Source organism: Prevotella phocaeensis (assembly GCF_900065875.1).
GTDB lineage: Bacteria > Bacteroidota > Bacteroidia > Bacteroidales > Bacteroidaceae > Prevotella > Prevotella phocaeensis.
The window spans coordinates 57,672-115,342 of the sequence record NZ_LT160623.1; the positions used below are offsets into that span (position 1 = coordinate 57,672).

The 57,671-nt window shown below is 43.8% G+C and carries 42 protein-coding genes and 1 tRNA gene (1 of these 43 only partly in view); 28 read left to right on the forward strand and 15 right to left on the reverse strand.

All coding sequences use genetic code 11. The features are described from left to right. The 4 genes from BN3912_RS04495 to BN3912_RS04510 all read left to right on the forward strand — a co-directional run. Window positions 1-273: the final stretch of an SDR family oxidoreductase gene (locus BN3912_RS04495; protein ID WP_023984704.1), read on the forward strand. The gene continues 564 nt to the left of window position 1, outside the view; only the last 273 of its 837 coding nucleotides appear in the window; its start codon lies beyond the left edge, outside the window; its stop codon occupies window positions 271-273. Between the two features lie 26 nt (window positions 274-299). Beyond that, complete coding sequence (locus BN3912_RS04500; RefSeq protein ID WP_023984703.1) at window positions 300-629, forward strand: DMT family transporter; 330 nt, start codon at window positions 300-302, stop codon at window positions 627-629. A 48-nt stretch (window positions 630-677) separates the two neighbouring features. After that, a complete protein-coding gene (locus BN3912_RS04505; protein WP_023984702.1) occupies window positions 678-2,456 on the forward strand; it encodes a GmrSD restriction endonuclease domain-containing protein in 1,779 nt (592 codons plus the stop codon). 259 nt (window positions 2,457-2,715) lie between these two features. Then, window positions 2,716-3,765: an alpha/beta hydrolase gene (locus BN3912_RS04510; RefSeq protein ID WP_394332698.1), complete on the forward strand. Its 1,050-nt coding sequence runs from the start codon at window positions 2,716-2,718 to the stop codon at window positions 3,763-3,765. A gap of 533 nt (window positions 3,766-4,298) precedes the next feature. On the opposite strand, the gene BN3912_RS04515 is transcribed toward BN3912_RS04510, so the two are convergent. Beyond that, complete coding sequence (locus BN3912_RS04515) at window positions 4,299-4,709, reverse strand: hypothetical protein (RefSeq protein ID WP_023984700.1); 411 nt, start codon at window positions 4,707-4,709, stop codon at window positions 4,299-4,301. Window positions 4,710-4,925: 216 nt separating this feature from the next. Between BN3912_RS04515 and metF the strand changes: the two genes are divergently transcribed. From metF to BN3912_RS04535, 4 genes are all read left to right on the forward strand, one after another. After that, the gene (metF, locus tag BN3912_RS04520; RefSeq protein ID WP_023984699.1) at window positions 4,926-5,882 is read left to right on the forward strand and encodes a methylenetetrahydrofolate reductase [NAD(P)H]; all 957 of its coding nucleotides are present in this window, start codon (window positions 4,926-4,928) and stop codon (window positions 5,880-5,882) included. Next, window positions 5,882-7,009 carry a DNA polymerase III subunit gene (locus BN3912_RS04525; protein ID WP_023984698.1) on the forward strand — a complete coding sequence of 376 codons (1,128 nt, stop codon included), beginning with the start codon at window positions 5,882-5,884 and terminating at the stop codon, window positions 7,007-7,009. The genes metF and BN3912_RS04525 overlap by 1 nt, the downstream gene beginning before the upstream one ends. Window positions 7,010-7,072: 63 nt before the next feature. Further along, the gene (locus BN3912_RS04530) at window positions 7,073-8,302 is read left to right on the forward strand and encodes a PSP1 domain-containing protein (protein WP_081710379.1); all 1,230 of its coding nucleotides are present in this window, start codon (window positions 7,073-7,075) and stop codon (window positions 8,300-8,302) included. Then, entirely contained in the window at window positions 8,299-8,763 is a 465-nt protein-coding gene (locus BN3912_RS04535; RefSeq protein ID WP_023984696.1) for a gliding motility lipoprotein GldH, read from the forward strand. Before BN3912_RS04530 ends, BN3912_RS04535 begins: the two co-directional genes overlap by 4 nt. Here BN3912_RS04535 and rodA read toward each other — a convergent pair. The 6 genes from rodA to BN3912_RS04565 form a co-directional block, all read right to left on the reverse strand. After that, the gene (gene rodA, locus BN3912_RS04540; RefSeq protein ID WP_023984695.1) at window positions 8,749-10,218 is read right to left on the reverse strand and encodes a rod shape-determining protein RodA; all 1,470 of its coding nucleotides are present in this window, start codon (window positions 10,216-10,218) and stop codon (window positions 8,749-8,751) included. The two genes, BN3912_RS04535 and rodA, sit on opposite strands and share 15 nt — an antisense overlap. Further along, entirely contained in the window at window positions 10,199-12,049 is a 1,851-nt protein-coding gene (mrdA, locus tag BN3912_RS04545) for a penicillin-binding protein 2 (protein WP_023984694.1), read from the reverse strand. Before mrdA ends, rodA begins: the two co-directional genes overlap by 20 nt. A gap of 15 nt (window positions 12,050-12,064) precedes the next feature. Continuing rightward, window positions 12,065-12,559 carry a rod shape-determining protein MreD gene (mreD, locus tag BN3912_RS04550; RefSeq protein ID WP_023984693.1) on the reverse strand — a complete coding sequence of 165 codons (495 nt, stop codon included), beginning with the start codon at window positions 12,557-12,559 and terminating at the stop codon, window positions 12,065-12,067. A 12-nt stretch (window positions 12,560-12,571) separates the two neighbouring features. Beyond that, window positions 12,572-13,441 (reverse strand): rod shape-determining protein MreC, encoded by an 870-nt coding sequence (gene mreC / locus BN3912_RS04555; protein WP_023984692.1) that lies wholly within the window; start codon window positions 13,439-13,441, stop codon window positions 12,572-12,574. 7 nt (window positions 13,442-13,448) lie between these two features. Then, the gene (locus BN3912_RS04560; RefSeq protein ID WP_004369625.1) at window positions 13,449-14,471 is read right to left on the reverse strand and encodes a rod shape-determining protein; all 1,023 of its coding nucleotides are present in this window, start codon (window positions 14,469-14,471) and stop codon (window positions 13,449-13,451) included. Between the two features lie 145 nt (window positions 14,472-14,616). Beyond that, window positions 14,617-15,210: a hypothetical protein gene (locus BN3912_RS04565; RefSeq protein WP_023984691.1), complete on the reverse strand. Its 594-nt coding sequence runs from the start codon at window positions 15,208-15,210 to the stop codon at window positions 14,617-14,619. A gap of 313 nt (window positions 15,211-15,523) precedes the next feature. Between BN3912_RS04565 and BN3912_RS04570 the strand changes: the two genes are divergently transcribed. Further along, window positions 15,524-18,748, forward strand: a complete 3,225-nt coding sequence (locus BN3912_RS04570; RefSeq protein ID WP_023984690.1) for a C10 family peptidase — start codon at window positions 15,524-15,526, stop codon at window positions 18,746-18,748. A 430-nt stretch (window positions 18,749-19,178) separates the two neighbouring features. Here the strand turns inward: BN3912_RS04570 and BN3912_RS04575 are convergent, their stop codons facing one another. From BN3912_RS04575 to BN3912_RS04590, 4 genes are all read right to left on the reverse strand, one after another. After that, window positions 19,179-21,200 (reverse strand): RagB/SusD family nutrient uptake outer membrane protein, encoded by a 2,022-nt coding sequence (locus BN3912_RS04575; RefSeq protein WP_023984689.1) that lies wholly within the window; start codon window positions 21,198-21,200, stop codon window positions 19,179-19,181. 22 nt (window positions 21,201-21,222) lie between these two features. Next, entirely contained in the window at window positions 21,223-24,411 is a 3,189-nt protein-coding gene (locus tag BN3912_RS04580) for a SusC/RagA family TonB-linked outer membrane protein (protein WP_023984688.1), read from the reverse strand. A 105-nt stretch (window positions 24,412-24,516) separates the two neighbouring features. Next, window positions 24,517-28,206 (reverse strand): ZmpA/ZmpB/ZmpC family metallo-endopeptidase-related protein, encoded by a 3,690-nt coding sequence (locus BN3912_RS04585; protein WP_036859804.1) that lies wholly within the window; start codon window positions 28,204-28,206, stop codon window positions 24,517-24,519. Window positions 28,207-28,914: 708 nt separating this feature from the next. After that, a tRNA-Met gene (locus tag BN3912_RS04590) sits at window positions 28,915-28,988 on the reverse strand. Window positions 28,989-29,804: 816 nt separating this feature from the next. Here BN3912_RS04590 and BN3912_RS04595 point away from each other — a divergent pair. The 10 genes from BN3912_RS04595 to BN3912_RS04640 all read left to right on the forward strand — a co-directional run bounded on the left by BN3912_RS04595 (window position 29,805) and on the right by BN3912_RS04640 (window position 41,299). Beyond that, a complete protein-coding gene (locus BN3912_RS04595; RefSeq protein ID WP_023984686.1) occupies window positions 29,805-31,706 on the forward strand; it encodes an LptF/LptG family permease in 1,902 nt (633 codons plus the stop codon). A 28-nt stretch (window positions 31,707-31,734) separates the two neighbouring features. Further along, on the forward strand, window positions 31,735-32,946 hold the full coding sequence (locus BN3912_RS04600) for a bifunctional 3,4-dihydroxy-2-butanone-4-phosphate synthase/GTP cyclohydrolase II (RefSeq protein ID WP_016665302.1): 1,212 nt from the start codon (window positions 31,735-31,737) through the stop codon (window positions 32,944-32,946). Between the two features lie 195 nt (window positions 32,947-33,141). Further along, window positions 33,142-34,233 carry a hypothetical protein gene (locus BN3912_RS04605; RefSeq protein ID WP_023984685.1) on the forward strand — a complete coding sequence of 364 codons (1,092 nt, stop codon included), beginning with the start codon at window positions 33,142-33,144 and terminating at the stop codon, window positions 34,231-34,233. A gap of 174 nt (window positions 34,234-34,407) precedes the next feature. After that, a complete protein-coding gene (locus BN3912_RS04610) occupies window positions 34,408-35,601 on the forward strand; it encodes a pyridoxal phosphate-dependent aminotransferase (RefSeq protein WP_023984684.1) in 1,194 nt (397 codons plus the stop codon). 225 nt (window positions 35,602-35,826) lie between these two features. Then, complete coding sequence (locus tag BN3912_RS04615) at window positions 35,827-36,666, forward strand: MotA/TolQ/ExbB proton channel family protein (RefSeq protein WP_004369615.1); 840 nt, start codon at window positions 35,827-35,829, stop codon at window positions 36,664-36,666. 31 nt (window positions 36,667-36,697) lie between these two features. Beyond that, complete coding sequence (locus tag BN3912_RS04620) at window positions 36,698-37,327, forward strand: ExbD/TolR family protein (RefSeq protein WP_023984682.1); 630 nt, start codon at window positions 36,698-36,700, stop codon at window positions 37,325-37,327. Continuing rightward, entirely contained in the window at window positions 37,327-37,971 is a 645-nt protein-coding gene (locus BN3912_RS04625) for an ExbD/TolR family protein (RefSeq protein WP_004369613.1), read from the forward strand. The genes BN3912_RS04620 and BN3912_RS04625 overlap by 1 nt, the downstream gene beginning before the upstream one ends. A gap of 35 nt (window positions 37,972-38,006) precedes the next feature. Then, the gene (locus BN3912_RS04630; RefSeq protein WP_023984681.1) at window positions 38,007-38,843 is read left to right on the forward strand and encodes an energy transducer TonB; all 837 of its coding nucleotides are present in this window, start codon (window positions 38,007-38,009) and stop codon (window positions 38,841-38,843) included. A 7-nt stretch (window positions 38,844-38,850) separates the two neighbouring features. Further along, window positions 38,851-39,810, forward strand: coding sequence for a PstS family phosphate ABC transporter substrate-binding protein (locus BN3912_RS04635; RefSeq protein ID WP_023984680.1), 960 nt, complete (start codon window positions 38,851-38,853; stop codon window positions 39,808-39,810). A gap of 73 nt (window positions 39,811-39,883) precedes the next feature. Further along, window positions 39,884-41,299 (forward strand): tetratricopeptide repeat protein, encoded by a 1,416-nt coding sequence (locus BN3912_RS04640; protein WP_023984679.1) that lies wholly within the window; start codon window positions 39,884-39,886, stop codon window positions 41,297-41,299. A 432-nt stretch (window positions 41,300-41,731) separates the two neighbouring features. Here BN3912_RS04640 and BN3912_RS11925 read toward each other — a convergent pair whose 3' ends face one another. Next, entirely contained in the window at window positions 41,732-41,899 is a 168-nt protein-coding gene (locus BN3912_RS11925; RefSeq protein WP_004369609.1) for a DUF362 domain-containing protein, read from the reverse strand. A gap of 360 nt (window positions 41,900-42,259) precedes the next feature. Between BN3912_RS11925 and BN3912_RS04645 the strand changes: the two genes are divergently transcribed. The 5 genes from BN3912_RS04645 to porT all read left to right on the forward strand — a co-directional run bounded on the left by BN3912_RS04645 (window position 42,260) and on the right by porT (window position 51,612). Beyond that, window positions 42,260-45,040 (forward strand): TonB-dependent receptor plug domain-containing protein, encoded by a 2,781-nt coding sequence (locus tag BN3912_RS04645; RefSeq protein ID WP_023984678.1) that lies wholly within the window; start codon window positions 42,260-42,262, stop codon window positions 45,038-45,040. Between the two features lie 49 nt (window positions 45,041-45,089). Further along, complete coding sequence (locus BN3912_RS04650; protein ID WP_023984677.1) at window positions 45,090-46,439, forward strand: DUF4876 domain-containing protein; 1,350 nt, start codon at window positions 45,090-45,092, stop codon at window positions 46,437-46,439. Between the two features lie 5 nt (window positions 46,440-46,444). Beyond that, window positions 46,445-47,980, forward strand: coding sequence for a DUF6850 family outer membrane beta-barrel protein (locus BN3912_RS04655; protein WP_023984676.1), 1,536 nt, complete (start codon window positions 46,445-46,447; stop codon window positions 47,978-47,980). Window position 47,981: 1 nt separating this feature from the next. After that, complete coding sequence (locus tag BN3912_RS04660) at window positions 47,982-50,792, forward strand: M16 family metallopeptidase (RefSeq protein ID WP_023984675.1); 2,811 nt, start codon at window positions 47,982-47,984, stop codon at window positions 50,790-50,792. A gap of 73 nt (window positions 50,793-50,865) precedes the next feature. Continuing rightward, the gene (gene porT, locus BN3912_RS04665; protein ID WP_023984674.1) at window positions 50,866-51,612 is read left to right on the forward strand and encodes a type IX secretion/gliding motility protein PorT/SprT; all 747 of its coding nucleotides are present in this window, start codon (window positions 50,866-50,868) and stop codon (window positions 51,610-51,612) included. 52 nt (window positions 51,613-51,664) lie between these two features. Here porT and BN3912_RS04670 read toward each other — a convergent pair whose 3' ends face one another. Beyond that, a complete protein-coding gene (locus tag BN3912_RS04670) occupies window positions 51,665-52,513 on the reverse strand; it encodes a bifunctional metallophosphatase/5'-nucleotidase (RefSeq protein ID WP_023984673.1) in 849 nt (282 codons plus the stop codon). A 29-nt stretch (window positions 52,514-52,542) separates the two neighbouring features. Further along, a complete protein-coding gene (locus BN3912_RS04675; protein ID WP_036859801.1) occupies window positions 52,543-53,322 on the reverse strand; it encodes a 5'-nucleotidase C-terminal domain-containing protein in 780 nt (259 codons plus the stop codon). 649 nt (window positions 53,323-53,971) lie between these two features. Between BN3912_RS04675 and rplS the strand changes: the two genes are divergently transcribed. After that, the gene (rplS, locus tag BN3912_RS04685; protein WP_016665306.1) at window positions 53,972-54,334 is read left to right on the forward strand and encodes a 50S ribosomal protein L19; all 363 of its coding nucleotides are present in this window, start codon (window positions 53,972-53,974) and stop codon (window positions 54,332-54,334) included. Between the two features lie 94 nt (window positions 54,335-54,428). On the opposite strand, the gene BN3912_RS04690 is transcribed toward rplS, so the two are convergent. Beyond that, window positions 54,429-54,758 carry a hypothetical protein gene (locus BN3912_RS04690; protein ID WP_004369599.1) on the reverse strand — a complete coding sequence of 110 codons (330 nt, stop codon included), beginning with the start codon at window positions 54,756-54,758 and terminating at the stop codon, window positions 54,429-54,431. 262 nt (window positions 54,759-55,020) lie between these two features. Here BN3912_RS04690 and BN3912_RS12420 point away from each other — a divergent pair, with 262 nt between their 5' ends. The 3 genes from BN3912_RS12420 (at window position 55,021) to BN3912_RS04705 (ending at window position 57,291) form a co-directional block, all read left to right on the forward strand. Then, window positions 55,021-55,707: a carboxypeptidase regulatory-like domain-containing protein gene (locus BN3912_RS12420; protein ID WP_023984671.1), complete on the forward strand. Its 687-nt coding sequence runs from the start codon at window positions 55,021-55,023 to the stop codon at window positions 55,705-55,707. A gap of 164 nt (window positions 55,708-55,871) precedes the next feature. Then, a complete protein-coding gene (locus BN3912_RS04700; protein WP_023984670.1) occupies window positions 55,872-57,053 on the forward strand; it encodes a phosphoribosylaminoimidazolecarboxamide formyltransferase in 1,182 nt (393 codons plus the stop codon). Between the two features lie 37 nt (window positions 57,054-57,090). Next, window positions 57,091-57,291, forward strand: a complete 201-nt coding sequence (locus BN3912_RS04705; RefSeq protein WP_023984669.1) for a hypothetical protein — start codon at window positions 57,091-57,093, stop codon at window positions 57,289-57,291. Window positions 57,292-57,671: the final 380 nt, after the last annotated feature.

A 57,671-nucleotide genomic window follows, 5' to 3' on the forward strand; every position in this document is an offset into this window, starting at 1 on the left:
CGCGGGGCCACCGTCAACTCCATCTCGCCTGGCATCATCATCACGTCGCTGGCCAACGACGAGTTGCATGGTCCGCGCGCCAAGGGCTATCTGGACATGATAGCAGCCAGTCCGGCAGGGCGAGCCGGCACTCCTGACGAGGTAGGCGACTTGGCGGAGTTTCTCATGTCGAGCCGTGGGCAATTCATCAGCGGAACCGACATCCTCATCGACGGCGGCACCACGGCCAGCTATTGGTATGGCGACTTGCAATATCTCAAAGCCACGCATTAAGTAATAAAACGATAAAAGATAAAACAATGCACTATTTATTTCTGGCACTTGCCATCATTCTCGAAGTAGTCGGTTCAACATTCATGAAACTCTCCGACGGCTTCTCTCGACTGTTGCCCACCGCAGTAACCATCATCGCGTATATCACCTGCTTCTACTTTTTGTCTCTTGCCCTTAAAGGCATTCACTTGGGTGTGGCATACGCTATCTGGGCTGCACTGGGCCTCGTGCTAACCAACATTGTGGCGATTATCCTCTTCAAGCAGCCATTCGACTGGGCGGCAGGTCTCGGCATCACGCTCATCATTACCGGCGTCGTCATTCTCAATGCATTCTCTAAGGCTTCGGCACATTGATACGAGCCTTTTTCTTCCGAAAGAATATAATGATAAATACAAGAAATAATGGCTAAAGAATTGTTTACTCCTATCAATAGGAGAATTGGTGACTTATTGACTGATGTGCAAATGGGACGCATCGGATTGCCAGATTTGCAACGTCCGTTCGTGTGGAAAGATAATAAGGTTCGCGAATTGCTTGATTCAATGCTAAAAGGCTTTCCTATCGGATTCGTCATGTTATGGGAATCGCCGGCGGAATTTGAGAATAAAAGGCACATAGGCAGTAATGATAAGGCATTCTCTGCACCGAGAGACTTGATAATAGACGGGCAGCAACGCCTGACGGCATTGTTGGCTGCCATCAAAGGCGTAAAGATTAAAGATGTAAACTATAAGGAACGTAACATAAGGATTTCTTATCACCCTCTGAAACGCGAGTTCGCCGTATGGTCACAAGCTTACGAACGTTCTCCTGAATGGATAAGTATCATTAGTGATGTATTTACAGCCAAAGATAATAACACGATAACCAAAGTTCGAAGAGCCTATATAAAGCAACTCAATGAACGACGTATAAGAGATGGGCTGACGGAACTAACAGATGATGAGGAAATACAGATAGAAGACAGTATTAACAACTTGCTCAATCTCGCGGATTATACGCTGCCTACCTTGGAAATCAAAGCGACGGCGAGCGAAGAAGATGTTGCCGACATCTTTGTGAGAGTGAATTCGGGCGGACAAAAATTAACGGAAAAGAATTTTATCGAGACGCTTCTTTCCGTGTATGACAATGAGCTGTACAAGCAAATCAATGACTTCTGCAGAGACTCGCGCATCGCAAAGGAAAAGACCTCATACAATCATATCATAGAAGTAGATCCTGTCCATATCATTCGTGCCACAGTCGGCTTGGCGTTCAGGCGTGCCCGTCTAAGATACGCCTACATGCTTCTACGCGGCAAAGACCTGAAAACGGGCAAATCTTCTGAAGAAACGCAAATAAAGAATCTTAATGAATTCCGAGATTCGCTCCCGCTTGTTATGAATCTCAATCTGTGGCATGCTTTTATGAACATCGTGGCCGATGCAGGATATTTAAAGAGTACGCTAATTTCATCGGACAATGCAATTATTTTCTCCTATATGCTTTATCTTATAGGTAAGCTGGAGTATAAGGTGGAAAGTGTACGCCTTAACAAGCTCATGAGCAAATGGGTGTTTATGGCAACAATCCGCGGCTATTATACGGATTCTCCGGAATCGACCGTAGAACGTCAGTTTGCTGATCTTCGTTCGGTAATGACGGCAAACGATTTCGTTAGTTTTCTTGAGAACGAAATCAGTAATAATTTCACTGACGACTATTTCAAATACAACCTTATTAATGATTTGGAAACCTCTTCCGTAACCTCTCCTATCTGGTATGGATATGTGGCGTCGCTAAACGTGTTGAATTATCCAATGCTGTTCAGCACCACTCCCACCTCCAAGTATTTCATTACCGGAGCAAACGGGCCCAAAGCATCGATAGACATTCATCACATCTTTCCCAAACACTATCTGGCCACCATCGGTATAGAAGACGACCGCGACAGGAATCAGATAGCTAATTACACGTATCTGGATTATTCTACCAATATCGATATTTCCGACAATCCTCCGGCAATCTATGTCGGTTCTTATCGTACCCGCTTGGGAGAGGAAAGCTATAAAACGGCTTGTGAACAGAACGCCCTGCCCGAAAACTTTGAAACATTGGCTTACAAGGATTTCCTTGCCAAGCGCAGAAAGCTAATGGCACAGATGATACGTAAGGCTTATGATAAGTTGTCTGAATGAGCCCGCTGCATCGTGGAGAAGGGCAAGCTGGACGCCCTACCGCAAGATGTTTGTGAGGGGAAGAGAAAGTCATAAGAACGAATAAAGAAAACACATAAATGATAAACAACAAGTTTGGTTACCTATACCCAAAAAGAGATGCAAGAGATAAACAGCGAACTCGACCGCATTGTTTTGCAAGGCAATCGCTATTCGGCCGAGACGCAAAAGAATATAAACAGATAAAATAAAGAACAGAACAATGAAAGCAAAGCAAGCAATGATTTCAGCCTCGCTCCTCCTTTCGTTAGGAACGATGGCACAAAAGCCGCTCTCAATAGAGCGGCAAGGAAACTTCTCCGTGGGCGGAACTACCCTGCAACACGGGGGAAAGTACGATAACTCCAAGTTCGTTGGCTGGGCAACGCAAGTAGAGACGGGACAGAGTAGCCGTGTAGACCATGCGTTTGTAGACTATCAGATACCCGTAGGACACAGGCAGTTGCCGTTAGTGTTTGTCCACGGCTACGGCGGTTCAGGCGTTTGCTGGGAGATGACTCCCGACGGACGAGAGGGCTTTGCCACACTGATGCTCCGTCACGGCTATAGCACTTACGTGATGGACTTGCCGGGCCGTGGCAGAGCAGGCCGCACTTCGGCTACTACAGAAGTAAAACCCGTAGCCGATGAGATGTTTTGGTTCGACATCTGGCGCATCGGAATATGGCCCAATTACAATAAAGGTGTGCAGTTCAAGACCGACTCAGCTTATCTTAGTCAGTTCTTCCGCGAGATGACACCCGACCTAAGCGACCACACGCAAGACGTTCCCGCCATATCGGCTTTGGCCGATAAGATTGGCGACAACATACTCGTTACCCACTCGGCAGGCGGCGTTACGGGTTGGTTTGCCGCCATGCAGAACAAACATATAAAGGCTGTGGCGGCCTATGAGCCCGGCGCATACGTTTTTCCCGAGGGCGAAGTACCCGCCAAGATAGACGGTCTGACGGGCGGTTGCGAGGGTATTTCCGTGCCTATGGAGCAATTCATGCAGCTTACCAAGATACCCATCGTGATGTATTTCGGCGATTACATTCCCGAAACGCCCAGCAAAAACCTCGGTGACGAGAACTGGCGCGTGCGCCTGCAAATGGGGCGTAAGTTCATTGAGTGCATTAATCGTCACGGCGGAAACGCAACACTCGTGGAACTTCCCAAGATAGGCATTCGCGGCAATACCCACTTCTTGATGCAAGATCTCAACAACAACGTTTTAGCCAATCTCTTCGCCGAGTGGTTGCATAAGAACCGGTTGGACGTGAAATAACGCTTCCCCAAAATAAAAAAATTACTATCATTATACTCGCAGAGTAGAGGTCTTTTTGTCGTATAGACAAGAGAAGAAGATTTCAGACAGTCTTATTATTCGAGAAAAATACTCTGGATTGGATACTTCAACAAATAAATATGGTTCTCTAAAAATCTTTTTTAGAGAACCTATAATAAAGTTGTCAATACACTTAAGATATTCACAACAAATTAAGCAAACAGTTTAAATTCATCGAACTTATACTGACTTCTATCCTAATTTTACAGCAGGGTACGACATTAGACTATAAAATACGTCGAATAGGATGTTTATCTAATGCCATTGGACATACGATATAACACGAATAGATTATTCGTATATTCCTGCATTTCGCAGTTATCGGGGAATCATGCTCTCCCATCTACCGATATCATCCTCTAAATCTGAATTTGAATAAGGGAAGACATATAAGAAATTTCTATACTGCCTCCTCGTGCGAAACAATATATTTTCTTTGCACCTACCACCCATTCGCATTATCCGTCCATATCCTACTCGGCTTTTATTTTTTCCCTCCGTTCCATTTCATCACCATCTTCAGGATTCTGTTCCATACCTTCTTGTTCTATTTCTTCCATTACCTGCAGCTTACAGACACCATAGAAGCGATGTTTACACACCTGCTCAAACACCCCGTCGCAGTTGGCCATGATAATGTAAGTCCACGAAGTTCGTCCCCAATCATCCGTTTCTAAGAAACGCTCATACTTGTTTCGCATAACATGTTCAGAGCGGACATAATAGCAAAATACGCAAGCCTTCTCGTCAAGATTAAATTTATCGGGGTTCTTTCCATCCTCGTCTTGCAGTATCTGATAAACAAATAAGCCGAAAGCGTTATAGTAAGAGCAGTTGCGTCCCGATGTATTGTTCTCGAAAGTGCTGATGAGTAGCGGCAACACAACTAATTTCCCCTTATTGTTGCACCAGACGATATGCTGAAAAAATGAGCATCAGATCAGCTTTCCGAAAAATAAATAATCCGCCAAGCTGTATGCTCCGACCGCAATAGTCGACAAATGATAAATACCTTCCCATATTAAATAATGTGGGAATGAAAATAATATTCTGCAAAAAATTAGTAACTTTGCAAACGTATGCATCTATTTGCAAGATAAATGAAGATTATCGACATTATTAACAAAAATACAGACAAAAGGCGGTTTTCTTTCGAAGTACTCCCCCCGATCAAGGGCAATGGAACGGGTAGCTTGTTTTCTACCATCGATAAGTTGAAAGAGTATGATCCGCTTTTCATCAATATAACGACGCATCACAGCGAATTTGTTTATAAAGAACTGCCCAACGGACAGTTCGAACGGCAGCGCATACGTCGTCGGCCGGGCACGGTTGCCATCGCTTCTGCCATACAGACCAAGTACAACATACCCATGATACCGCACGTGATATGCAGCGGTGTCACCACGGAAGAGATAGAATACGAACTGCTCGACCTGCAATTTTTGAATATAGAGAACGTGCTACTCTTGCGTGGAGACAAGGCCAAAGAAGACAACCACTTCGTTCCGACGCATGGAGGGCATGCACATACCACCGACTTGATTAAGCAAGTGAACCGTTTCAACGAGGGTTTCTTCATGGACGGTACGCCGATGAAGCACCCGGGAATGCCCTTCAATTACGGGGTGGCATGCTATCCGGAGAAACACGAAGAGGCACCGAATATCGAAATGGATATGGAATACCTAAAAAAGAAGCAGGATTTAGGAGCGCAATATGCCGTAACCCAGTTGTTTTATGATAATAAGAAATATTTCGATTTCGTAGAGAAAGCACGCACAATGGGTATTACTATTCCCATTATTCCGGGCATTAAACCGTTTGCCAAGTTATCTCAACTCTCGATAGTGCCCGAAACTTTCCATTGCGACCTGCCGCAGGAGCTTGCCAACGAGGTGGTAAAATGCAAGACAGACGAAGACGCAAAGACGCTCGGCATAGAATGGAGCACCCATCAATGCAAGGAACTCTATGCCAAGGGCGTGGGAATTATTCATTTCTATACTGTATCTGCCACAGATGCAGTTAAGGAAATAGTAAGCAAGATTATGTAATGAAATTCAACGAAGTAATAGGTCAAGAAGAAGCGAAGCAGCGTTTATTGCAGATAGTGCACGAACATCGTGTGCCCCATGCCATGATGTTCTGCGGTCCTGACGGCTGCGGAAAGTTGCCCCTTGCACTGGCTTTCGCCTCATTTCTGTTGGGAGAACGCGAAGACGACAGCTCCATAGGTAATGCAGAGGCCATGCTTCGCAGATGGGAACACCCCGACTTGCACTTCTCTTACCCCGTGATACGTCCCGCAGGAACTTCTGCCGACCATAAAATGGTGAGCGACGACTTTGCTCACGAGTGGCATGCACTGCTTGCCGAAGGCCCTTACATTACGATAGACCAATGGCTTGATGCGATGAAAGCCGCCAATCAGCAGGCACAGATATACGCAGCCGAAAGCGATGAACTGACACGTAAGCTGAGCTTGAAATCGAGTCAGGGCGGATATAAGGTTAGTTTGATGTGGCTACCCGAACGAATGAACGCCGAATGTGCCAACAAACTGCTGAAACTATTAGAGGAACCGCCGCTGCAAACTGTATTCATTATGGTATGCGAAGAGCCCGAGAAGCTGTTAGATACCATCAGGAGTCGCGTGCAACGTATCGACATGAAGCGCATCGGCAACGAAGATATCGAGCGCGCACTCATAGAACGACGAGGCATAGAGCAGGAAGCTGCCCACAGAATAGCACGCGTGGCCAACGGCAGCTGGCTAAAAGCACTCGAAACACTCGATACGGGTAACGAGAACAGAATGTTCTTGGATATGTTTATCATGCTCATGCGACTGTCGTACATGCGCAATATAAAAGATTTGAAAAAATGGAGCGAGACCGTTGCAACATACGGACGCGAGAAACAAAAGCGCATGCTCGACTATTTCGGCAGGATGATTCGCGAGAATTTCGCCTATAACTTCAAGACTCCGGAGCTGAACTATATGACGCAAGAGGAGGAAAACTTCTCAAGAAACTTTGCCCGATTTATCAACGAGAGCAATGTTATAGACATTGCGGAAGAACTGCAGAAATGCAAAAGAGACATCACGCAGAACGGAAATGCCAAGATCGTATTCTTCGATTTGGCACTGAAAATGATCGTTCTGCTTATCAGAAAATAATACCGAGTAGCTGGTGCCCCGCAAATAAACGGACAGCACTGCACCGACAACATATATACAACTATGGATTATAAAGACATGAAATTTAAGATATTCCGAGGTTGCGACCGAGGATTATGCCACTGCGCATGCGGACGCCAGAATATGCAGCTGAACACATACGACTGGCTTGCCGATGTTCCGGGCAATACACTGGCGACAGACCTTGTAGAAGTTCAATTCAAAAACACCCGTAAGGGGTACTATCATAACGTAAACGGACTGGACCTGAAGAAAGGAGATGTCGTTGCTGTAGAGGCCAGTCCCGGGCACGACATCGGCGTGGTAACACTGACGGGAACGCTGGTAAAACTTCAAATCAAGAAAGCCAATCTGAAGTCTCCCGACGAAATCAAACGCATATACCGCATTGCCAAGCAAGTGGATATGGACAAATACAAGGAAGCCAAAAGCCGTGAATATGCCACAATGATACAGAGCAGGCAGATTGCAAAAGACCTCGGACTGAAGATGAAGATAGGAGACGTGGAGTATCAAGGCGATGGCAACAAGGCCATATTCTACTACATCGCGGACGAACGCGTAGACTTCAGGCAGCTGATCAAAGTGCTTGCCGAGACTTTCCATGTAAGAATAGAGATGAAGCAGATTGGTGCACGGCAGGAAGCAGGGCGCATCGGCGGCACAGGCCCGTGCGGACGAGAGTTATGTTGCGCCACTTGGATGAAGAATTTCGTAAGCGTGAGCACCAATGCTGCCCGCATTCAAGACCTTTCAATGAACCCGCAAAAGCTGGCAGGCATGTGTGCAAAGCTAAAATGCTGCCTTAACTACGAGATCGACGACTATGTGGAAGCAAGCCGCAAGCTGCCGAGTAAGGAAATACAACTACAGACTAAAGACGCCGACTACTACTTCTTCAAGGCCGACATCTTATCGGGCACGGTTACATATTCCACAGACAAGAACCTCGCAGCCAATCTCGAAACCATCTCTGTGGCACGTGCACGCGAAATCATTGAACTGAACAAAACCGGCGAAAAGCCCCTCTCGCTGCTTGCAGACGGCGAGAAGAAAGCACCGTCTAAACCTATAGACTTACTTGCCGGTGCAGATATCAGTCGTTTTGATAAAAACAAGAAGCGGAAAAACAATGTCAAATCGCAGGAACATCAGGAACATCAATCTCGTAAAAATAATAATAATCGCCGACGAAATAACGTAAATCGTACCTCTAAACAGCAGCCGCAAAGTGGCCAAACACCTGTTGGAAATACCGGAAAGCAACCATGAAAAGAGTCGATTTCACGATATTGACATTAATAATTCTCACAATTCTTTCGGCTTGCAATGAGAAAATAGTGTATGATAAATACAATCATACCCCTATTGCTGGATGGGAAAAAAACGACACATTGTCGTTCGACATATCACACATAGCGAAGGCAGGCAAATATCATTCCGGTTTAGGATTACGTATTAACGGTGCCTATCCGTTCATGCGCCTATCGTTAATTGTAGAACAAACCGTGTATCCCGATAAAAGAGTAAAGATAGATACCATCAACTGCAGGCTGATAGACGAGAATGGTATTGCCAAAGGACAAGGTGTAAATTACTATCAATACAACTTCCCTGTATCCGAACTCTATTTAAAGCAAGGCGACTCCATACACGTAAATATCCGCCACGATATGCAACGCGAAATACTACCCGGAATAAGTGATATCGGTTTTATGCTAACTGCGTACTAAATTGCGCCCTGCATCTATCCTCAAAAAGATGAAAAGCAACAGTGTAAAGCCCCAGAGAGAGGAGCCTCCGTAACTGAAGAATGGCAGTGGAATACCGATAACAGGGGTAAGTCCGAGCACCATTCCTACATTAATGAACACATGGAATAAGAAAATGCTGAGCACGCAGTATCCATATATGCGCCCGAACTTGAACGGCTGCCGCTCGGCCAAGTGTATTAATCTTAATATCAATGCAAGGAATAGCAACAATACTCCGGCCGAACCAACAAAACCTTCTTCCTCTCCTACCGTACAGAAAATAAAGTCTGTATCTTGTTCCGGTACGAACTTGAGCTTGGTCTGTGTACCATTGAGAAAGCCCTTTCCCTGCAGTCCGCCCGATCCGATGGCAATCTCACTTTGATGCACATTATATCCGGCACCGCTAAGGTCTTCGTCTAAGCCCAATAGAACATTGATACGAACACGTTGATGAGGCTCCATAACATCGTTAAGCACATAATCTGCCGAATAGAAAAATAGCAGGGAGCCTACCGCAAACATAGCAATATAGAAATAATTGATAAGTCGGGTACGCAAACCTTGGTAAAGTAAATAGACTAACAAAGCTATGCAGAGAAAGATTTGTACGTAAACAATATCGAAATGTATAACAAATTGCGAAAACAGAAAAGCAATGCATGTAATTCCGATACAATAAATAAGCATCTTAACTGTCTGTTTTTTATTTTTACAATATGTATATACCATTCCTGCCGTAAAGACCTGTACCAACAACATGACGATAAATTTTCCGACAGAAGTAGGCGTCTGCCCCAACATTACATCCTCATATTTGATACCGGCTACGAAATAAATAATCATGGCCACACCAGTAAATAGAATGCTTCCGGGCATTCCTTCACGATAAAACATTAAGAAAAACGACAGATATACAAGTGCCGATCCTGTTTCTTTTTGCGCCACGATGAACAACATAGGCAGAATGACAATACCGATGGCTGTAGCAAAATGTTTCCACTGGTGTATATCGAACCTATAAGTACTCATAAATTTGGAAATAGCCAAGGCAGTTGCAAACTTTGCAAATTCTGCCGGTTGCAGACGCAACGGACCGAGAACAAGCCAAGAACGTGAACCTTTGATCTCGTGAGGATTGAAAATAGTGGCGAAAAGCAAAAGTAAAAACAAGATATAGATAACATAAGCGAAGATATCATAGAACCTATCGTCGAGCATCAACAATACAAAACCCAAGCAAATCGACGTTCCTATCCATACTATCTGCATACCCGATCGCGTACTTAAACTGAAGATATCGGTATCTCCATACGTATAACTGGCACCACAGACACTGATCCATCCGAAGACGAGCAGTGCAAGATAGATGCCTACCGTCCACCAATCGAGCGAACGTAACACGCTATTATGTCTATCTGTTCCTCGGCCCATAAGCAATTCTTCTTCTTTGGAAGTCTCCCGCACGCCTCTCACTCTCGGGCGACAACTTACCTTTAATATATTGTTCCATCATCAACGAGCCGATCGGAACGCCATAATCGGCACCGAACCCACCATTCTCAACATATACAGCAACAGCTATTTTAGGCTTATCCATTGGTGCAAATCCCATAAAAACAGAGTGATCTTGCCCACGGTTTTGCGCCGTACCAGTCTTTCCGCATACAAGATAATCCGATCTATTGGCCGCCCTGCAAGTTCCTTTGATAACAGAAGAGCGCATGCCTGCCACAACATAATCGTATGCACGGCGGCTGGCCTTAGTATAATGACGGCGGGTAAAGAGCGTATCGAGCGGTTCTCCTTTCACTTTACGCACCACATGAGGAACATAGAAGTATCCCCTATTGGCAATAGTTGCACCCAAATTAGCGATTTGAAGCGGTGTAAGGTTTACTTCTCCCTGTCCGATAGCTATACTGATTACAGTAAGTCCGTTCCATGAACCTTTATATGCTTGGTCGTAGAAAGATGCATTAGGTATCAGACCTCGCTTTTCTCCCGGCAAATCAATACCGAGTTTATACCCGAATCCCATACTTACCATGTAGTCGCGCCATAGGTTCATGGCATCTTGCACATGGGGATATTTACGACGATTGCCCATCATATAGTACAATCCCCAACAAAAATAAGCATTGCACGATGTACTTATCGCATCCACCAAAGCCAAAGGCGAGGCATGACCATGGCATCCTACATGCAGTCCTTTATAATAAAAACCACGGTGACAAGTAAACATGGTATGAGGAGTAATAATGCCTTCGGTCATATAAGTAAGCGCCTGAGAGGTTTTAAAGGTAGAACCGGGAGGATATTGTCCCATAATACTTCGGTTCAATAAGGGCTTCCACACATTACGCGACAAAGCAATATGATTTTTCCCACGGTTGCGCCCTACCATTACACGTGGGTTGTAAGTAGGCGACGACACCATACAAAGCACTTCACCGGTAGAAGGTTCTATAGCTACGATACTGCCAATCTTGCCTTGCATGAGCCTCTCTCCAAGCGCCTGCAGCCGTAAATCGATGCTAAGTGTAAGGTCTTTTCCGGGTACGGGCTTACGATCGAACTTGCCATTCTGATAACTACCCTGAATACGCCCATGGGCATCACGAAGTAAAACCTGCACACCTTTCTCTCCACGCAGTTGTTTTTCGTAAAAACGTTCTACTCCCATCTTGCCTATATAGTCGCCGGGCTGATAATATTCATCGTCTTCAATATCGCTTGGCGACACTTCCGCCACATCACCAAGTACATGTGCCGCAAATGGATATTGATACTGACGAATACTTCGCTTCTGTACATAAAATCCGGGGAAGCGAAACATCTTTTCTCGAAACACACTGAACTCTTTATCCGACAGCTGGCTCATAAACATTTGCTGTGTAAATCGCGAATATCCGGGGTTCTTGTTACGATCCTTGATATCATTCATGCGCTGGACAAAGAATTGTTTTGTAATACCGAGAGCGGTACAAAACTCGGTGGTATCGAGCCTTCCACTCTCCTCACTCATCACAACCATTATATCATAAGCAGGCTGATTGTACACCATCAACCGACCGTGCCGGTCAGTCATAATACCACGCGATGGAAATTCGATCTTTTTCAGAAAAGCATTACTGTCGGCATTTTTCTTGTAATCATCACTCAGAAGTTGGAGCGTGAACAGGCGGACGATGTAGACGATAACAATTGCCAACGCCACACCACCTATCACAAAGCGACGATTTCCAAGATCAAAATCTTTCATTTAATACAAAGCTAACTAACCCTTACGCAAGTTTTCTATAACCAAGATTATGGCTACAGTAATCGCCGTGCTACCGCCTACGCCCTCAAGCCATTGTATCCAATTGAAAAAATTGAATGTTTCGAATGTAAGGAACACCGTACAATAGAGTAATACAACGATAATTGTGTAATATGTAAAGTTGGCCACACCCAACGTATTCATTGAAGGTTGCAGGTCGTCAGGACTATCGCGTTGCACAAAAAGCATCAATATATATGGTTGAAGCAGTCCGAGTAGAGTCAACGAAGCTGCTGCCACCCCCGGGGTATTGGAAAAGATATCTATACAAAGTCCAATAGTAAATCCCCATACAAGAATTCCCCATCGTGGATAGTTTCTGCGAAAAAGAAGCATGATATATACATACAACATCGGCGTAGCACAGTGGAAGAGATGTATCCTATTGAGAACCAGCACTTGAGTCAATAAGAGAAGGATAAAAAACAATAGCTTTCGAAACTGTTCCATAATCGTAACTTCCTAATTTTCTATCGCCTTAATCGAATCTTGAGCAGCACGCAACAGATCAATACGCTCCTGCATTTCCGTATTATCTATAACACAAACATCACGCAATCGCCCGAAATTCGTTGATAGTTCGATATTCAAACGATAAGACAAACCGTCGGCAGAATTATACACATGCATAATCTTTCCTACCAAAATACCCGGAGGAAATACAGACGAATAGCCACTGGTTACGATTTGATCGTAGAGTTTAAAGTGCGCATGACGCGGAATATCATCGACAAAAGCCCTTTCAGAACTTCCGCCTGTCCAGTGTAAGTAGCCGAAATAGCCACGATCTTTAATCGTGCAGCTAATATTCGACTGAGAATTAAGTACCGGTATAACTACAGAATAATGAGCCGACACGAGATAAACGATACCCACAACACCCGTACCGCATGCAACTCCCATGTCTTTCTTTACCCCATCGGCCGCTCCTTTATCTATTGTGATCAGATTGTCCTTATCTCTAAGTGTATTACTTATAACCTTTGCATCAATTAGACGATACCCCTGAAAGGCTTTTACATCAGTCCTATCCGTACGAAATTCGGCGGAGTCTTTCGTTATGGCGAGCAACTTCTCCGACAACATGTTGACCTGACGCTCCAAATACAAATTACGTTGGGTTAATTCCTGATTAACCGAGGAAAGCGAGAAGAGCGCCTCTATCTGCGAATCCCACTCATAAACCTTCCCTGCAACTACATTAGCCGACGAAAACCACACACTGCCTTGATAGCTATTGTATCGAAACAACAGCACAAGACTGGCTACCTCAAGTACGATAAATACGAACCAATGATTATACTTTGCAAGAAATGCTAAAAGATTTCGCATGGCATACCTAACGCATCAAGAAAGAGAAACGGTCTACATTCTTCAATGCGATGCCGGCACCTTTTGCTACACTATGCAATGGATCTTCTGCAATATGGAACGGAATGTTTATCTTGTCGGTAAGTCGCCTATCAAGTCCGCGAAGCAAAGCACCGCCACCACTCAGATATATACCGTTCTTTACGATATCAGCATAAAGTTCCGGAGGTGTATTCTCTAATGCACTCAACACCGCATTCTCTATTTTAGCTACGGTTTTATCAAGACAATGGGCAATTTCCTGATAACAAACAGGAACTTCCATAGGCAATGCAGTGATGCGGTTCGGCCCATGCACGATATAATCTTCGGGGGCCTCTTCTCCTAAATCGGTCAATGCAGAGCCCACATGTATCTTGATCCGTTCAGCCATACGTTCACTTACCTTCACATTATGCTGGCGACTCATGTATTCCTGAATATCTGCTGTAAGGTCGTCACCGGCAATACGAATGGAATTGTTGCTCACAATACCACCCAAAGAAATCACTGCAATCTCGGTACTGCCACCGCCTATGTCAACAATCATATTGCCTTCAGGCGCTTCAACGTCTATACCGATACCGATAGCTGCTGCCATAGGCTCAAATATAAGGTATACATCGCGACCTTCGGCATGCTCTGCAGAATCACGAACAGCACGTAGTTCCACCTCAGTACTACCCGATGGCACCCCGATTACCATACGAAGAGAGGAAGGAAATAGCCGGCTTCCGCTGTGAACCATCTTAATTAGTCCGCGCATCATTTGCTCGCAAGCAGTAAAGTCAGCAATAACACCATCACGTAACGGCCGAATGGTACGAATATTGTCATGAGTCTTCTCATACATCATCTTAGCTTTCTCGCCTACAGCAATCATTTTATCCGTACGACGGTCAAGTGCAACCACCGATGGCTCGTCTACTACGATTTTATCATCGCTGATAATAATTGTATTCGCCGTACCGAGATCCATTGCAATTTCCTGAATGAAAGAAAAAAATCCCATCTTTTAAATTTTATTTGTTTAATTGTTAGTTGGGAATAAAAAATGCTGATTACTCTTACAGAAACACACGCTTCTATCAAGAAATATTCACATTAACGCAAATAAATAACCATAATTCATTATTCCACAATCATTATTTCATAATTTATTTAGTAAACCAAGCATGAATGGCCGTATCGTAATGGCTGCTTATACCAAAAGCCCTGCCGGCAAAAAGTTTACGTTCTTCAAGCGTGGTTTGTGCTCCGTTCTTACTCAGAATATCAAACAGCATGCCGTATTCAGCCCTACTGGGCACAATAACTACATCTTTGAAATTCTTAGCTCCTGCACGTATCAACGATATTCCTCCGATATCTATTTTCTCTATAATATCGGCATCTGGAGCTCCACTTTCTACCGTTTGCTCGAAAGGATAAAGATCTACTATCACAAGGTCTATGGCTGGAATGTCATATTGCTCCATCTGCTTACGGTCGACTTCATTATCACGACGTGCAAGAATTCCCCCGAATATCTTCGGATGCAATGTTTTAACACGACCACCAAGGATGGAAGGATAAGAAGTAACACTTTCTACTGTCTGACATTCATAGCCCAGAGACTCAACAAACTGTTGTGTTCCCCCCGTAGAAAGAAATTTTACCCCTTCATCATGTAACTTAGCAAGCAACCTTTCCAGCCCGTCTTTGTGAAAGACCGATATCAGTGCTGTCTTTATTTTCTTTATTTCAGCCATAAATGCGCACTTTATAATTTCAGTTTGCAAAGTTACTAAAAACACTTGAATAAGGCACTTGATAAGCTAAAAAAATGCTCTATTTGAAACAATTTATAACACACCCTTAACGATTATTCCCAAACACCGCATATATTTCCATAGAATACCACCCATATTTATATTTCTTAAAGCATTTACATATTATTTTTATCGACATCAAATAGGTATTATATTCATATAATCTTTTGTATAATAGAAAAATAATTCGTACTTTTGCGATATATTTATTTTTAATAAAATCTAATTACAATTTCTAACCAATACATCTTAAATGAAAACAAAATTACTCATTGCGGTATTGGTTCTTTGTCAGTTTACTGCATTTGCAAAACCGATTACAAAGGAACAAGCCAAACAAAAAGCAAAAACTTTCCTCACCTCAACTACAGCTAATGGCATGAGAAAAGGCAAGGCAAAAGGAACATCTTCACAGTTAACTGCCGTTATGGAAGATCCCAATTTCTATGTTTTTAATGTCGGAGCCGATAATGGCTACGTGGTTGTTTCGGGAAGTGACCGTACACAAGCCATATTGGGCTACACTGATGCGGGGGCAATCGATGCCGGAAACATTCCTGATCCGATGAAAGAATGGTTCAAAGAACTATCTACAGCCGTAGCAATGATGGAAAGCGGACAAACTGCAGGTATGAAAAAGGTTTCACGAGCCAAAGCATCATCAACCAGATCGATAACGAAGAACGTTATTCCTATACTTGTGCAATGCCGGTGGAACCAAGGAGAGCCCTATAATCTCGACTGTCCTGAGTATAAAAGCAAGAACGGTAATAAAGGTAGATGCGCCACCGGATGCGTAGCAACAGCCATGGCACAGATTCTCGGCTATTGGAGAACCCCTGTAACAACTGTTCCCCGAATCCCTTCCTACAAATATCTTTATGAAGATTCTCTTTATACACTCGACGCTCTTCCACCGGTAACATTCGATTGGGAGCATATTACAGATATCTATGATGACAATTCCTCTGCAGAAAGCAAGAAGGCCATCAGCCAATTGATGCGCTATGTTGGGCAATCCGTACATATGAGTTACGGCCCTTCTTCGGGAGCAGGCATAGGACATATCGCCACAGCATTCATCAAATATTTCGGTTTCGATCCTAATCTGCATTATGAGTCGCACAGCAGCTATTCCTACCAAGAGTGGGAAGACCTAATTTATTCAGAACTTGCAGCGGGGCGTCCATTAGCGATGAATGCCAATACTTCCGAAGGAGGAGGCGGACATGAATTCGTTTTAGATGGCTACGACGGCAACGGCTACTACCATATAAATTGGGGATGGGGAGGCCTCGACGATGGCTATTTCTTGCTTACAGTCATGTCACCCGGGCAACAAGGAATCGGTGGCAGCTCGAGTGCCGACGGATACTCCATGGGACAAGGAATCGTTGTAGGTATTAAACCGGCTGAAAGCGGTGCCGTAGCAGACGAGGAGGTGCCACGTATCAGTATCTTCGACCTGCGATTGGATAATACAACATATACGCGAAAGTCTGCAAAAAGCTACTTTACACCAAAAATAACCTATGCCGCCGGCACAAGTATGCGAGAGAGCTATATCTTCGATACAACATTCACATTATACGACACCAAGGGAAATATCGTGAAAGAAAACATCGGAATGGAATCCGGTTTCAACCTTTCACCGGGCACATATTGGCCCACCCGATCCATTACGACTTTGTTCGGGCCGGGCCTCCCCGACGGTACATATTACATAAAAGGGCGTAGTCGTAAACACGGAACGGATGATTGGGTGGAAGATAAATACTTCAACACCAACTACATCATTGCCGAAATCAAGAACGAAACTGAACTTACACTTACTATTTTCCCAATATTCAATCTAAAGGTAAACTCTTTAGACCTGATAGGCAATAGCAGCGTGGGCACAGAACAGAAAGTTAAGGTGAATATCACCAACAACGCCAGCGAATACTACAACGAGATGTACCTGATAGAAGACAATAAATGGATATCGGGAAACTGTGTAAACCTGCCTGCAGGCAAGACCACAGAGGTGTTCTTTAAATACACGCCCAAAACAGCCGGCCAACATACGCTCGCACTTTCAAGGTCAAAACAAAAGGAAGATATCTTCTATACTACCACAAAAACCATTACCAAAGCTACTAAAGGTAACCTCGCCATTGTGATGACACCGCTCTCGTATGTGGAAAGTTCCACAAATCCGAGTACTATCTATGGCAACCAAATGAACATGCAGGTAAGGGTATTCAATAAAGATAGCATTCCTTACATCGGAAATATTAAGGTTGCGCCATGGGAACTTGCCGGAAGTTATTACTGGATCAGAGGAGAGTTAACCCAAGCCATTAATCTTGAGGCCGGTAGAGATACCACCCTTGTGTTCGAAATCAAGAACTTAAACATCGGAAGTACCTATAAATTCCACACTAACAGCGACAACAGCGGTTCTGCAAATTGCGGCGACTTCTGTGTAAGAGCAGGTATTCAGTATTGGACAAGCGACGGTATAAAGCATGGAGCTAAGAACCAATCGGGCTTCTCTGTAACAAAAGATATGGTAGCTGTCGATATTCCGGGCAAAAGCACACCGGTTACGATATCCATTGGCGACGAATACAACAAAAATCTCATTGTATATTATGAAGAAAATGCAAACGTCAGCAAACGCGTATTAACGATTATGAAAAAGAAGGTCAATAATATAGTCTTCGGAAACGAAGCCGAAAAAATTGTGATCGACGATACATACGATCTTTGTGTCCCCAAATCGTTTACGGCAAAACAGATATCTTATGCCCATAAAGTGGGAAATATAGACACTAACCATGGTTGGAGCACCATCGTCCTGCCATTTGCGCCACAGACAATAGAGGCCGGTGGTAAAGCTATAGACTGGTTCCGCAACGCCACAGACACAGGAAAAGAACTCGTATTGAAAGAATTCAGTTCGGCCGAAGATAATCACGTATATTTCAATTTTGCCGATAAACTGAATGCAAACCGTCCATATATGGTTGCTTATGCGGGTACTCAAAACGGCAAGATGTTCAACCACAGCGGACAGACAATTACTTTCAGCGCAACAGACGCAATGGTCGTGGCCGCAGAACGGATATCTACTTACAGCACTGATTATAAATATATGGGGACGATAACCGCCGACACACTGGATAATGCATATACGCTCGATACCGATGGGCGGCAGTTTACGGCTGTAAGCAAGGCCACCATCGCTCCTTTCCATGCATACTTCGTAGCTAACAATCAGGATGCAGCCACTGCAAAAGCGCTGATTATCGGCGACGAAACAACAGCTACGGGCATTACCGACATCAAGACCGGCAGACAAGACAAAGAGATGAATCTGTATAACGCAAACGGCATAAAAGTTACCGTAGCAACAGAATACAACATTACCACTGTTCTGAAATCGCTGCCCAAAGGTATTTATATATTCAACGGTAAGAAATACGCCAAATAAAAACTTGCAATATTTTTCACAAACAATTCTTCGTGGAGTCTCGCATCGTTGCGAGACTCCCTTTTTCATATCTGTTTTTACACCGCAAAAATGGTAACAAAGCAAATCTCAATAACGATTAACTAATCTTTCTTTCCCCATATATACTTGTTACTCCATACCTCTAAAAGCTATAGGTAATATTTCTAATACCATTATGTCATCCATCCGTTTCACCTATTCATAACTATCGGACAAAAGACGGTTGCCATCATATACTTTTAGTTATAAGGCACAGCACAAAAACATGAGGAAATAATAGGAGAAAACCATTAAGGATAAAACATAAAAAACTGCCGATTGCATGTGCAAGACATACAAATCGGCAGATAAATACGAATGCCCGCTGCCTATCGGGCAGCTTTTACATTACTCACGATTTCCTCAAACGTTATTCAACCGTCCAACCGGTATTCTGAACAAGATTGCGGTCGCGGTTTATATCCATTTGTGGTATCGGGAAGAACGACATACGTTTGGTATAGATACGGTGCTGTACTTTCAGACGTTTATAGAAATTCAACTGATTACTTTGCTCCGTTGAACTTCCTACGTTGTTCACATTAAAACCGAGCATGTCGCCACCTTCTCCGCCTTGATGATACGAAGGATATATCCAACCATCGCCCTGCTCCATGTCAGCAACACCCCAACGACGCACATCGAAGTAATGTTTGCTTTCGAAAGCAAGCTCAATCAACCGCTCACGATAGATTACCTTACGAATGAAATCTTTATCGTAAGACTCCAATTCCACACGGCTCTTCCCACGCACATCAAGTGCCGTTTGGTCTTCGGCATTAAGGCCTTTATACTCAGGTATGCCTGCACGGCTGCGTATCAAGTTCACATAATGCAAAGCTGTGGCCACATCGCCGAGCTCATTGCAAGCTTCAGCATAGTTCAGATAAACTTCCGACAGACGTAGCTTTACACTGTAAGGCACACTCTGACGCGATCCTTGATCAACATAGAGTTTGCGCGCTATTACTCCAAAGACAGGATGATCGTGCCCGTTCTTCGCCGGACCAGAATTACCATTAAGCGACATATCCGTATAATAGGTCTTTGAAGCATCGAAATCCCAACGTCGGTTTTGGAAAGTGAACGCAACATAAAACCTCGGTTCGCGGTTGTAGAACTGCTTCATTACCCTATTATCGCTCGAAGGCGTAAAGTATGTATAGCCCGAGAACTGATCCTTGTAAGATAAAGTGCTGAGCATAGTGCGCACGCTGCTCGCTGTCGGGTTATCCACATCGTAAGTAAAATAATCGCTATCATCATCTATACGAAGACCATTTTTCGTAAAGAAGAGGTCTATCGTTTGCAAAGGCACCGAAAGAGCACCCGCTCCAGATTGCGCATTTGTAACACCGCTATGCTTCGGACACATTTCATAATAAATACGGTTATTGGGTACCGTACGGAAGAATATCTGTTCTTCATTATCCGGTCTTCCGAGACAAGAATAAAAACAAGAGTTATAAGGATCGGAAAGTTTAACATCTGTCACGCGTTTTCCCGTTACATCGCGATAAACCAACTGGAACTTACCGCTGTCGATTATCTTCTTTGCAGCGTCGCGGGCATCCTCCCATTTCTTCATATCCTCACCCTGAGGGAATAACAATGTGCCATCGGTATTTTTCAAATCCTTGTAATAAGGATCTCCATTGAACAACATACTTGCCCGGAACATATAAACCTCGGCAAGAATTCCTTCGGCCGCCTCTTGCGTAAGGTTGCCTGCAAATTGGTCATCGAACGCGCCTGCCTCATTGAACTGAGATATAAGATTGCCACCGTTGATAGCTGTTTTCAGTTCCGATGTAATGTAATTAAAACACGAATCTACCGTACAGCGCGAAAGCATCATATCACCTAAAGGATCGTCGATGGTGTACACACGGTCTCCAACAATAGGTACCGGCCCGAAAAGCCTCATAAGATTAAAATAAAAATAAGCGCGCAACGCTCTTACTTCTGCCTTTGTCCATGCCTTTTCCTTATCGCTCATCGGCGTGCAACGGTCTATCTCGGCCAAATATATATTTGCCTTTTGGATAGCACGATAATAGGCTGTCCACTGTTGGCGCACATATCCGGTCGAAGGATAGAGCGTACCCAAGATGATATTGTTGGACTGGCACTGCGACCAAGGCAAGTATCCTTCGTTGCAAGCTACCGTCCACACGCCCTCCGTAGAGTTTTGCGCATAGTTATCCATATTCGTATTGTCAGGAATATAAGAATATATATTGGTCAACCATTGTAAGGACAATCCGCGATTGGTAAATACGTCGTTAATATCGATCACATCGCTCGGCACCGTATCGAAATAGTCTTCACACGATGTAAAAGCAATAGCCGTAAAAGCTAAAAATAATATACTAAAAATATTTCTTTTCATAATTTACATGATTTCTTAGCCATTAAATATTGAAATTAACGCCGACAGAGAATGTCCTGACATTCGGATAAGATATACCGTTATTGGTATTAAGCTCCGGATCCCACAGCTTAAACTTACTGAAAGTAAATACATTCTCGCCCATGATATAGAAACGGCCGCCCTTGAGTATACCGTTACGTTCCCATGCCTTAGGAAAATAATATGAGATGGTGAACTGTTTCAGACGCATAAAGCTTACATCGCGCTGCCACCAAGTACTTGTAACAAAGTTGTTGGTATTCGATGCGTCTTTCTCACCCCATGCCAAACGCGGATAAAACACATCGGTCTTGGTCGGATTATTAGAGTTCCAACGATCGGTAATATTAGAATAAAGGGTTCCACCTCCTGTAGAACTCCGGAACGGACGTATACCATTCCCTTGAAGTTCGCGGTCTGCATCGGCCACACCTTGGAAAAGAACACCCACGCCGATATTCTTATAACGAATATCTCCTCCGAAACCGTAATAGATACGGGGAATATCACCTCGCCCTATACATGTCATATCGTTTTCGTCGATGTGTTTATCACCGTTCAAATCTTTATACATAATATCTCCCGGTTTTACCAGTTCTCCCGGATGAGTTTCACCGAACTGCGTAATACCACGCTGAGTAATCTGTTCGGTACTGGTATACAGGCCTTCTGCAATGTATCCCCAACGGGCAAGCACATTGTGTCCACGGCGTTCCAACCACGGATATGCCGGCTCTGCTTCCGCGTTTTCAACGACTTTATCCGTATTTTCTGTTATGTTGCCACGCACGGATACGAAAAGGTCTTTACCGAACTGATGGCTATATTCCAACGCTATTTCATAACCTTTGTTCTTTACTATGCCGACATTAGCAGATGCCGTAGCGGCAAATCCTGCAAGAAGAGGCAAATTGTTGCGGTCTACAAAGATTTTTGTACGGCGCTCCTTGAATAAATCGAACACAAATGTAAGGTCGTCGTGCAGGAAATTGATTTCGATACCGAGGTCTTGCTTACGTATCTTCGACCACTGTGCTTGGAAACCGTATTTATTGTATCCAATGCCATCAGTGCCCCAATAAGAGCTGTAACCGCTCTTTCCGGTAATCTCGGTAAAGTAACCGAAGCGACCGTTTTGGCTATCATTACCCACCGTACCGTCAGAATAGCGCAGTTTCAAGAAAGAGATAACATGCGAAACCGGCTTCCACCACCCCTCATTAGATGGCACCCAACCGATAGCCCATGCAGGGAAGGTACCGAAACGATGTCCCTTTGCAAAGTTCTCCGAACCGGTATAACCAAGGTTGGCTTCTACAAAATAACGGTTATCATAGTCATAAGTCGCACGCGCAGAAAGGCTCTCCTGCTTATGAGGTAACGAACCAATCAAGTCGCCATTGGCATCACGATAGTTTCTAATATTGAAAACAACAAGACCACTCACATTGTGACGTTTCGCAAATGTATGCTTATAGTCGAGTGCCGCTTCAAAATAGAATGTACGATACACCCACTTGTCGGATTTGAAAGACATGGTTGTATTGCCTTTGAATTCTTCTTGAAGCTTAATATTGCCATTCTCGTCATAAAGATTTCCGTCATCAAGCCATGTATCACCGGTAGTAGGATCCTTTGAACCGCTCGGTTTCCACGTACTGTTATCTACGGAATAAGACAATGTTTGCCTTGCTCTCACATCGAAAGCGACAAGTGCTCTTGCCGTAAGTCCTTTGCTCCAATCCCAAAAACCGAGGTCTTGTGTAATCTTCAGGTTCGAGTTAACCTGCGTATTATACTGCGTTTGGTAACCTCTACGGGTAAGCTCTACCCACGGATTATCAAGTTCACGCTGAACTTGCGAATACCCCGGGTTCTCTCCATTGGGATATTGCACCGGATAAATAACCGGATTTGTATTCATTGCCCTTGTATAAATATCATTAAGACTTCTATTTGGATAGTTTCCACTGGCAAAATAACCACTTACGCCGACATCGATATTTGTCATCTTCGTAGCCTTTAGATTAACGTTCGTCAAGAAGTTGTAACGATTATAGTCGATCTCGGTGCTGTAATCTTGTGTTGGATCGGTCTTCGTCAGGCCTTTCTCCTGATAATAAGAAAGTGAGATGTAGTAATTAGCATTCGGTGCCCCTCCCCGTATATTGAGATTTACGCGCCGGTTCCATCCATACTTATGATAGAGTTCTCTCATCCAATCTACATTAGGATATAGATATTTGTTAATTGAACGCTGATTTTCCAGCTCTGCTCTCTGTTCAGAAGTAAGTTCAGGTGTAGGAAGTCCGTTAGCTACTTTCGTATTTGTTATATATTGTTGTGAGTAATATGCCTTTCCATAAGAATTATTATACGCCTCGTTCACAGCATTCATATATTCTATACCATCGGCAAGATCGGGTATTTTTGTTAGCTGTGTAATTCCTTGATATACATCAACAGAAAACTTTGGCTTACTTACAACACCCGGTTTCGTAGTAATTATTATAACTCCGTTACCGCCTCTCACTCCATATACAGCCGTAGAAGCTGCGTCTTTCAATACAGTTACCGACTGAATATCTTCTGGATCGAGGTTATTGAAACTACGCTCAATACCGTCGACAAGTATCAACGGTCCTTCATTACGGTTGGTAAGTGTAGAGATACCACGCACCCAAATATCGGAATCATCTTGCCCGGGAAGCCCCGTACGCTGCACGGAAACCACACCCGAAACGCGTCCGGCAAGAATAGAACTCATATTTGCAACCGGTGCTTTTACATGATCCATCTTCAATGACGACTGTGCACCAAGCACAGACACTTTCCTTGCTGTGGTATAACCCACAACCGTAACTTCGTCAAGTTTACTTACTTCATCTTTCAAAACAAAGTCTATCAATGTTCCTGTTACCTTTCGTTCCTCAGACTGGAAACCGATATATTCAGCAACAAGTACTGCTTTATCCGAAGAACACGTAATATTATAAGTACCATTCACATCGGTAACGGTAACATTGTTAGTACCTTTTTCTTTCACAGAGACACCTATCAACGGATCACCATTAACATCTTGTACACGACCGGTGACCTTAATAGGCGCAGCAAAAGTAGGAATGGATACAAGTAATATTGCAATAAGCAACAAACCTTTCCATAATTTTTCTGTATTAGTTTTAAACATATAATAAGGGTATTAGTATCAATACCGCCGGAATATCCCGCACGGAATAATTCTATTAAATGTAAACGGTGGCCGAAGTTACCTCCGGTCACCTTATTTTTCAGTTTAGTTATTAACTACCTTATAAGATTTCATCGTACCATTGTTTACAATAGTAATGATATAGAGACCATGCCCCGGAAGAGCAAATATCGCTTTACCGCTGCTTACATTTACGGAACCTACTTGTTGTCCGGCAACATTCATCACATAAACCTTAGCGGTTCCATCGATACCTGCAACCGTAAGAACATTATCAGATGCAGATATGACATAACCGACCATAGTATCGTTTGTAATAATATCATTGATACCTGTAGATATGTTTCCGAATTTCTTCAATACCGGATAAGGATATTTCGCATCAGCAGGATCGATGCTCCAGATATCGGTAAAGTTCCAACCAAGGTCTGTATAGGTACTTGCAACTTTCAAGAGTGCAGCGTTCACTCTTGTTGCATCTTCTACATTTCCACCTTCGACGGTTATATTCTTCGTAGGCCATGCCAAAGCATTATCACCCTCTACATTAATCGTAGCATTATCATTGATAACATTGTTAGTAAAGTTAACTATTGCATTCGGAGAATTACCGGGGCCATTTCCTCCAATAAACGCACTGGCTGCGTGAGGAGAACCTTTACCGACGGATGCAAGATTACCAATAGATACGCAATTATTGATTTCAATCGTACAATTTCCCTTGTCTATCAAACCTATAATTCCGCCAACCCATCCGCGAGTGGTCACCGATGCAGAACCATTATAATAACTGTTGGAAACATTAAGGCTGCCTGTCGTACATCCAAAGAAACCTCCGACCTGACTGTAGCCCGTAACGTTGACATCTACATACGTATTGGTCACAGCAACACTATTACCATCACCGGCAAGACCGGCAACATGATCGTTACCTATAACCGTTCCAGTAACAGCTACTTGGTCGACTGTACCGCTTAGCAATGTACCTGCGAGTATTCCTACATGGTTGCTGCTCGGAGCATTAATCGTTGCATTGACAAATGCAAGGTTCTTGATCGTTGCATTATTAGTATAACTGAAGAAACCAATTTCAGAACCTCCTGTTTCATTGATTGTCATATTCAAAATCTTATGACCGTCGCCATCTAACGTACCACTGAATTGTGCAGACTTGCTACCGAGTGGATGGAACTCTACACCATTCATATCAATATCTGTAGTAAGCCTATAGTTTCCTGCCAAGTTTCTGGTAATCTTTTGAAAATCATCCACTGTCGAAATTTCAGTAACCGTACTGCTCTCTCCAATATAAACTCCAAAACTATCGTCACCAGATACTGTAAAATACGAGGCGAGACCATCTGCGAACAGAACTTTTACGGTTACATCGCCCGAGCCTTTAAAGTTTCCATTTTCATCTCCTGCGTAAAGGGCGACTTCTTCTTCTGAATAGGAAGCAAGTTCACTGCCTTGAGTAAGAGTAAAGTTGATGTCTTGTCCCCAAGATGCATGAACACATTTCAAACTGATTGCCTCAGAACCATCCTTATAAAGGATAGACTTATTCAACGGCATATCGAATATTGTTGTTGTAAGCGGAGCATTCATCCACTTTAATACTGGCAACATTTTTCCCTCTGCCCCGTCAAAATATTTCCAATTGTTATCGAAATCGAAACCGAGTTCTGTCAAGAAAGCTTTCGTTTTAGCCGTTTTATCAGCCACATTAGCTGCATTTGCAGAAGTTGCATCCGTCTGGTTTTCCATTACACCGGCATCGTTAGAATCGGAACCGATATACACAGTCTCCATTGCATAATTATTCTCCAACGTAACAGCACGGTTTGCAGGATTCGTAACCCTACGTATCATAGAGCCATAGATATGGGAAGCAGCAACCAAGTTGTTCCTAATCGTCGTCGTAGCTATGGTTTCTTTGCCTTCTGCATCATGCCCGGCAACATCAATCAAGCTAACGATACCGGTAACATTTCCTGAGCCTTTACACTCAACGATACCAGTAAAGATACAATGCTCGATAAGTCCGCCACGGGAAACTCCCACCAAACCGCCAGCCTGATAATACAGAGATACTACATGCGAATCCGAAATGCAGTTAGAAACAGTTCCGCCAACCATATTCGGATCGTCTTCAGACAGTCCTTCCACATTTCTTATCATACCGACAAGAGCACCTGTATGATCATGTCCTTCAATATATGAGTTAGCCACATAGCAGTTCTTAATAGTAGAGCCTTGAAGTTGTCCTACGATCGTACCTACGTCCTGATCTCCTCCTACTACATTTGCATTTTCGAAGCCAAGGTTCTGTATAGTTGCATTTTGAGCAACTTCGAAAAATCCTACACGACTCGTAGATTTTTTGATTGTCATGTTTTTAATAACATGACCCTGACCATCGAACGTTCCAGTGAACGTTCCTAACGGAGTCCAGTTTTCTCCTGCAAGGTCTATATCGTTCATCAACTTGTAATCACCGCCAAGGTTATTTGCCATTTCCTTTAAGTCTTCCACGGTAGAAAGGTTATAGTTCATGCTTTCTACATGGATATTCTGTGTAAAAGTGGCACCATTAGAGAAAGCATCCCCAGCTGTAGTATAAGTTACTACGGCATCGCCGAGGCCTACAAACTTCAAGTTCGTACCATCTACTACGACTGCATCGGTATTACTGCTTGTAAGGGTAACCGGTCTTTGCAATGCAGACATGGCTCTACTGCTATAAGTTTTGCCGATTACACACTTTGCCGGAAGCGAATTTACCGCAATACCGTCGCCATCAAGCGGATAAGTCATACCCGTAAGAACGGGGTATACTCCATCCGCCAATATCCAAGTAGAAGCATTAAAGCCTATTCCCGTATAGGTAGAAGCTTTCTTTAAATCTTCTACACTCGTCAATGTGCCCTGAAAATCGCCTTCAAGAGTTGAGATATCAACCTTTTGTCCGGCACTGTAAATCACAGTCGAAGCCGAAGAAAGGTTATTCTCCGCAATATAGCTTCCACCATTGCTCCAACCGATAATACTGTGTACTTTGTTATTTGCCCCCGACAACATAACGGGAGCACCAACACTACCTTTCACATTGGCCGTGCCGCCATCTATTATACTGACAATGCCACCGGCACCATTGCTCGGTGCAGTAGCCGAGCCTAAGAACAATACATTGGTAAAAACGGCACCGTTCGTCCATCCGGCGATGCCTCCACCCTGATGAGTAGTGCTGAACGCACCGGCTGTAGACATACAGTCGCTGATCGTTGTAAGGTCTCCGGCATCATCTCCAATACGAGCATCGCCCACTATACCACCAATATGATCGTAACCAACCAGAGTTCCAGAAGTGAAAACTTTCGTTATTTCTGTCGCACTTGCCTGTCCTGCCACAATTCCGGCCTGCTTGTTACCGAGGATATTCGCACCGGTAAAGCGTACATTTTGAATTGTAGCTCCCTTGGTAAACGCAAAGAAACCTACATTATCAGCTCCCGACTTAATCGTGAGCCCCTTGATAGTATGCCCACCTCCATCAAACATACCGGTAAACGGGGTACCGGAAGTACCTATGGGCACCCACTCTTCGCTCAGAGTAATATCGTTCGCAAGAACATAACTACCCGCCAAATCATCGGCTATAGCCTTCAAACCAGCCTCATCTGTGATCTGCGTCTGTGCATAGACACCCACCGAAGCCATCAAAGCAATTGCCATAACCAACGATTTCTTTAGTTTAAGTAATGTTTTAAACATAATTAATTGATTAATTGGTTAATAATAAAAAATAATAGATATAGAAACTAACTTCTTTATATTCGTATCAGTTATCAAGTATTCCCGCCAACTGTATTTCATCATTCGACTGATCGTACCACAAAAAACAGCTTAAAACTTATTGTTTGTTCGTTTCATAAGGTATCACAGTTTAACTTATAGGGTTGGTAGTCGATTTAAAATCTTTATTCTGTATCGGTATATGTACAGCAAAGATAATACAAATGAAAGCAACAAGAGCTTATTTTCAAATTACCAAATGCTGTTTTTCCTTCTGTAAAATAAGCTGCACCTCGATAATTTCAGGCAGACTTGATTACACTCGGTTTACATTATTCGTGGCAAAGATAAACATTTTTTTGCTAACACACTACTTTTTTGCCAGAAAAAAAAGAAAAAATTAAAAGAAAAGTAAACATAGAATATTAAAATCACTACATCTTTTATGAAAGGACATTCTATTAACTTACGATTGTCAAAGATCTATTTATGACAATATAATCAAACAAAATATTTTACAAGAAATACAATTTCAAACCAAATATCTATTCCCAAAATAAATGGTGACTACTGTTTGCATTCAGATTTAAAACAAGCTATCGTCCGAGCATACCAGTTGCCAAAACCTCATAGTTTATAAAATAAAAATCCCTGCAAGCCTACAACTTACAGGGAAACTGTATTAAGTAGCGGGGGTGGGACCCGAACCCACGACCTCCGGATTATGAATCCGACGCTCTAACCAGCTGAGCTATCCCGCCATCTTTCTTGTTTTGCGGGTGCAAAGGTAATACAAACTTTTCGAATACACAAAAAATATTCATTATTTATTGTGCGCACCTTTATTTTTTGTTCTTTACTTTTTGAATACCAAAAATAAATCTGCAAAATACAGAAAATCTGCAAATAATAGGCCTAAAAGTTGAGTTTCGCACGTTTTTTAAGCAATGAGTTCATCTTTATCGAGAATATATGCCGATTACGGACAGTAATTATCTATGCAAAATATCTCCTACATATATACATTATTAAGTTTCTATTACTTTCTTTTCATACAGCTATAACGAAATAAAGCTATTGATTGCAAAGTGATCATATCGACATTTAAGCTGATAGAATGTCAGCAAGGTTTCGCATAAACACAATTTCTTTCAGCCATACACCTATTTGCCAATTGGTATACAACTATCATGTACCAGCAATACAACATAACCGAAGAAAATGTATACCATCGTAATATGAAAAGAAAGTTTTATCGGAAGAACATTCAACATACAGTTTTCCATTGTATTTCTGTCATATCATCAGCACAAACACAGTTATATTACCATGATAAACAACGTTTTATAAGAGTGCTGACAAATAGCAACAAAAAACACATTTTCTTGTTTTCTATGTTCTTTTATCACAAACGGCCATACTTACCAAGCGACCGGAAAGTATCTATATACATAAATTAAAAGAGGTGAGGATAATGTTCATCCGTAATAAAAAATACAAAAAAGAAGAATATCTGATATTTTTATGCTAATTTTGCATATCTGTTTACACCCTTGTGCAGAACAAATAAGGTTAACATGCTTCGGATCAAAAAATTAGATATATTCATTGCAAAACAATTCGGCTTGCTGTTCATAGGAACATTTTTCATCTGTCAATTCGTACTGATGATGCAGTTTTTATGGAAATCTATCGACGAATTGGTGGGCAAGGGATTATCTATGGAAGTCATGGCACAGTTCTTTTGGTATGCCGGACTGATGTTAGTACCGCAGGCTTTGCCTCTTGCAATACTCCTATCTTCGCTGATTGCTTTCGGTAACTTGGGCGAAAGCAGCGAGCTTACGGCCATCAAGGCTGCCGGCATATCATTGATGCAGGCTTTCAGATCACTGATTATCATTTCTATCATAATCAGTTTCAGTTCTTTTTACTTCCAAAATTACATCGGCCCTACGGCAAACATGAAGATTGCACAGTTATGGATATCCATGAAACAAAAGAGTCCGGAACTCGCTATTCCCGAAGGTATATTCTACGATGGTATCCCCAACAGCAATCTTTACGTACAAAAAAAAGACATGCAAACGGGTAAACTCTACGGTATCATGATATACCGTATGACCGGAAGCTATGAAGATCAGGCCATAATCCTTGCCGATTCGGGCATGTTACAGTCCACTGCCGAGAAGAAGCATCTCGTACTAACGCTCTGGAGTGGCGAGTGGTTCGAAAACATGCAGGCCGAAGAACTTGCTAACAGCGCATCCGTACCCTACCGAAGAGAAACATTCGTATCGAAAAAAATTATCCTCGATTACGACGGCGGGTTCAGTATGGCCGACGCCAATTCGCTCTCTAACAATGCCAGAGGCAAAAGTCTCAAGCAACTTTACCAAGGCATAGATTCATTAAGACAGGTATACGACAGCATCGGGAGGGTGTTCCTTGCCGATGTAGACCGTTCTGTATTCCCTACACTAAACCTGTCTAAACACGATTCCATAGCTGCAGTGAAGACCGCCATGCGAGGATCGTACAACTTCGATTCGATATTCAATAAACTGACACCCGATGCCAAATTGAGTGCAACCAACTATGCATTAAACAAAGTGCAGTCGGAAGTAAGCGATTTAGACTTCAAGAGTATGATCACAACCGATGGTGACAAGCTCATACGAGAACACCGTATAGAAATGATCAGCAAGTTTACGTTGGCACTTTCGTGCCTGATATTCTTTTTCATCGGTGCTCCTCTCGGCGCCATTATCAGGAAAGGAGGCTTGGGAGTACCCGTTATAATCTCGGTACTTGTATTTATCGTGTATTATATTCTGGACAATACAGGCTACAGAATGGCCCGTGGCGGCATGTGGACAATAGAATTCGGAAAAGGACTGGCACCCGCCGTACTCATTCCGCTGGCCGCTTTCGTTACTTATAAAGCCAATAAAGACTCCGTGGTATTCAATATAGACATGTATCGCGAAATGTTTATGAAAGCATTCGGTTTGCGTGTAAAGCGCCATATCTCCAGCAAAGAGGTTATCATCAACGATCCTGTATATGCTGAAGATGCTGTTAAACTCGAAAGAATGAGCAGCGAGATAACGGTATACTCTAATGAGCACAAACTGGTATCGGCACCGAATATCATCAAAGTATTCTTCAAATATCAGCCCGATCATGAAATTGAACGTATCAATGATGAGATGGAAAAGGTTATTGAAGACCTTTCAAATACGAAAGACAAGGTTATACTGCATGAGCTCAACAGCTATCCTATTCTCGCGGCCAAGTCCCACACACGTCCGTTCGAACACCAATGGATGAACGTTGTTGCAGGATTGATCATACCAGCAGGAGTTTTCTTTTACCTTCGGATGTGGCGTTTCCGTATCAGACTGTATCGTGATTTAAAAACTATTCAGCGTACCAACGGCAATATTGTGGAACGCATTCGAACAATGAACTTATAAAGATATCATAATATTAATGTATAGAAATATGGGAGACTTCAAACTAAATAGCATCGAGGATGCTGTAAAAGATTTCAAAGAGGGTAAATTCGTTATCGTTGTAGATGATGAGGACCGTGAAAACGAAGGAGACCTTATTATCGCAGCCGAGAAGATTACCCCCGAAAAGGTGAATTTCATGCTGAAGAATGCCCGTGGTGTATTGTGTGCTCCGATTACGCTGTCGCGCTGCGAAGAGCTCGACTTACCGCATCAAGTGAGCGATAACACCTCGGTATTGGGTACTCCTTTCACGATAACCATCGATAAATTGGAAGGTTGCTCTACCGGTGTTTCCGCTCACGACAGAGCTGAAACCATTAAAGCCCTTGCCGATTCTTCTTCTACCCCACAGACCTTCGGGCGACCGGGGCATATTAATCCGCTGTATGCCCAAGACAACGGCGTGCTCAGACGAAGCGGTCATACCGAAGCAGCGGTAGACCTATGTAAACTTGCAGGGCTATACCCCGCCGGTGCATTGATGGAAATCATGAGCGAAGACGGCACGATGGCACGTATGCCAGAACTGCAAAAGAAAGCACAAGAGTGGGATATCAAGATCATTACCATTAAAGATCTCATTGCTTACCGACTGAAAAGAGAGTCTATTATCGAAGTGGGAGTAAAAGCAGACATGCCCACGAAATACGGTCACTTTAAGCTAATCCCCTTCCGTCAGCAAAGCAACGGCGTCGAGCACATGGCATTGATAAAGGGCGAGTGGAACGAAGACGAGCCTATCCTCGTGCGCGTACATTCTTCATGTGCCACCGGCGACATACTCGGAAGCAAGCGTTGCGACTGTGGCGAGCAACTGCATAAAACCATGGAAATGATAGAAAAAGCCGGTAAGGGCGTCATCATTTACATGCAGCAGGAAGGAAGAGGCATCGGACTGATGAATAAAATGGCTGCTTACAAACTGCAGGAAGAAGGTTACGATACAGTAGATGCAAACGTACATCTTGGGTTTAAACCCGATGAACGCGACTACGGATGCGGTGCACAGATGCTCCGGCATTTGGGAGTTCATAAGATGAGACTGCTTACCAATAACCCTGTAAAACGCGTAGGATTAGAAGCGTATGGTTTAGAGATCGTAGAGAACGTTCCTATTGAGATCGCTCCGAACGAATACGATTATAAGTATCTGAAGACCAAAAAGGAACGCATGGGGCACACATTGCACCTTAAATAAAAACAAACACGACCTTTAACAAAGATAGGCATATTCTCTAATGGGAACAGATGAGCTGTGTGTCAAAACTTGTCGCACGCTTTTTACAACACATTGATTATCAACAACAAGGCTCTATTCTATTGTGTCAGCATGGAATAGAGCCTTTTTTATACGATAATTATTTTTTATATTTGCAATAAAAATAAAATGTGTATGAAAAAAGGTATAGTTATACTTTTCGCAGCAGCGGCACTTTTACTCGGCGGATGCAAGCCTCATCTCAATCAGAAAACCGCTAAATTGGTAAAAGAACTGGAATTTTACGGTCAATTTTATACCTCTCCGCACACTGGAATGAGCGGCACAAAGAGTGCACAATGGGATATTCCGGAACATCTTTCGCAATGTGCCTCGATGAAAGAGCTTACCTATCTGGCATGGCAGCACGAGTCGCCGGTGGTAAGGCTTAGCGCTTTCAAAGCCATTTTGATAAAAAATCCCGAGGTGGCAGTAAAAATGGCCATTGTAAACCTAAACGACAAAAGTGCCGTAGCTACCATCAACGGTTGCGAAGGTGCCACCGAAAGCACAGAAGACCTGCGCATACAAATGATACAAAATAACGTAAAACGGTATCATATATCAAAGAAAGACTCGATACAGATCGATAGTTTGGTGCTCTATACGCCCCATCTTGGATATATGTATTATCTTAATACTTTACTCGACAAGTTGCCTCCCCTTCCCCGTTACTATAATAGAATAAGGAACATTTATATAAATGAAGACAATACAGATGCCCTGCCGATGCTCGCCAAATATCGGACAAATGAAGCAAAGCGATTTATATTCGAAGAATTGCAACCAAAGAAGGTTCCCGTTATTAAGGCTTCCTATGAAACTATAATATATACAGTTAGAAAAACAGGAGAACACGACTGGAACGGAAGAGACAAACTCACGATTAAGGATGTATATTATTGGCCTGATGATCCTGATTACAGAAAGTATAATGCCTACAAAGCCATTGCCAACTGGCCTAATCAAGCATTTATACCCACCGTAAAGAAGATGTATATATCAGGTATTATACAGAATGATACACCTGCGGCAGAAATCGTATTCCGTGCACTCTTAGGTTACAAAGAGCCGTGGGCATACGGCTTGTTGGAAAAAGCAGTCAGCAGAGAAGGAAAACCTGCCGACGACTATTATACGGACTGGAATCGATATTGTTTTCATGAAGCCTACAGAGAAAATCCGTCAGCTTACTATCTTCCCTTGGCCAAAAAGTATCCGGAATAACCGTTATGTGTACTGGCATGCAATGAGAATAACAATAATTTGTACAATTAGAATAAAAAAGGAGGCTTTAAATTACAAAAATAACAAATAACGCTGAAAATATAACACAGTTTCTTCTTCGAAAAGAATAAATTGTTTATTTTTGCAAGTAATACAAAACAACAGTTTGAATATATGGCACAATTATCTAATCGTTTAAACCGACTGGCGCCATCAGCAACGCTGGCAATGTCTCAAAGGAGTAATGAAATGAAAGCTCAAGGTATTGATGTCATCAATATGAGTGTGGGAGAACCCGACTTCAATACTCCGGAAGCTATTAAAGATGCGGCAAAGAAAGCCATCGACGAGAATTATTCTAAATACTCTCCTGTATCCGGATATGCCGATTTACGTAAGGCCATTGTTGCCAAACTGAAGAAAGAAAACGGATTAGACTATACCATTAATGAGATTTTAGTGTCTAATGGAGCCAAACAAAGCGTATGCAACACGGTGATGGCACTGATTAACGAGGGGGACGAAGTGATCATTCCCGCTCCCTATTGGGTTAGTTATCCGCAAATGGTAAAACTTGCCGGAGGAATTCCGGTTATTGTAAACGCCGGTTTCGAACAAAACTTTAAGATGACGCCCGAACAACTTGAGGCAGCCATCACTCCGAAAACCAAACTTATCATACTCTGTTCGCCGAGTAATCCTACGGGAAGTGTGTATTCGAAAAGTGAACTTGAGAGGCTTGCCGACGTCATAAAGCGTCATAAAGACTTGTTTGTTCTTGCTGATGAGATTTACGAACACATCAATTACGTGGGGAGACATGAGAGCATTGCTCAATTTTCGGGAATGAAAGAGCGTGCTATCATTGTCAATGGAGTGTCGAAAGCCTACGCCATGACAGGCTGGAGAATAGGATACATCGCCGCTCCCGAGTGGATCGTGAAAGGCTGTAACAAATTACAAGGGCAATACACCAGCGGCCCATGTTCTGTAAGCCAAAAAGCTGCCGAAGCGGCATATACTTTAAATCAAGGATGCGTAGAGGAAATGCGGCTTGCTTTCGAACGCAGAAGAAATCTCATTGTTGCTCTTGCAAAAGATATTCCGGGCCTTGAAATCAATATTCCCGAAGGAGCCTTTTATCTGTTCCCGAGGTGCAACAAGTTCTTCGGAAAGACAGATGGTAAACATATTATCAACACTTCCACAGACCTCGCTATGTATTTGTTGGAAGTCGGACACGTGGCAACAGTGGGCGGTGATGCTTTCGGCGATCCGGAATGTTTCCGTATGAGTTATGCTACAAGCGATGACAATATTCGCAAAGCAATGAACAGAATTAAAGAAGCATTGGCAAAACTAAGATAAAGTGGGAATAAAAAGTAAAGAAGCAAAGGCAATATTTAGCAGATAATTCGGCGAAAAACCCGTTAAAACTTCTTAATAACCGCTTTTGTTATACATAAATTGTATATCTTTGCGTTGTTTTTTATAGTCACATATCGTGGTCAAACGAAAGCAATAACACTTACAAATCGAAAACAGAATAAAATAATTTAAATTCATTAATAACTAAAAATTAAAAGTAAAATTATGGCAACTACACAACAAACAGCCAGCCCTGCTAAGAAATCACAGGGCTTTCAAGGTATCAGAGCAGCATTTTGGATCATCGTTGCATGCTTCCTCATTGCAGTCTTGATTTACCGTTTCTTATTAGGTAATCCCGCAAACTTTGTAAACAACGATCCTACAGGTGCCGTTTTGAATGGTAACCTCCTCGGAACCATTTACAAAGGTGGTATGGTCGTTCCTATCATCCACACATTGTTGCTTACCGTTCTCTGCCTTTCTGTTGAGCGCTGGCTTGCTATCCGCAATGCATTCGGAAGAGGTTCATTGACAAAGTTCGTCACAAATATCAAAGCAGCTTTGAAAGCTAACGATTTCAATGAAGCACAAGCTCTTTGCGATAAGATGAAAGGTTCCGTAGCAAATGTTGTATCCGCTTCTTTGAAAGCTTACAAAGAACAGGAAGCAACAAGTGGTGTTAAGAAAGCACAGAAGGTAGCCAAAATACAGCAGGCACACGAAGAAGCAACTCAGCTCGAAATGCCTACCCTCCAGATGAACCTTCCCATCATCGCAACTATCGTTACATTGGGTACACTTACAGGACTTCTTGGTACGGTAACCGGTATGATCAAGTCATTCGCAGCATTGGCAGCAGGTGGCGGCGGCGATTCTCTCGCGCTTTCAACTGGTATTTCTGAGGCCTTGATCAACACCGCATTCGGTATTTTGACATCTTGGTGTGCAGTTATTTCTTATAACTACTTCACAAACAAGATCGATAAGTTGACATACGCCCTTGATGAGGTTGGTTACTCAATTGCTCAGACATACGAAGCCAATCACGCAGAAGAAGCTTAATTTTTTGCTAACCCTTTAAAAATTTATCGCTATGGGTAAAGTAAAAATTAAGAAACAAACGGTCTGGATCGACATGACTCCTATGTCGGATGTCATGGTGCTCTTGCTGACTTTCTTCATGCTAACGTCGACGTTTGTGAAGAATGAACCGGTGAAAGTAGTAACTCCTGGATCTATTTCTGAAATAAAAGTTCCAGAAAAGAATGTCTTGAATATTCTTGTCGATAAGAAAGGACAGGTATTCATGAGTATGGATAATCAGGCTCAAATGATGGATGTTCTTTCTGGTATGACTGGTCAATTCGGCGTATCTCTCGACAAAGAGCAATTGACAAAATTCAGAAAAGATCCGATGTGGGGTGTTCCTATGGACAAACTTTCTGCCTACCTGAAACTCGATGAAAGCCAGATGGCAGAGGAAATCAAGAACCAAGGCATTCCTACAGATAGTATCGAGACCGATGGCAAAAAAGATAAAAGCGAGTTCCAGCTTTGGGTTACACAAGTTCATTCTGTAAATCCGGATATCAAACTTGCCATCAAGGCAGATGAGAAAACTCCTTATGCCGTTATCAAGAAAGTAATGTCTGAACTTCAGGATATGGGTGAAAATCGTTATTATCTGATTACTCAATACAAAAAGTTAGAGGAGAATAAGTAATGAAGAAGAAAGAAAGCAAACAAAAGAAGATGGATGTCCGCGTGGACTTCACTCCGATGGTTGACATGATGATGCTTCTTATCACTTTCTTCATGCTCTGTACTTCTTTGGCTAAGCCACAGACAATGGAGCTGAGTATGCCAAGTAATGATAAGAACACTCAAGATAAAGACAAATCTGTAACAAAAGCATCTTACACGATAACAATATATTTAGGTGCTAACAATAAAATTTATTATGTGGAAGGCCAGCCTAAATACGACGATCCCAGTTGCATGAAAGAAACCACATGGGGAAAGAATGGCATCCGCAGCGTATTGATAAACCACGTTACAGAAGATAGTACAACGCCTGTACAACAGGTAATGGCAGCCAAGGCAGCCTTAGACAAGAAAAAGCTTGCAGATCCGAAAAAATATAATGATTCGATTTACAACGCTGAACTGTCAAAAATCAAAAGCGGAGATCTCGGAAACGAGAAGATATCAACGATGACTGTGATCATCAAAGCTACTGATAAGGCTACTTACAAGAACTTGGTTGACGCTCTCGATGAAATGCAGATTTGCAGTATTGGTAAGTACGTTATTGACAAAATCAATCCTGACGACATGAAACTTCTCAAGATGAAGGGAATTGAATAGTCATGACATGTAATTAACAATTAAAAGCAAAAGAAATGGCAAAAATTGATTTAGTCCAGAACGATTGGGTAGAATTGGTGTTTCAAGGTAGAAACCAAGCTTACGGAGCTTACAAACTCCGCAAGGGAACCTCTAAGAGAAACCTTATTGCTATCATCGTTGTGCTTATTGTTGCAATACTTGCATTTGCAGGAATGGCTATTAAGAACATTGTAGATGAGAATGCACGAAAGGTTGCAGCAACTCAGGTTAGCGAGATATCCGCACTTAATCAACCGAAGAAGAAAGCTAAAGTTGAACAAAAAAAGATACAAGTAGAACCTGAAAAAGTTGTTGAACGCGTAAAGAGTTCTGTCAAGTTTACAGCACCGGTGATTAAGAAAGACTCGGAAGTAAAACCTGAAGACGAGCTCAAGACACAAGACCAATTAATGTCTACAAAGACAGCAATCGGTTCATTCAACGTACAAGGTAATGATGAAGCTAACGGTGAGATTCTTAAAGCCAAGGAAGTAATTGCTCAACCCGAACCGCCTAAGCATGAGGAAGAGAACAAGGTATTCGAAGTTGTAGAACAGATGCCTCAATTCCCCGGTGGTCCCGCAGCTCTTATGGAGTATCTCCGAAGCAATACTCACTATCCGGTTGTTGCTGCAGAGAACGGTGTTCAAGGACGTGTATCGATATCTTTCGTGGTTGAGAAAGATGGTTCTATCACCGATGTGCAGGTTGCACGTCCGGTAGATCCGTCACTTGACAAGGAAGCGGCACGCGTTGTAAAGAGCATGCCTAAATGGCAACCCGGAAAACAGAATGGCTCTTTCGTACGAGTTAGATACATTGTTCCTGTAACATTTAAACTGCAATCGTAATTTGCAAATGAGAAATAAGTTATCTTACATATTCGTAGGATTAACACTATCTGCCTGCCTATTGGCTTCATGCGGACAACAGAAGCACAAAGGCGGCAGAACAGATACTTATTCGTCAGGGGTGATTAGTTTCGCCTCTGACGAAAGTTTCAGTCCTATAATAGAAGAAGAGAAGCAAGTCTTCGAATCCATATATACGAAAGCAACTGTAAATCCCATTTATACGAATGAGTTGGATGCGATCAATATGTTGCTTAAAGAAAAAGTATGCCTTGCTATTACTTCTCGTAATTTTAAAGACAAGGAATTAAAAAACTTACAAGACAGAAGATTTATGCCAAGGGCAATAAAAATTGCATACGATGGCTTGGCATTGATCGTCAACAAAGAAAACACGGATACCTGTATCAGTGTAAATGATATCAAACGCATCCTCAACGGACAAGCCCGAAATTGGAGCGACATATACAAGGGTTCTAAAAGAGGAGAAATCCTATTGGTATTCGATAACAAGAAGTCAAGTGCTGTACACTTTGCAGAAGACAGCATCCTTGGCGGTAAACCTATCACAAATAAAAATGTTGCTGCAACAAACAAGACGGCAGATGTGATTGAGTATGTAGAACATACGCCCAATGCCATCGGCATCATCGGCAGCAACTGGTTGAACGATAAACGCGACTCAACCAACCTCACTTTCAACAAGAATATTAAGATCATGTCGGTAAGTAAAGTGCCTAAAGCAACGCCGGCCAACAGCTGGAAACCTTACCAATATTATATATATAATGGCAATTATCCCTTGATAAGAACAATTTATGCTCTTCTCAACGATCCTATTAATGCCTTGCCATGGGGATTTGCCAACTTTATCGCTTCCCCTAAAGGGCAGATGATTATTCTGAAATCGGGTTTACTACCCGTACAAGGCAATATTACCATCAGAAATGTTAATGTTACTGAATAATATAAACTTCCCCAATCGTGGAACGTCATAACATTGAATACGTAGAATACAAACAATTTAAAGATAGAAAATTATGAAAACTATTAAATATTTAATGATCGGTGCATTAATGACAGGAAGCTATATTTCCGTAAATGCACAAGACGATCACAAGGCTACCATTGAACAAGTAACTAAAATCATCAAGTCTCAAGATGCCAATAAAGAGAAGCAAATCAAAGACATTTTCAAAGCAAATAAGAAGAATGCCGATGTGCTTACGGCTATCGGACGTGCTTACCTTGACATCAAGGACACAGCAAACGCGCAGATATATGCAAACCTCGCCATGGCAAGAGACAAGCATTATGGAGACGCTTACGTACTTGCAGGCGACATAGAAGCATTCAAAGACAACGGCGGTGCAGCATCCGGATGGTACGAACAGGCAACATATTTCGATCCGAAAAACCCAAACGGCTACCGTCGTTATGCACAGGTAAACAGCAAAGTCAGCCCTTCTTCTTCTGTAGCTAAGCTCGAAGAATTGCGCAAACAGCGTCCTGATTATCCGGTAGATATCATTTCTGCGGAGATTTATGACAGGGCCGGAAACATTTCTAAAGCACTTGAATACTACAATAAGGTAGATAAGAACCAGATGGAAGACTACCAATTAGTGAGCTTCGCGCTTAATTATTTCCTCAAAAGCGAGTTCGATAAGAGCCTTGAGATTGCACAATTCGGTATCAAGAAGTTCCCTTCAAATGCTGCATTAAACCGTATCAACTTCTTCAATCTCACCAACTTGAAGCGATATGATGAAGCTCTGCAATATGCAGATGCATTATTCAATAAATCTGAAAAGACAAAGATAACGGAAAGCGACTATCTGTATTATGGCTATGCATATCTCGGTAAAAAAGACTATGACAAGGCCATCGAAATGTTCAACAAATCGCTCGAGAACAATACAGACAACAAACAAGACCGTTCAGATGCTCTTAAAAACATTGCAAATGCCTATTCGGCGAAAGGAGATTATACTAATGCTGCACAGAAATATGAGGAATATCTGAAGAGCCTTGACAAACAAACGGCTTCAGAATATGCAGGTTTAGCCGGCATCTATCTAACACAAGCACAGGAAACTAAAGGGGCAGAGCAGACAGAAGCATATCAGAAAGCTGCTGCCGCTTACAAAGAACTCGGTGAGAAGTATCCCAACGTCAAAGATTTTGCTACTCTTTGGCAGGCTCGCATCAACTCTTATATGGATCCCGATATGAAAACATATCAGGCAAAACCTTTCTATGAGGAGCTTGCAAATATGCTGAAAGATAAGGAGAACCGCGATGAGAACGAAAATAAATATCTGCTCGAGGCTTATCAATACCTTGGATACTATTATTACAAAATAGATGATAAACCCAATTATACCGACTATTGGAACAGAGTATTGACACTCGATCCCAATAACGCCACAGCAAAACAAGTATTAGGCAAATAATCAAAAGAAGGTGTAAGATAGCACCGTTCAAAATATAAAAGGGATGAGGCCTGCAAGGCTTCATCCCTTTTTAATGTCAGAAAGGTAAGAAACCTACTATAAAAAGAACATCTTTCTACCAACTACAGTAAGAGAACTGCTCATCATACAATTGTTTAATTACCATCCAACCAATTCCTTACAGATGTAAACTGATACAAGAATAAAGTATATCAACATTTGCGCAAGAACAGCATACTACACATAAAAATTCTTCTCACCTACCGAAACTACAATACATGGCACCTCCATACCCATCAGACCATGCATACATTACGAATACATACATATTCTATCCGCAACAAGCATCACATCTAATAAAAACAGACAATAAAAAAAGCAGCTCCTACAGAGAACTGCTTTTACCTCAAAATATCCTTTCAATCCGATTTATTACGGAAGAGAGATCGCCTCGTTAGGGCAAACATCCGCACATGTGCCGCACTCCGTGCACATATCAGGGTTAATGTTATACTTGTTCCCTTCAGAGATTGCTCCTACAGGACATTCATCAATGCACGATCCGCATGCTATGCAGTCGTCGCTAATTACGTAAGCCATACTATTAAATGTTTAAAATATTAATAATGTTCTTGTATTTCTGCCGAAGCAGATATCTATTCTTGTACAATGCAAAGATAAAAAAATAATCCGACATACCTACAAATAATGATCATATTTTTGTACTATTTATATCTTGTCTTATCTATTCTCATAACACCACACATACAGATAATAGCGTAAAACGCTTATACACACAACGATACCCATCATGTTAAAATAACACGAAATCCCGATATATAGTATATGAGCTACACATATCAAATAATCATTTTTAGGTATTTTCACGACAACAGAAGATATATAACTTTGCAACCAAATACGAATTGTTAGGGATATAGAAAGAATATAGTTGAAAAAATGACATTGTTTATTCAAATATCAACAAGGGGAAAACGTGCCGTATTTTTCCTCTTAGGGTTGATATGCATAAGTCTTGCTTATGCGCATACCCCCTCTTCCAACGATATTCTGCTAACAATCACAGACAAGACCGGCAGTCCGTTACCATACGCCACCGTGAACGTGGAGACTGCAGACCGTACCTACACTGCAGACGGGCATGGAAATATTTTGCTAAAGCAGACGCTTTTCCAAGGAAAAGGCTCTAAAATCAACATTTCGTATGTAGGAAAAAGTCCGAAAACACTTTTTCTTAACGCCACCACATTGCCTTCGAAAGGCAGAATGACTATCGCTTTGGAGGACAACAGCCTCTACCTGAAAGGCGTACAAGTCAATGCAGTGCGCGTGCCCAAGCAGTCTAACTCCTCTATGGTGATACAACGCAGCACTATAGATAACATTCAAGCCTACAATCTTGCCGATATTATGCAGGTTCTGCCGGGCAAAGCCATCCTTAACACCGATATGCATAATGCCAGTTTCCTCACTCTGCGCTCCGTACTCTCGGGTTCTCTCGAAAATCCGCTCGATGCCTACAGCCGCAACAAGATAAACGATTATACGCGAAACGCCGCTTTCGGCATCTCATACGTAGTGGATGGCGTGCCTATATCCAACAACACCAACATGCAACTCGACAGTTATGGTAAATGGGGAGGCATCAAAATGTTCGACAGACGGTTCAATACCGACAACAACGAGAACGTCGGAAACGGCAACGATCTGCGGCTTATCCCCGCTTCTTCCATCGAAAGCATCGAAGTAATATCGGGTGTGGCACCTGTAAAATACGGCGATTTGAGCGACGGAGCCGTCATCATCAACCGTCGTGCGGGGCTTACGCCGTTCTATGGATCAGTAAAAGTTCAGTACAACATATTCGATGTATCGATCGGTAAGGGCTTCTCGCTGGGCGAGAAGTACGGTCTGTTCAATTTCAACATAGACTATATGCACAGTACCCGCGACAGAAGAGACAAACTGAAGACAAATTCGAATATCTCAATCAATACGACATGGACGAAAACTTTCAGCAGAAAGCTCAAATGGGAGAATACGCTGTCGCTGGATTTCTCTAAAAATCTCGATGGTTTGAAGAACGATCCCGATGCATACCTCAACCGCACAAAGACCGATCAATCTTCATTTCGACTTTCTACACGCGGTTCGTTCTCGCCACAGAAGGGATTTTTCGATATGACAGACTATAACTTTTCATTCTCCCTCTCACGCCAATACGACATGCACGAGGAGTATATCGCTAATTATTGGCGCAGCATTATCACCGATGCCTATACCAACGGTCTGCACGAAACCGACATTGCGCCGCCCTATTACACCTCACTGCTCGAAATAGAGGGCAAGCCCTTGGCGCTTTACGGCAATATAGAGAGTCGTAAATTGGTAAAGTCGGGCAAGGCATCACACAACCTCAGCATAGGTATTTTCGGCCGTTACGAGGCAAACTTGGGCAGAGGAAAGATATTCAATCCCGAAACACCCTACTATGATGGGGGACAAGGCGGGCGCGGAGACCGCTCCTACGACTACAAAAACAGCATCCGACTGCTGCAATACGGCGGATACATGCAAGATAAACTGAACCTGCCTTTCGGACAGAACCTGCTCTCAGTTACGGGAGGTGTCCGTATAGAGGCACAACGAGGCATCTTTACGATGAGTCCGCGCATGAACAGTCTCTTTTCTTTCAACAATGGACTGAGCTTCAATGCAGCCTACGGTATCAGTTACAAGATACCCGCCACGGCTTATCTCTATCCCGAAAACGTATACTTCGACCGACTGGTGTTCTCTAACTACAGCGACAATGCCAACGAGCGGTTATACCTTTACCAAACAAAGGTGGTCGATCCAACCAACAGAAACCTGAAATCGCCCTACACTCATAGCTTTGAACTGGGCACGTCTTACAACGGAAGAGGGTTCAACACATCGCTCACAGGATATATGAAGATAGACATGCGGGGCATCAGTTCGCAGTCTGTGCTCGACACGATGTGGGTACAGAATTATAAAAAGGTAGGCCAAGAGGCTTCAGGGCGCCCTATCTATGTACCCGACGGCGACAAAGAACTGATCATTGACTCCTATTTTACGCCCAAAAATCTGCTCTACAGTCGCAATATGGGCATCGAGCTGATAGGAAACATCAGCAATATTCATCCGTTGGGCATATCGCTCAACTACTCTTTGGTCTACAACTACAGCCTTTATCATTCGAAAGGCGACCGCACAGGCAGTTCGGTAGACCTCACCAGAGAGGCGGTAACGGGTATCTATGCACCGACCAAAAACAGCTCAGATGAAATAATTTCTACAATCAGCGTTACCAAACAGATACCCGTCATCGGCCTGATACTCAACCTGCGAATGCAGAATTTCTGGTATCGCCACTACAATCGGCATGGCTTCAGCATCTATCCGAAAGGCTATTACAACCGAGATTTCAAAGCCATATACTTCAAAGACAATGAAGCGGAGAACGTTAAATGGGCTTATTTATGGCTCACCGATAATGCTCCCGTCAATATCAATCAGCCCATCATCGTACCTAATTGCCACTTGCGCATATCTAAAGAGTTGGGAACAAAGCTCAGGCTGTCGTGCTATGTCAACAATGTGTTCAATTATCGCCCGTATATCGAGCGCGACGGCGTGAGAATATATTTCAATCAGGCACCTACCATAAGCATGGATATATCCTACAGATTATAACAAAATAATTATATTTATTAAATTCATAATCACAACTAAACTTTAAAAAATGAAAAAGTTAATTTCTTTGGGCAATATGTTTGCCTTTCTTATGCTGGTGATTGCTGCAACGTTTTTCACTGCTTGTAGCGACTCGAACGACACACCCGATGTGTCTTCTTCGGCTGTCAAAGTGAGTGTGAAACTCGCTTCAGAATATAATAAGGTGGCTCTTGGCAAGGTTAATCTTACGCTACGCAACGTGAACTCAGGCAAGGAAACTTCTGTAGAAGTCGGTACAAACGGCATTGCCACAATTGATAACCTGCCTGTAGATATGTACGACGTAACGGCCACCTACAAAATGTCGGCCGAAGATTATAAAAACGCTACGGGTACAACGACAGAAGTAACCGACTCCGTGCTATTCTCGGCTTCGGCAACTGGCATACAACTCGAGCCCGACAAAGTAAAAGAGCTGGCTTTGGAACTAAATACAGCTTCAACGGATGATTTCATAATTAAAACCATCTACTATGCAGGTTCCGACAACAAGAAGGCTGCAGGCGAAAACGATCAGTTCATCGAGATTTATAACAATACCAACCGCGTGCTCTATGCCGACAGTCTGTGTATTGCCGTTACCACGATGAACCGCTATGGAAATGGACATAAGTGGCAGGACAAAAGGTATTATTATACCGAAGACGGCCGTTACGACTGGAGCAAATCGCAAGACATGAAAGACGTTGATGGCGCCAACGCCAAGTATTACTATGCCAAAATGCTCTTCATGGTTCCCGGTAAGGGAAAAGACTATCCCATACAACCGGGCCAGAGCTTCATCATCGCGGCTTTTGCGCAAAACTATAAAGCTGCATTTACTACAAGTACTGGCAAACAGATTACTCCCGAAGCTCCCGAACTTACCGTTGATTTAAGCAAAGCCGAGTTCGATGTGGTTTACGAAGGCTACGAAACACTCGACAATCCCAATGCTGCGAACATGACCATTATCCATAAAGGCAACAATAGGTATATGCGCTTATCGCGCAATGGTAAGGAAGGATATGTCATCTTCCGTCACTCTGATCCGGCATCACTGCCCGTTTATCTTTATCCGGCCATAGATCCGGCAAAGGGATCCAAGGATCAATTCATGCAAGTTCCTAACGCCCATGTCATCGATGCGGTAGAGGTGATCACTCCGACTGCCGACGGTTACGTTGCTCCCAAGGCTTTCCAGAAGAAAGATGATGCCGGCTATACTTATTCAAAACCCGATTACAGCTCGATGTGCATAACCCGCAAAATCAGTCGTGTGGACGGAACACGTAAGGTATTGCAGGATATCAACAACTCTACGCTCGACTTCGTAGAGATGAAGGCCGAGCCTAAAGCGTTCGCACCTCAACAATAAAACGCATGTTACAGAAGTTCCTGAAGATATTAGTCATAGTTTCATTTGCCCTTTGCCCTGCCGGTGCGGAGGCAAAAGGGCTGGACTCTACGCGCCAAATCATCATCCCTAACAGTTTGGAAATCAGGATGTGCGATGCGAAGCTGACTTCTCCTGTAGGTGTCAATCTGCTGCCGAGGAGCAGTTTCGGTTACGCCTCTTTGGAATACGGATACCAAAGCGGCAAGATGATGCGTATCCAGATGCCCGAAAAGGCGAACGAAATACGAGTACGTTCCATCGGCCTGCATTCGGCAAACACATGGCAACTATACGGTGAGTTTGCCTATACGCGCCAATATAACGACAGCGTACAATGGCTGCTTAGCGAAATGCCGCAAGATGGATTGCCCTATTATTTCGGTTCGCCCAAGAAAGGAAACTGGGAGATTGAGGCTTACGACATTAAAGGAACTTTCGATTGGAACATTTCACAGCTCTTTGTAGTGGGAGCATCGGCACATGTCAAGTACCGAAAAGGTGCGCGAAGCAACGATCCGAGGCCCTCTACAGAGAGTTTTATCTCTCGTTATTACCTCTTCGGAGGTATCACGTTGCCCCGATTTTCAGCCCTCTTAAGCGGCGGACTGGGCTATGGAACGCGCGACAACGACATCGTTTACAACAATACGGATAACGACCGTGTGACACGACTCGACATGATGGCTTACGAACTCATGGGGTTTGGCATGAACAGAAAGACGCAGCAATACCAGAACAGGACGCTCGAAACGAACATTTACACCCGTCACGCAAGCCTGCAACTGAAAGGTAACATCGATAGTCTTACACTCTGGGCGCGTTTCAGCTACGATATACAGCGCGATAGCATACGTCGCAGCCGCACTACAAACGTATCTCGCAGTCTTCTTTCTACCTACAAAACAACAAAGATAAGCCTTGATCTCGGCGTCGACTACGCATTTAGCAGCACAGTAAAGCTGCAAACGCAGGCTTATGCTTATCTCACAAAGGGCTCGGATAAGCTCGACAACATTCTTCAAGGACAAAAAAACTACGTTTACAATCACCGTCTTCTCGGCTTCAACGCTCTGCTCCACCAATACACAGCCACCGGTTGCATCAACCGATACGGCCTGTCGGCGGGCTATGAATACGAAAAAAGACAAGACGGCTCTTCCGCACACCTGTTCGAACGCAGCGGTCTTAATGCATCATTGACATGGCATAGGCAGCACGCTTTGCGTTCCGCTTGTTATATCTTCTATGGTGCAGGCCAATGGCTATTATTTCCAACAGCCACGCTTACCTATCCTACCTCGCAAGAAAACATTTTTTCTACCGACGTGGCACGTCCCTTTTACAACTACTATCACACAGCGAAAGGCGCAACCGAACTGAATATCGGCGGCGGAAAGGCATTCTACCGTTACCGTCTCTCGCTTTCGCTCACCTACAACCTTGCTTACGCCCTCGCTAACACCTATGAAATCAGTGGTATGCGACATAATCTGAATGCCGCAATCATTCTAAGCTTCTAAGATGAAAATATTTCTTACGGCCGTCGTTTCGCTGCTCTTCGGCCTTACAACGACGGCACAACCCGCCATAAAACCTATACCTGCAGACAGCAGTGTACGCATAGGAACATTGCCGAACGGCCTCACTTTCTACCTTCTACACAACGGTTATCCCGAACATAGGGTAAACTTTTACATCGTGCAGCGTGTGGGTTCCATACAAGAAGACGAAGACCAACGGGGATTGGCACACTTCCTCGAGCACATGTGCTTTAATGGTACGGCTCATTTTCCGAGCAATAGCGTTATTAATTATCTCGAATCGCTGGGCGTGAAGTTCGGAGAAAACCTCAATGCCTATACCTCTATCGACCGCACAGTGTACAATATCAACAACGTGCCGGCAGTCCGAACCTCGTCGCTCGACTCCTGTTTGCTCGTTCTCCGCGACTGGTCGTGTGCACTGACACTCGATCCGAAAGAGATAGACAAGGAACGCGGCGTTATTCATGAGGAATGGCGACTGCGCACGTCGGCCTCTTCGCGACTGCTCGAACGTAATCTCGAGGCACTTTACCCGAGCAGCAAATACGGTCGGCGCATGCCTATCGGCAAGATGGAGATTGTAGATAACTTCAAGCCCGAGGCATTGAAAGCGTATTACGAGAAGTGGTACCGTCCCGATAACCAAGCGATCATCGTTGTCGGAGATATTGATGTAGACCGCACGGAGCAGAAAATAAAAGAACTGTTCGCACCGATCCCTGCAAGAAAGGATGCTCCCAAAGTAACCAACGAAGCCGTTCCGGACAACGAAAAGCCTATCGTTGTGATCGATAAAGACAAGGAACAGCAAACAAGCGTGGTGCAGGTGATGTACAAACACGATCCTGTTACGCGTGCCATGAGGCAGAGCGAAAATTATTACCGCTATCTGCTCATCAAGGATATGACGATGACCATGCTGCGCAACCGGCTCGCCGAACAGGCACAAGAGGCCGACTGTCCTTACACGCAGAGTGCTGTCGGCTACGGTACCTACCTATTTTCCAAAACCAAATACACCTTCCAAATAACCGTTATCCCCAAAGAAGGCAAGACGACAGAGGCCGTAAAAGCGGCCATGAGCGAGATAATGAGAACCGTAAAACACGGCTTCACTCCCACTGAATTTGCCCGTGCCAAGGCCGATAGCCATAACATACTCGACCAACGCTATGCCGCTCGCAACAAAAGAAATAATGCCTTCCTCGGCAATCAGTATGCCGAGCACTTCCTTAACGGCGAGCCTATCCCCTCTCCCGAAGTGCAATACCGCATTCGTACCCGTCTGCTCGACAGCCTGCAAGTACAGGATGCCGACGCTTTCATGCGCAAAATGATCCCCGAGAACGAACGAAATCTGGTTATAATCAGCTTCAATCCCGACAAAGAAGGACTTACCTTGCCCGATTCCGCCGACCTGCTGTCGGCCATACGCCAAGCACGGAACGAGCCCGTAAGCCCTTATATTGACAAAGTGAGGAACGAACCGTTGCTCAAATCACTGCCCCCAAAAGGCAAAATCACGGGTATCAAAGAGAATAAGCGATTAGGATTTAAGCTGCTGAAACTATCGAACGGAACACGGGTAATATTGAAGAAGACCGATTTCAAAGAAGATGAAATCCTGCTGAATGCCTATTCTCGGGGCGGTTCATCGCTGCTCGGCGAGGCCGACTTCATCAATATGAAATTTTTCAACAAGGTGATTGCCTCCAGCGGACTGGGTTCTTTCTCGTTGCAGGAACTCGGTAAAGCACTGACAGGAAAGACGGCTAATGTCAATCTTTCGCTCGATACCGATTATGAACGGGTAACCGGAGTCTCATCGCCCCGCGATCTGGAATGTATGATGCAGCAGGTTTACCTTTATTTCACCCGCATCAAGAAAGATCAGAAAGCCTTCGACAACCTCATATCGAGCTACCGTACAAGACTTAAAAATATCAGTCAGTCGCCCGACATGGCACTGTCCGACTCTCTTACAGCAACCCTGCACAGCCACAATCCGCGCTTTTCAAACTACACACTCGAGGACATCGACCGCGTGAACTACGACCGCATATTGCAGATAGCCAAGGAACGTACCGCAAACGCAGGTAGTTTCACGTTCACCTTTGTGGGCAATTTCGATGAGAAAACACTGCTGCCTCTTATCGAACAATATATAGCCTCGCTGCCGTCGACAAACAAACGAGCATCATGGAAAGACGTAGAAACCTATGCTAAAGGAACAATAATCAACCGCTTCAGGCGGAAGATGGAAACGCCGAAGGCCAAGGCTTACATGATTTGGTATGCCAAAGGCATTAAAAACACACTGGAAAACAGACTGACAGCCGATGCTGCAGGACAAGTTCTGACGGCTCTCTACATCGCCAAAATACGCGAAGAAGCATCGGCAGCCTATTCAGCCGATGCCCATTGCACCGTGTCGAAAGCCGGTAACAATACTTATGTAAAGCTCTACGGCATTTGTCCCATCAAGCCCGAAAAGGCCGACACAGCTCTGAGAATTATGTACGCGGAGGCCATAGGCATGGCAAAGAAAGTCGATGCTACCGAACTGGACAAGGTAAAGAAGTTCATGATAAAACGCGCCGACGAGCAAGCCAAACAAAATTATCATTGGGTGAAAGCCTTGGAAACCTATCAGGAAGAAGGGATAGACCTACTGACCGATTACAAAAAAACGGCAAATGCCCTCACTCCCGATAAGATTTCGACCTTTATGCGCACCCGTCTTTTTGCTTCAGGAAATCATATCGAGGTAGTCATGTTGCCCGAATAAGACCAACGGCACGCACAAAAGTCGAAAGCGTGCCGACACAATAACTTCCGATAAAAGGCGTTTATAAGGTGATATGAGAAGACTTTTTTTCTTTTTAACCGCAATAATTTGTGCGCTGAACACCCATGCGCAGCAAGACAGAAAGGTGCAGAACCGCCCTTATACCGACTTGCGACCGTTCCACTTCGGCGTTTTAGTGGGTACACATCTCCAAGATCTGGAGTTTAACAACATAGGTTCGCACACCATCACCAACGACGACGGCACCAGTTACGAAGCTGTAGTAACGACAGACCAAAGCCGTTGGGATCCCGGGTTCAATGTAGGTGTGCTCGGGGAGTTCCGCCTAAACACTCATTTTCAGCTGCGCATCGCGCCTACAATGTACTTCGGCACGCGACACATCACATTTCGCAACTTAAAAGAAACAACGCCTAACGGCAGTCCGAAGGAACAAAAGCAAGACATGAAGACCGTATATGTGGCCTCGGCCTTCGAACTTATCTTCGCTGCCCCGCGTTCCAACAACTACCGCCCTTACCTTTTGGGAGGCTTAACCCCCATGCTTAACCTCAGTAGCCACGGCAACGATTATCTTGAATTAAAGCGTTACGACCTGTTTGCCGACATAGGTATCGGTTGCGATTTCTATCTGCAATACTTCAAACTGCGCCCCGAACTCAAATTCATGTTCGGACTTACCAACAGTTTCAACAGCAACCATGTAAAAGACATCAGAGACAAAGCGATGCTACCCTATGCCACTTCCATAGACAGAGCGCAATCCAAGATGATCGTGCTCACTTTCTATTTCGAATAATACAGGCTTCGGGCAGCACAAACAACAGTGTTCATGCAGAGCAGACAGCCCGCTATTTACCGCGTGCACGGCCGAAATCGAGCGTAATCTTGCCCACGTAAATAGCATTCTTGCCGTTCTGATCCACAGGAATTTCCCTGCCATCGAGGTTTTTTACGTAGCGCAAAGTCTTAAAGTAGGTATGTGAATGACCGCCGAGCACAAGGTCTATGCCTCGCGAACCCTCTATCATCTTCTGATCGCTCATGCCCCTTTCCAACCATCCGAGGTGCGATATGCAGATTACAAGGTCGCACTTCTCCTTATTCTTCAACAGTTCGCCCATCTCCTTGGCCACCTTTACCGGATCAAGATACTTCGTAGTCTTGTAATTCTTCACGTCTACAAGCCCGTCGAGCTGCGGAGAAAGGCCGAATACGCCAATCTTCAGTCCCTTGCGTTTCAATATAACGTAAGGCTTCACAATATCGGCCAACTCGGTTCCGGTAAAGTCGTAATTGGCACAAACGATAGGATAATTCAGCTTCTTGAATATACGTGCCATGTTATCCAAGCCGAAATCGAACTCATGATTGCCTATTGTACCGGCGTCATAGTGCATCATATTCATCAATCCCACCTCAACATCGCCCTTGAAAAGCGAGAAATACGGCGAACCTTGGCAGAAGTCACCGCTGTCGAACAGCAGCAGTTCCGGATCTTTCTTGCGCTCCTGTTGCAGCATGGCCACACGCCTGACGAAGCCGCCCCTGCCGGCCAGCATCGTATCTGCCAAGTTGCAATTCAGCGGCAATATGCAGCTATGCGTATCGTTCGTATGCAATATCGTCAGTTGTTTGACTTGTGCCGAAGCTGTCAGCACAACCAGCAACATCCATAAAATAAAAATATTTCTTCTCATAACCGTTTCTTCAAATCCTATTTATCCAATCATCGATCATTATCTTGTTCCACTACGATGCGTCCCTCCGTCTTTGCGCTCACCGATTGGCCCTGTGCAGCCTTTTCGCGGAAGTAATCCATAATGATAAAACGCACGTTGTTCTCGCTGTTCTGCGGCGAAACTACATCGGTCTTTGCCTTGAATGCCTCCATTTCGTCGTTGCCCTGCGCCACATAGTCGAGCGTGGCAATGCGGTACTTCGCATTCTTTTCCACCGGTTTACCGTCGATCTGTGCCGAAAGGAGCTTTCCCTCAGGACTTATCTTCAGCCTTACACTGCGGCTTACTCCCTCGCCTCCGCGGCGTGCCATCTGCCTGAACAGCTCCAACACCTTATCTCCGGTGAGCGTAAGAAAGCATATTTTGTTCTCGAAAGGTGCCACATCGAGCACGTCGCCATAAGTTATATTGCCCTTAGGCAGCGCTGCACGGATGCCGCCCATATTATATACGCCGAAATCGGGGTGCTCGTTGAACTTCTTGCCACCCCAAACAATGATATCGGTCAGCAGGTTCGACAGTTCGCTCTCGGGCCTGTGTGCCGCCATATAGGCCGCACTCGTGCCCACAACCGGACTCATCAAGCTGTCTACTTTGTGTTTGTAAGGCGCCAAGAACGCCGTAGCATCGGCATCGGGAGCCGCATCGTAGGTCTTATCTACAAGGATTCGAGACCTCGAAATACCCGTCATAACATAATGTGAGCTACACGATGTGCCCAATACAAGCACCGCCATCATGCCCACTACCATCATTCTTTTATACATAGTCTTCGATTTGTTTATGCAAATATAGTCCAAATAACAGAAACAGACAAATAAACGCAGGAAATAATTCGCAGGAACCGGCAACGATAAAGATAAGACCTGCCTTCTTCGGCTTTGCACAAAGAGGGAAACAGATTATCGGGCAAAAGAAGCCGTTTAAGAGATAAAAGGGTAAAAAAGTACGTAAGTAAAAAAGATAATCGGAATATGAACGGATGAAAAAATAAAAGGGTAAAAAGAATAAAGCGGCAAGATGCGGAGGGCAGACATATAGCCTAAGGCGCTTAGAGGATATATTCAAGTTCGTTACATAGATATTCTAAGGTGCCTATATGTGCCGCCTGCCGACCTTACAGGGTGCTTCTGTCTGTACTCTATCGAAAACTTATAAAGCTAAAGAGTGGCTAACAGCCGTTTTATCCTCGGCATCTGCCACCTTCGCACCACACCCCAAGAAGTCGAAAATCCTCCTCTCGGCACCCGCAACTGCACGCTTTTTTGTTAAAATCATAAAATTGTTCCACCGAAACAAGTAATTATACATTACTTTTTTGTACCTTTGCATCGCTTTTAGCGTAATCGCTGACGGGAAGAAGAGTTGCCCGCTATGTTACGTTGGAACGACGAACAATATTTAATTATCAAACAAATGGATTTAATTAAAGTTGCTGAAGAAGCATTTGCAACTGGCAAACAGTACCCGGATTTCAGGGCTGGCGACACGATAACCGTTGCTTACAAAATCGTCGAAGGTACCAAAGAGCGTATTCAGCTCTACCGCGGTGTGGTGATTAAGATATCAGGTCACGGAAATAAGAAGCGCTTTACCGTTCGCAAGATGTCGGGAACAATAGGCGTAGAGCGTATTTTTCCCATCGAATCTCCTAACATCGACTCCATCGAAGTGAATAAAAGAGGCAAGGTACGTCGCGCTAAATTGTACTATCTTCGTGCTCTTACGGGCAAGAAAGCACGCATTAAAGAGAAGCGTACCAATAGTGTTGCAGAATAACACGCAGCTTCTACATTCTTCAGAAAGAAATAAAAAGAGGTTCATTACTATCGTGATGAACCTCTTTTTGTATTTTATACCGCCGGCAAGGGGCTTATCTTGCGGTTTCGTCTTTGGCTTCCGTTTTCTTCGTAGCATCCTCCTCTTCGTAGTTCAGGCCGGCATCATTCGTACCATGCAGTGCCTGTTGGAAGTCTTTCCAACTCTGGAACCCCACGAAGAGAGCCAACTTATCGAGCGTTTCGGCAGTAGGTTTCTCTTTTATGGTAACAAAATTCCACACCTTTTTCAAAGCTCCAGACTTTATGTTTACATGGTGCAGCGAAAACAGGCGGGCAAGACGTTCGAAATCCGATGCCGCACTGATTTCCTTACCAACTTTCTTTTCCACCTCTAACATAAGAAGTTTCAACTCTTGTTTCATACGCTCGAACGGTTTAATGTGTTACGTTACAAAGATAATATAAAATAAATATATCTGCCAAACGTTTTTCGTATATTCGCAACACCGCTCATCAGAAATAAGGATACGGCAGCACTTCCTTCCACATCCTGCGGGTATTCCGACGCTATCCGAAAGGTATAAATTAACTTTTTTTCACTTTTATAACAACAGTAAAGGGCTCTTTCCGAACGTAAAGCATTACTTTTGTAAACCAAACTACTAATTTATACATCTTTAATTCATGAGAACAATACATTTAGGAGGGCTTATAGTATCATTATTCTTTGGTTTTTCTATCGCTGCAACGGCACAACATACCGTTTCGGGCATAATTATAGACCAAACACAGACGCCTGTCGACGCCGCCGTAATCGCCCTGCTCGATGCTTCTAACGGGCAGACGATCAAGCAAACCATTGCCGATAGTAACGGTAAGTTCTCTATCAATGCCGTAGAAAACGAGGTAAAAATATACGTCAGTTGCATCGGTTACACGCATTACTTGAGCCAACCGATCACCCTGAAAGGCGACACTGTTCTGCCTGTCATCGTATTAAAAGAAGAATTGGCACAAATAGAAAACGTGGTAATCGTGGGCGAAAGGCAGCCTCCCACTATCAAAATGGAACTCAATGCCTCATACCTGTCTCACCGTTTAGGCGCATCCAACGAATATATGAAGCCGTCGGGATACGTCGACTTGTACCTAAATAAATCGTTCCTCGGTAAACGTATTATGGTTAGCATGGCCATAACAGACATTTTCCATACCAACCGATGTGACAATCACAGCAGTTTCAGCGGTTTCGAATTGTGGAACCGGGGCAAAGGGGAGCCAAGACAAATAAGGCTGAACATATCTTATAAATTCGATAAACCGCATGCCAATAGCCATCAGAGCAACTTCAATGAGATAGAAAGCCTATAGTCTGAACCGTTCGGCAAGGCCTGCCAAGCAACATTCACAATACCCCTCTCTCGGAAACATTCTCACTATATGTTTCGGAGAGATAAGGAGAATATACGGTATATATAAGCCATCTGTCGGAAAAAAGATGTATCTTTGCACGCAGAACCCAACATCTTTTCGAAATGAAAGAATTAGCTCTCAAGTATGGGTGTAATCCCAATCAAAAGCCTTCGCGTATTTTTATGGAAGAAGGCGACCTACCTATCGACGTTATCAATGGCAAACCGGGCTATATAAACTTCCTCGACGCCCTGAACAGCTGGCAACTTGTAAAGGAACTGAAAGCTGCCACCGGTCTTCCGGCCGCTGCTTCGTTCAAACACGTGTCGCCTGCAGGAGCGGCAGTAGGCCTGCCTATGAGCGACATATTGCGAAAAATCTACTTTGTAGACGATATCCGGATGGAATTATCGCCGCTTGCATGTGCATACGCAAGGGCACGCGGGGCCGACAGGATGAGTTCCTACGGCGACTTTGTGGCGCTTAGCGATGCCTGCGATGCGGCAACTGCCACGCTTATAAAGCGCGAAGTGAGCGACGGAGTAATAGCTCCGGACTTTACGCCCGAAGCCCTCGAGATACTCAAGGCAAAGCGCAAAGGCACATACAACGTTATTAAAATAGATCCACACTACACTCCTGCTACCATCGAACGTAAGCAAGTGTTCGGCATTACCTTCGAACAAGGGCGCAATGAAATACGGCTCGACGATCCTAAATTGTTCGAAAACATTCCCACAACCAATAAAGTATTTACGCCGGAAGCCAAGCGCGACCTCGTTATTTCGCTCATTACGCTGAAATATACGCAAAGCAATAGCGTGTGTTATGTAAAGGATGGGCAGGCCATAGGTATCGGTGCGGGCCAACAGAGCCGTATTCATTGCACGCGACTTGCCGGAAACAAGGCCGATATATGGTGGCTGCGTCAGCACCCGAAAGTAATGGCGTTGCCGTTCAAAGAGGGCATCCGCAGGGCCGACCGCGACAATACGATAGACATATATATCAGCGACGACCACGATGATGTGCTCGCCGAAGGCGCATGGCAACAGTTCTTCAGCGAGAAACCCGAGGTGTTGACCGCAGACGAAAAGCGTGCATGGATTGCCAAGAACACGCAGGTATCTCTCGGAAGCGATGCCTTTTTCCCCTTCGGAGACAACATTGAGCGAGCACACAAGAGCGGTGTAGAGTACATAGCACAGGCAGGCGGTTCCGTACGCGACGACCATGTAATCGACACATGCAACAAGTATGGAATAGCTATGGCGTTCACCGGAGTGCGTTTGTTCCATCATTAATCCCGTTCACATTCCCCATCATCTTTACATATACGACATGAACGACAGTATAGACGATATTATCTCGGGCGGCGGCATCGTATTCCGAGGAGCCTCGGAAGGCGCCCCGAAAGAAGACAAGGTTAAGACCAAAGCCAAGAAAAAGAAATACATAACGGGAGCACACGGTTCGGGTTCGGCCCGCCAAAAGGCCAAATACCGCGAACAGCGTGCCAACCGACATAAGAAAAAGAGATAAGGTTCCGCAGTGGAACCTTATCTCTTTTATTATCTGTCGGCCGTTCTACCGGCACTCGATACCATATCTTCACCACCAATCTCACCTATATTTAAATTCAAGACAATTGAGCTTATGCCGAAAAACCTATGGTGTAACGGTATAAAACATACTATATAAGATTATTAGAGATATGGTATAATAGAATCAGGTGGACAATATAATAGAACAACACTATATGGTGGTAACGAATATCATTAGAACTCGGCTTGTCTAATTTCCCGCTCTCAAGCACATATCTGGCCGTTATATCTTAGCTAAGTTTAGCTCTTGCAGCCTTTTCTCCTTAACTCTTACAAGCATGGCTCCTTTCCCTCAGAAAGGTTGACAGAAGTTCCATT

Excerpts from the sequence above, each read along its gene's own strand:
- BN3912_RS04500 (WP_023984703.1), top strand. The coding sequence starts at position 300 with ATGCACTATTTATTTCTGGCACTTGCCATCATTCTCGAAGTAGTCGGT.
- BN3912_RS04505 (WP_023984702.1), top strand. The coding sequence starts at position 678 with ATGGCTAAAGAATTGTTTACTCCTATCAATAGGAGAATTGGTGACTTA.
- BN3912_RS04510 (WP_394332698.1), top strand. The coding sequence starts at position 2,716 with ATGATTTCAGCCTCGCTCCTCCTTTCGTTAGGAACGATGGCACAAAAG.
- metF (WP_023984699.1), top strand. The coding sequence starts at position 4,926 with ATGAAGATTATCGACATTATTAACAAAAATACAGACAAAAGGCGGTTT.
- BN3912_RS04525 (WP_023984698.1), top strand. The coding sequence starts at position 5,882 with ATGAAATTCAACGAAGTAATAGGTCAAGAAGAAGCGAAGCAGCGTTTA.
- BN3912_RS04530 (WP_081710379.1), top strand. The coding sequence starts at position 7,073 with ATGGATTATAAAGACATGAAATTTAAGATATTCCGAGGTTGCGACCGA.
- BN3912_RS04535 (WP_023984696.1), top strand. The coding sequence starts at position 8,299 with ATGAAAAGAGTCGATTTCACGATATTGACATTAATAATTCTCACAATT.
- rodA (WP_023984695.1), bottom strand. The coding sequence starts at position 10,218 with ATGGGCCGAGGAACAGATAGACATAATAGCGTGTTACGTTCGCTCGAT.
- mrdA (WP_023984694.1), bottom strand. The coding sequence starts at position 12,049 with ATGAAAGATTTTGATCTTGGAAATCGTCGCTTTGTGATAGGTGGTGTG.
- mreD (WP_023984693.1), bottom strand. The coding sequence starts at position 12,559 with ATGGAACAGTTTCGAAAGCTATTGTTTTTTATCCTTCTCTTATTGACT.
- mreC (WP_023984692.1), bottom strand. The coding sequence starts at position 13,441 with ATGCGAAATCTTTTAGCATTTCTTGCAAAGTATAATCATTGGTTCGTA.
- BN3912_RS04560 (WP_004369625.1), bottom strand. The coding sequence starts at position 14,471 with ATGGGATTTTTTTCTTTCATTCAGGAAATTGCAATGGATCTCGGTACG.
- BN3912_RS04565 (WP_023984691.1), bottom strand. The coding sequence starts at position 15,210 with ATGGCTGAAATAAAGAAAATAAAGACAGCACTGATATCGGTCTTTCAC.
- BN3912_RS04570 (WP_023984690.1), top strand. The coding sequence starts at position 15,524 with ATGAAAACAAAATTACTCATTGCGGTATTGGTTCTTTGTCAGTTTACT.
- BN3912_RS04575 (WP_023984689.1), bottom strand. The coding sequence starts at position 21,200 with ATGAAAAGAAATATTTTTAGTATATTATTTTTAGCTTTTACGGCTATT.
- BN3912_RS04580 (WP_023984688.1), bottom strand. The coding sequence starts at position 24,411 with ATGTTTAAAACTAATACAGAAAAATTATGGAAAGGTTTGTTGCTTATT.
- BN3912_RS04585 (WP_036859804.1), bottom strand. The coding sequence starts at position 28,206 with ATGTTTAAAACATTACTTAAACTAAAGAAATCGTTGGTTATGGCAATT.
- BN3912_RS04595 (WP_023984686.1), top strand. The coding sequence starts at position 29,805 with ATGCTTCGGATCAAAAAATTAGATATATTCATTGCAAAACAATTCGGC.
- BN3912_RS04600 (WP_016665302.1), top strand. The coding sequence starts at position 31,735 with ATGGGAGACTTCAAACTAAATAGCATCGAGGATGCTGTAAAAGATTTC.
- BN3912_RS04605 (WP_023984685.1), top strand. The coding sequence starts at position 33,142 with ATGAAAAAAGGTATAGTTATACTTTTCGCAGCAGCGGCACTTTTACTC.
- BN3912_RS04610 (WP_023984684.1), top strand. The coding sequence starts at position 34,408 with ATGGCACAATTATCTAATCGTTTAAACCGACTGGCGCCATCAGCAACG.
- BN3912_RS04615 (WP_004369615.1), top strand. The coding sequence starts at position 35,827 with ATGGCAACTACACAACAAACAGCCAGCCCTGCTAAGAAATCACAGGGC.
- BN3912_RS04620 (WP_023984682.1), top strand. The coding sequence starts at position 36,698 with ATGGGTAAAGTAAAAATTAAGAAACAAACGGTCTGGATCGACATGACT.
- BN3912_RS04625 (WP_004369613.1), top strand. The coding sequence starts at position 37,327 with ATGAAGAAGAAAGAAAGCAAACAAAAGAAGATGGATGTCCGCGTGGAC.
- BN3912_RS04630 (WP_023984681.1), top strand. The coding sequence starts at position 38,007 with ATGGCAAAAATTGATTTAGTCCAGAACGATTGGGTAGAATTGGTGTTT.
- BN3912_RS04635 (WP_023984680.1), top strand. The coding sequence starts at position 38,851 with ATGAGAAATAAGTTATCTTACATATTCGTAGGATTAACACTATCTGCC.
- BN3912_RS04640 (WP_023984679.1), top strand. The coding sequence starts at position 39,884 with ATGAAAACTATTAAATATTTAATGATCGGTGCATTAATGACAGGAAGC.
- BN3912_RS11925 (WP_004369609.1), bottom strand. The coding sequence starts at position 41,899 with ATGGCTTACGTAATTAGCGACGACTGCATAGCATGCGGATCGTGCATT.
- BN3912_RS04645 (WP_023984678.1), top strand. The coding sequence starts at position 42,260 with ATGACATTGTTTATTCAAATATCAACAAGGGGAAAACGTGCCGTATTT.
- BN3912_RS04650 (WP_023984677.1), top strand. The coding sequence starts at position 45,090 with ATGAAAAAGTTAATTTCTTTGGGCAATATGTTTGCCTTTCTTATGCTG.
- BN3912_RS04655 (WP_023984676.1), top strand. The coding sequence starts at position 46,445 with ATGTTACAGAAGTTCCTGAAGATATTAGTCATAGTTTCATTTGCCCTT.
- BN3912_RS04660 (WP_023984675.1), top strand. The coding sequence starts at position 47,982 with ATGAAAATATTTCTTACGGCCGTCGTTTCGCTGCTCTTCGGCCTTACA.
- porT (WP_023984674.1), top strand. The coding sequence starts at position 50,866 with ATGAGAAGACTTTTTTTCTTTTTAACCGCAATAATTTGTGCGCTGAAC.
- BN3912_RS04670 (WP_023984673.1), bottom strand. The coding sequence starts at position 52,513 with ATGAGAAGAAATATTTTTATTTTATGGATGTTGCTGGTTGTGCTGACA.
- BN3912_RS04675 (WP_036859801.1), bottom strand. The coding sequence starts at position 53,322 with ATGTATAAAAGAATGATGGTAGTGGGCATGATGGCGGTGCTTGTATTG.
- rplS (WP_016665306.1), top strand. The coding sequence starts at position 53,972 with ATGGATTTAATTAAAGTTGCTGAAGAAGCATTTGCAACTGGCAAACAG.
- BN3912_RS04690 (WP_004369599.1), bottom strand. The coding sequence starts at position 54,758 with ATGAAACAAGAGTTGAAACTTCTTATGTTAGAGGTGGAAAAGAAAGTT.
- BN3912_RS12420 (WP_023984671.1), top strand. The coding sequence starts at position 55,021 with ATGAGAACAATACATTTAGGAGGGCTTATAGTATCATTATTCTTTGGT.
- BN3912_RS04700 (WP_023984670.1), top strand. The coding sequence starts at position 55,872 with ATGAAAGAATTAGCTCTCAAGTATGGGTGTAATCCCAATCAAAAGCCT.
- BN3912_RS04705 (WP_023984669.1), top strand. The coding sequence starts at position 57,091 with ATGAACGACAGTATAGACGATATTATCTCGGGCGGCGGCATCGTATTC.